Below are 57,671 nucleotides of genomic sequence, written 5' to 3' on the forward strand. Positions count from 1 at the left end.
GGGTGTAGTGGTGGCCCATGTGCAGAACCCTTCGGTGGGTGATGCACTTAAGCTTAGAGACCGCCTTAGCTTTCTTTTGTTGCTTTAGACAAAAGAAAGTAACCCGCCGCTTTAGTGGCGGAAGCTTTTGGCGTTTGATCTTGATCTTGCGTGAGAGATGCGCCGCGAGACCACCACGACGTGGTCGCGGCTTGCGCCGCTCCTACCCTCGCGGAAGCACACCGCTTCGATGGGTCACGTCGGCGTTGTCGCCTCTGCGCGTCCCTTGGTCGCGGCTCGCGCCGCTCCTACCCTGACGGGCTGCGGCTGGCAACGACGCGAGATTGATGCGCCGCGGTCGCGACTTACGTCACTCCTACAGGGGGCTTCTCAAGACGACGCCGCCCCCATCCTGCGCTGCGATCGCGCGCCGCCAAAGGCGTGCCTCATCCCCGAGATCTTCGCGCAACCGCGATGTTGCGCCGCGTCATGACGCGCGAGTGTTGCCCGCCAATGACTTGCGATGGGCATTAATGTCTTTGAGACATCATCCTATGTCACTGTTTTTCAAGATCAACAAGTTTCGTTTCGCGCTGCGACGCAGCAAATTCCTTCGCATTCGGCGAACGTTGTCATGGCGTTCTGTGAACCACAGCGCAAAGGCTTGAATCACGAGTTGACAACGTTGTCACACGAGGCCAGTTTGCCCACCAGCGAGCAGGCGCCCATCCGGGCCTGGCCAACGCAGCGGTCACCGCAGGGAGGATGCCGAGGGATCGCGGCCGAGCCGCACAGCGACACCACGTACGACCGGCCTATCGCACCGGTCGCGCCGCCACGGCGGCAGTACGTCGCAGGACCGCAGCACAGCACATGACGGCGCGAGCGCCGATCACTCGAGGAGGCACGAGCCTCCCATGCAGGACGGAAGGCCACGGCCTTTCTTCAAACATCGCGGGGAACTGCCGCTGGCCGGTCATGGCCGGCATTGTCTTGACTATGCACGGGAGAGAGGAAGCATCATGAGACACGCACGGTCCGCCAACCTGCTGTTGCTGTCCGCCATGCTCGCCGCGTCGTCGCTATCGACGGCGTTTGCGCAGGGCGCGTCCTGCACCGGGGTTCCTGCCTGGAACCCCTCCACGATCTACAACGCCGGCGACAAGCTGACGTATCAGAATCACCTCTATCAGGCCGCCACCCAGATCTGGAACACGCCCCCGACGCATTGTCCTAGCTGCGGCTGGTACGTCGATCTGGGCGTCTGCGGCACCGGTCCCGGCAATCAGTCGCCGACCGTCTCGCTGACCGCACCGAGCAACGGCGCCAACTACAACGCCGGCGCCAACATCGCGGTCAGCGCCAACGCCGCCGACAGCGACGGCAGCGTCGCCAGCGTCGAGTTCTTCCGCGGCAGCGCTTCGCTCGGCGTCGACACCACCTCGCCCTATGGCGTGAGCTGGAACAACGCGACCGCCGGCAACCACAGCTTCACCGCGGTGGCCAAGGACAACCAGAACGCGACCACCACCTCGGCCGCGGTCAGCATCACCGTCGGCGCCGGCCCCACCGACACCACGCCGCCGAGCGTGCCGAGCGGCCTGTCGTCGCCGTCGCAGACCTCCAGCAGCATCTCGCTGGCCTGGAACGCATCCACCGACAACGCCGGTGGCAGCGGCGTGGCCGGCTACGACGTCTACCGCAACGGCAGCCTGGTCGGTTCGCCGGCCTCGGCCAGTTACGTTGCAAGCGGGTTGAACCCAAGCACCAGCTACAGCTTCACCGTGCGTGCGCGCGACAACGCCAGCAACGCTTCGGCGCAGAGCGCATCGGTCAGCGCGACGACCAAGCCGACCGGACCGGGCGGCAACAAGAAGGTGATCGGCTACTTCGTCCAGTGGGGCATCTACGGTCGCGGCTACCGGGTCAAGAACATCGACACCAGCGGTTCGGCGGCGAAGATGACCCACATCAACTACGCCTTCGGCAACGTCCGCAACAACCGTTGCGAAGTCGGCCTGACCGTGCCGTCGGATCCGAACACCGGCGTCGGCGGCGACGCCTTCGCCGACTACACCAAGTCCTTCCCGGCCGGCGAAAGCGTCAGCGGCGTCGGCGACACCTGGGATCAGAAGCTTCGCGGCAACTGGAACCAGCTCAAGCAGCTCAAGGCCAAGCACCCGAACCTCAAGGTGCTGATCTCGCTCGGCGGCTGGACCTGGTCGCGCGGCTTCTCCAGTGCAGCGCGCCCGGAAAACCGCCAGGCCTTCGTCGCTTCCTGCGTCGACGCCTACATCAAGGGCAACCTGCCGGTCACCGACAGCGCGGGCGGCCCGGCCGCGGCGGCCGGCGTGTTCGACGGCATCGACATCGATTGGGAATACCCGGTCGCCTGCGGTCTGACCTGCGGCACGCCGGAGGACAAGGCCAACTTCAACGCACTGATGGCCGAGTTCCGCAAGCAGCTCGACGCGGTGCGCCCGGGCCTGTTGCTGACCGTCGCCGTCGGCGCCGGCATCGACAAGATCCGCGTGACCGACCCGGCCGCGTATCACCAGTACCTCGACTTCATCAACGTGATGACCTACGACTTCCACGGTGCGTGGGATCCGAAGACCAACCATCACTCCGCCCTGTTCGCCTCGCCCAACGATCCCTCGACCGGCGACCAGAAGTTCTACAACTCCAACGACGCCATCGAAGCCTTCCTGTCGCGCGGCGTGCCGGCTTCCAAGCTCAACCTCGGCATCGGTTTCTACGGCCGCGGCTGGACCAACGTCGCCAACGTCAATAACGGCCTGTACCAGAGCGGCGTCGCGGCGCAGGGTACCTATGAGCCCGGCATCGAGGACTACAAGGTCCTGAAGGGCCTCGCCGGCACCGTCCATACCGACGCCAACGCCACGGCGAGCTGGAAGTACAACGGCACCACGTTCTGGAGCTACGACACCCCGGCGGTGGTCGGCCAGAAGATGACCTACGTCAAGGCGCAGAACCTCGGCGGCGCGTTCTTCTGGGAGTTCAGCGGCGACGACGCCCAGGGCAGTCTGGCCACCGCGATCAGCGACGGCCTGAAGTAAGGCGGCCTGAAGTAAGACGGCCTGAAGTAAGGCGGCATGAAGTAAGACAGCCTGAAGTAATCCGCACCGGGCAAGGCCCTCTCCCCTCGTGGGAGAGGGTTCCGGCGAGGACATCGAATCGCGCGTATCCCACCCCTGGTGCGGGTCCGCAACCGTTTCGCGAGCACCGCTTACCAAGCGCGTCTTACGAACCACCTCACGAAGCACGTTTTCGAAGCACGTCTTACGAAGGCCCGTCGTTTGGCGAGCCCTCGGTACAATTTTGCAAAGCCGCGGCGAGCGATACGTCGCGGTGATATGCAACGGAGCGCCGATCATCCCCCCGATCGGCGCTCCGATTTCGTTTTTTGGGGGCGCGCGTGATCGCGCAAAGATCACCCGTGACGCACGCCACTGCCCTCGCGGCCGCACCATCGCCCCTCTGAGCGGCGTGAGCCGCGACCGCAGAATGCGCAGAGGCCGCACCGCTGACGTCACTCATCGAAATCGCGAACCATCGCAGGGTAGGAGCGGCGCAAGCCGCGACCGCGTTATCCCAATTACGCGACACCGATCGCCCCCCTGTAGGAGCGGCGTGAGCCGCGACCGCGCCATCTCTCGTTGCGGCGCTTCCGGCCGCAAGGCGGTGAAGCAACATCTACGGCTTCCGTCCGCTGACGCGGCCGGGTTACTTTCTTTTGCTGGCCCAAAAGAAAGCTAACCAAAGAAAAGGCTTTCCTTGACGAAGCCCCCTTGCGAGTTCGCAGCGCGCGCCGGGATTTTCCGATAAGACGTCCCTGTCTTATCGGAAAACGGCGCACGTCCTGTGCGCCGCCCTTCGGGTCTACGGTTGATCTCGCGAGCTCGGAAGTGCGCCAAGCTTTCACGGCACTGACAATGACAGACGGATTGCGTTGCTCTTGGGTAGGAGCGGCGCAAGCCGCGACCACGCAACCACCATCACCCGCGCCGACAGCCGTAGATTCGCGGTCGCGGCTCGCGCCGCTCCTACCCTGAAAACCTACCCCGCGACGACGGACCCATCACCCCACCAGCCGCAACACATCGTCCAACAAACCGGCGGCGGTGACTTCCGCCCCCGCTCCCGGGCCCTGGATCACCAAGGGCTGCACCCGGTAGCGGTCCGACCAGATCGCGACCTTGTTGTCGGTGCCGGCACCGCCGGCCAGCGGATGATCGCCCGGCAAGGATTCCAGGCCGACTTTCGCCGAGCTGCGACCGCTGTCGTCGCGTTCGAGCCGGGCGATGAAGCGCAGCTTCTCGCCGTTCTTGTAGGCTTCGGCATAACGCTCGCGCAAGGGCGCATCGAGCGCCGGCAGCGCCGCATCCACTCCCTCACGCGACAGAATCGCCAGCTCCGGCGGCACCAGCGAGGCCACCTCGACGTCGCTGGCGTCCAGCGCCACGCCGGCGGCGCGGGCCAGGATCAGCAGCTTGCGCCGCACGTCTTCGCCGGACAGATCGTCGCGCGGGTCGGGCTCGGTGTAGCCGGCATCGCGCGCCTGGCGTACCAGCGCCGAGAACGGGCGCATGCCGTCGTAATGATTGAACAGCCAGGCCAGCGAGCCCGACAGCACGCCGGCGATGGCGTGGATGCGGTCGCCGCCGGCCTGCAGTTCGCGCAGGCTGCGCAACAACGGCAGCCCGGCGCCGACCGTGGCGCTGTCGCCGTAGCCGCTGCCGCCCTGCGCACAGGCTTCGCGAATCGCGCGCCAACGCGCCAGGGAGGTGCCCTGCCCGATCTTGCAGGCGGTAACGACATGGATGCCCTGCGCTAACCATTGCGCGTGCTGCTCGGCGACCGCTTCGCTGGCGGTCGCATCGATCACCACCCGCGCGCCGTCGCCTTCGAGCGCCAAGACGATATCGCCCAGCGCACTGGCCTGCGACGATTCGGCGAGGGCAGCGGCGGCCTGCTCCGGCGCGATGCCGTCGAGGCCGACCGCGGCGCGGCGCGAGTTGGCGACATGCACCAGCGACAGGCGTTCGCCGAAAGCGGTGCCGCGCCACGACGCCAGCCGCGCGATCACCGCGCCGCCGACCGTGCCGGTGCCGAGCAAGGCGACCCGCGCCGGCGCGGCCTGGACCGCGGCGGCAGTCGTCGGGCGCGGCCACGCCTGCGGAACCTGCCCGTGCAGGGCGCTGGCCGCGACGCTCATCGTTTGACGCGCGCTGCCGTGGCCACCGCGGCGGCGGCACGTTCGAGCGCGGCTTCGAGGTCGGCGACCAGGTCGTCGACGTGCTCGATGCCGACCGACAGGCGCAACAGGCCGTCGCTGATACCGGCGGCGGTTCGCGCTTCCAGCGACATCGCGGCATGGGTCATGGTCGCCGGATGCGCGATCAGGCTTTCGACGCCGCCCAGCGATTCGGCCAGGGTGAAACAGGTCAGCCCTTCGACGAAGGCGCGCACCGCGTCTTCGCCGCCTTCGATCTCGACGCTCAACATGGCGCCGAAGCCCTTCTGCTGGCGTGCGGCGAGCGCATGGCCCGGGTGCGATTCCAGGCCCGGGTAATGCACCACGCGCACCGCCGGATGGTTGTCGAGCAGGGTCGCGATGGCCTGGGTGTTTTCCTGATGCACGCGCAAACGCGCATCGAGGGTACGCAGGCCACGCAGGGTCAGGAAGGCGTCGAACGGCGAACCGGTCAGGCCGAGCGCATTGGCCCACCAGGTTAGCTGCTGGTGATGCTCGGCGCTCTTGGCGACCACCGCGCCGCCGACGACGTCGCTGTGGCCGTTGATGTACTTGGTGGTCGAGTGCACGACCAGGTCCGCGCCGAACGCGATCGGACGCTGCAGCGCCGGCGACAGGAAGGTGTTGTCGACCACGGTCAGCGCACCCTGGGCGTGCGCGGCTTCGATCACGAAACGCAGGTCGGTGATGCGCAGCAGCGGGTTCGACGGGGTTTCGATCCAGACCACGGCCGGCTTGCTCGCCAACGCTTCCGTCAGCGAACGCGGGTCGGTCAGGTCGGCGGTGATCAGCTCGAACGCGCCCTTCGCCGCCAGCGCATTGAACAGGCGCCAGCTGCCGCCGTAACCGTCGTGCGGCACGACGATGCGGTCGCCGGGCTTGAGGAAGGCGTGCAACACCAGGGTGATCGCCGACATGCCGGTCGAGGTGATGACGCCGCCGGCGCCTCCTTCGAGTTCGGCCAGCGCTTCGCCGAGCAGGTCGCGGGTCGGGTTGCCGCTGCGGGTGTAGTCGTACTGGCGCTTGTCGTTGAAGCCGGCGAAGCTGAAGTTCGACGACAGCACGATCGGCGGCGTCACCGCGCCATAGGCGGTGTCGCGGTCGATGCCGGCGCGCACGGCGGCGGTGCAGGTGCTGCGGGTGCTGGTCGTGCTGGGGGTCGTGGTCACTGGTGCCGCTCCGTTGTTCTGAGTGCTCATGCGGCCACCTGCGTACAGTCGGCCAGCGCTTCGCGCAGGATGGTGTTGATGTCGGATTCTTCTTTCAGGCACGCGTCGTGCCCGTAGATGGAGCGCAGTACGCGCAGGCGGGTTTCGCCGCGCAGGCGTTCGATCAGGTCGTAAGACTCGCTGAGCGGGATCAGGCGATCCTCGCTGACCGCGACCACGGTGACCGGCACACGGATCGTCGAAGGGTCGATCTGTTGCAGGTCGATCGATTCGGACAGGCGCAGGAAGGCCGTGGTCGGCGTGCGCGCGACGTACTTGTTGCCGCAATGGTCGAGGTAGTCCTCGGCGGCGACGCGGACGCGGCCGTCGCGCACTTCGGCGTTGCCGAAACGCTCGGCGAACTCTTCCGGGGTGCGATAGCTCAGCACCGCCAGTTCGCGCGCCAGCGCCAGGCCCTGGCTTTCGTCGCACTGCAGCGCGCCCAGCGCGACCGCGCGGCGCTGCAGCGCGCGCCAGGCGGCGGCATAGGGATGAGCGCGGTGGGTGCCGCTGATCGAGACCAGTTCGCCCAGGCGCGAGGCATGCCGCGAGGCGAACTGCAGGCCGACCATGGCGCCGTAGGAATAGCCGATGAAGGCCTGCAGGCGTTCGATACGCAGCGCGTCGAGCAGCGCGGCGATGGCGTCGGCCTGGTCGGCCGGGTCGAGGGCGACGTCGAGCGTGCCGTCGGCGCCGATCCAGTCGAACGAGATCAAATAATGCTGGGACGGGTCCAGCGAACGGCCATGGCCGACCTGGCTCTGCCACCAGCCCTGCTCGCCGAATTCGCGGCTCGGCGCGAGGTGCCGATGAGCGGAGATGCCGCCGGCGACGAACAAGGCCGGCAGGCTGCGGTCGCCCTGGGTTTCGTAGCGCAGGGTCAGGCTGCGGCGGCCGGAGTGGCGCAGGTCCAGTTCGACGGCGATCTCGCCGCGGGTGGCGGCGGCACGGCCCGTACGCTCGAACACGTCGGCGGAAACGATCGCGGGCGAAGCATAAGAAACGAAGCTGTCGCTGCGTTCGAACGTGGCGGCGGGGCTGTTGGCGAAGCTCATGGCGGTCATCCGAAGTGAACGGGCCACCGAGTTCGCAAGTCGCAAGTGCGCCGGAAGCGCACTTCGCAACCATCTTCCGACCAACGCCATGAGGCGGGCCGCAGGAATTGGCACCTTCACGCAGCTTGCGCTGCGCTGGGTTGCCCCGGCTTCTAAGGGCCTGTCCCTCAGCCGGTCTCGATGGATGGGCTCAGTCTGCCGACCAGCGGAAGGCGTGTCAATCGCTTCATCCGCATATAGCGATTTATCATGAAGCCTCACACGAGCGTCACGCTTGCCTCCCCCTTGCCATCCACCCCGCATACACTTGGAATGATGAATAGCCGCCTCGTTGCCGCCGTCCTGACCACCGTCCTGCTGTCGGCCTGCGCCACCCGCCCGGTCCTGGAATCGGAAACCCGCACCACCAGCACCGGCCCGGCCGGGGTACGGATCGTCCCCGAACGCTTCGTCTCCGCCGAAAGCCCCGAGGACGAACTCGATTCGCTGGCGACCTGGCCGACCGAGAACGGCGCCACCTGGCTGATCGCCAGCGCCAAGTCGACCCATCGCCTGGCGGTCTACGATGCCGACAGCGGCCAGCGCCTGCGCACAGTCGGCGCGAAGGGCCAGGCGCTCGGCCAGTTCAAGCGCCCGAACGGGCTGACCGTGTTCGGCGACCATCTGTTCGTGGTCGAACGCGACAACCACCGCGTGCAGGTGTTGCACCTGCCCGACTTCGCCCCGGTCGGCAGCTTCGGCGACGCCGAGTTGCGCAGCCCCTACGGCGTGTGGATCAACGAGATCGCCCCGGGCGAGCTCGAGGCCTACATCACCGACAGTTTCATGTATGGCGACAAATTCGACCGCGTGCCGGCATTGAACGAGCTCGACCAGCGCGTGCGCCGCTACAAGATCCATTTCGACGACGGCGATGCCATGCGCAGCGAGTACGGCGGTTCGTTCGGCGACACCACCGAGGACGCCGCCCTGCGCGTGGTCGAGTCGATCGCCGGCGACCCCGCCAACGACCGCCTGCTGATCGCCGACGAGGACGACCGCCATCTCTCGACCCTGCGCGAATACACCCTGGCCGGCCGCTACACCGGCCGCCGCCTGCCCGATCGCAGCTTCGACGCCCAGGCCGAGGGCGTGGCCTTGTGGAGCTGTCCGAACGGCGCCGGTTACTGGATCGCCGTGGACCAGCTGATGCCGCGTACGATCTTCCATGTCTTCGACCGCGTCACCCTGGTGCCGCAAGGCAGCTTCAGCGGCGAAGTCACCGCCCATACCGACGGCATCGCCCTGCACGCCGCCGGCACGACCGCGTTTCCGACCGGCGCCTTGTACGCGGTGCACGACGACCGATCGGTAACCGCGTTCGATCTCGGCGATGTCGCCCGCTCGCTGCAACTGCAGTCCGGCTGTCTGAACTGACATCTTGGCTTTCGACCGTTCCACGCCGCACCGACGCCGTCCTTCGAACCCGACCATGCCGCGCTTTTCCGCCCTGCTTGCCCCCCTCCTTTGCGCCAGCGTGCTCGCCGTACCGGTGGTGCAGGCGGCCAAGCTTTACCGCTGGACCGATCGCAACGGCATCAGTCATTACGGCGATCGCCCGCCGGGGGCCGCGCCGCCGTCGGAAGTCCAGGTGATCCCGTTCCGCACCGAACCCGGCGCGATCGCCCGCCTGCGCGTGCAGCAGGACGGCGACCGCTACCTGGCCTGGGCCGACAACAGCCTGTCCGGGCCGATCGAAGTCCGCCTCGACTTCACCCACAGCAACAACATCGCCGGCTCGCCCTCGCTGCCCGCCTACGCGACCGTGGCCGCGCGCGGCAGCGCCGTGGTGGCGGTGCTCAGCGCCCAGGACCCGACCCGCGGCGGCGATTTCGAGCTGAGCCTGCGCAGCACGCCGGGCGACCCGGCAGCGCGCGCACAGAACGTCGATTACCTGCTGCCGCTGCAACAACAGCAATTCCGCATCGACCAGGGCTATGGCGGCCATTTCAGCCACACCGAACCCGAGCACCGTTACGCCGTCGATTTCGCCGCCGACATCGGCACGCCGGTGCTGGCCGCGCGCGACGGCTCGGTCATGCAGGTCGAGTCCGATTTCGACAAGGCCGGGCTCAACCTGGAGAAGTTCGGCGACCGCGCCAACTTCGTCCGCATCCTCCACGACGACGGCAGCATGGCCCTGTACGCCCACCTCAAGGCCGACGGCGGGGTGCTGGTGCGCACCGGCCAGCGCGTGCGCGCCGGCCAGCAGATCGGCCTGTCCGGCAACACCGGCTTCAGCACCGGCCCGCACCTGCATTTCGCGGTGCAGATCAACCGCGGCATGAAGCTCGAATCGATTCCCTTCCGCATGAGCGGCCCACAAGGTCCGCTGCGCCTGAGCGGCGGCACGCGCTAGAACCGACCGGCTCTGGGCAGGAGCGGCGCGAGCCGCGACCACGCCCGAGCCTGTCGCAGCGCAACCCTCCGCAGCCCCGCGGTCGCGGCTTGCGCCGCTCCTACCCAAAGAGCCCGGCAACCTCGCAATCCGGCCATCGCCCGACACCCCGCCCGGCCCAGGCACGCCGCCCGGGTATACTTCCGCCCTTCCTCTTGCCTCCCGACGCGCCCCGGGCGCGCCGTTCCCATGTCCGAAGTCTCCCAAGAAGCCCTCCGCCGCCGCACGTTCGCGATCATTTCGCACCCCGACGCTGGCAAGACCACGCTGACCGAAAAGCTGTTGCTGTTCGGCGGCGCCATCCAGATGGCCGGCTCGGTCAAGGGCCGCAAGGCCCCGCGCCATGCCACCTCGGACTGGATGGCCCTGGAAAAGGAGCGCGGCATTTCGGTCACGTCCTCGGTGATGCAGTTCCCCTACGAGGGCCGCATCGTCAACCTGCTCGACACGCCCGGCCACGCCGACTTCGGCGAGGACACCTACCGCGTGCTGACCGCGGTCGACTCGGCGCTGATGGTCATCGACGTCGCCAAGGGCGTCGAGGAGCGCACGATCAAGCTCATGGAAGTCTGCCGCCTGCGCGACACGCCGATCATGAGCTTCATCAACAAGCTCGACCGCGAAGGCAAGAACCCCATCGATTTGCTCGACGAGGTCGAGTCGGTGCTCGGCATCCAGTGCGCGCCGATCACCTGGCCGATCGGCATGGGCCAGCGCCTCAAGGGCGTGGTCCACCTGCTCAGCGGCGAAGTGCATCTGTACGAACAGGGCCGCAACTTCACCCGCCAGGACTCGACCATCTACGCCTCGATCGACGATCCGGCGTTCGAAGCGCGCATCGGTGCGCCGATGCTGGCCGAGCTGCGCGAGGAGCTGGAACTGGTCGAAGGCGCCTCGCATCCGTTCGACAAGGCCAAGTATCTGGCGGGCGAACAGACCCCGGTGTTCTTCGGCTCGGCGGTCAACAACTTCGGCGTGCAGCTGCTGCTGGACTTCTTCATCGAGCACGCGCCGGCGCCGAAGCCGCGCGAAACCACCACCCGCGAAGTGCAGCCCGCGGAAGCCAAGCTCAGCGGCTTCGTGTTCAAGATCCAGGCGAACATGGACCCGCAGCACCGCGACCGTGTCGCCTTCATGCGCATCTGCTCGGGCAAGTTCAGCGCCGGCATGAAGGCCTTCCATGCCCGTACCGGCAAGGAAGTGAAGCTCGCCAATGCCCTGACCTTCATGGCCAGCGACCGCGAGATCGCCGAAAGCGCATTCCCGGGCGACGTCATCGGCATCCACAACCACGGCACCATTTCGATCGGCGACAGCTTCAGCGAAGGCGAGGCGCTCGCCTTCACCGGCATCCCGAACTTCGCTCCGGAACTGTTCCGCCGCGCGCGCCTGCGCGATCCGCTCAAGCTCAAGCAGTTGCAGAAGGGCCTGGCGCAGTTGTCGGAAGAAGGCGCGACCCAATTCTTCCGGCCGCTGATGAGCAACGACCTGATCCTCGGCGCGGTCGGCGTGCTGCAGTTCGACGTCGTCGCCTACCGCCTCAAGGACGAATACGGCGTGGATGCGAGCTTCGAGCAGGTCGGTGTCGCGACTGCGCGCTGGATCCGCTGCAACGACGCCAAGAAGCTCGAGGAGTTCCGCGACAAGAACGCGCTGAACCTGTCGCTCGACGCCGCCGGGCAACTGGTCTACCTGGCGCCGACCCGGGTCAACCTGCAGCTCGCCCAGGAGCGCGCGCCCGGCGTCGAATTCCTCGCGACCCGCGAACACGCGCACGCGGTGGCGCTGGACTGATGCCGGCGCTGCGGCGATGGTGGCCGCATTTGCTGAGCAAGCGTTGCTGGGCAAGCGCAGCGAAGTCGCCGCGCTCGACTACAAGGACGCCTATCTGGCCAAGGTGGTCATGGACATCCATCGCCTGCGCAGCGGCAAGGCCCAGGCGATGGTGCCGCTGCGCGCCCTGCATCCGATGCACTTCTCCGACAACGTGGTCTACGCCCTGATACAACCTGTCGCCGTCGCCCGCTGCGCCCTGCGGTCGGGCTTCCCTCGCGCGTTTGCGACGCAGCACCGCGTTTCGCCGATGCTGCGCGGCAGCATCGACTAGCATCGGCCCGTCGGGCAGTCGAGCCGGCATCCAACCTGGAGGGGGACGTATGTATTACTTGGGTATCGTGTTGTGCCTGGTCGGCGGTCTGTGGATCGTCGTCAACGCGTTTCGCAAGAACATCTGGTGGGGACTGGGCTCGCTGCTGATTCCGTTCGTGGCGGTGGTGTTCGCGATCATGAACTTCGCCCAGAACAAGATTCCGTTGATCATCTACATCGTGGGCATCGTCCTGCTGATCGTCGGCATGCCGTCGATGAGCCAGATGGCCGCCGTTCCGGCCGGCTGACGCCGCCTCTGCGATCCGGCCCGGGGGCGCGCCGCTCCGGGCCGGATCGACCGGCACCGCGCGTGAAGGCAGCGCCCGCCGAAGGCTCGGGCAGGCCCCACGCCCCGGATCCGGGGCGCGAAACCGGACCGAGCGCACCTTACCGTCCCTGTCCTTTCGACCCGACTGCGGGCATTTGCCCCAGACCGCGCTAGGATGCTGGGACCATGCCTCTCGCCCATGCCCCCGCTCACGGCGAACACTCGATCCGCGAAGAGATCGCCAACGCACTGACCCACGGTCTCGGCGCCACCGCCGCATTGGCCGGCGGCGCCGTCATGATCACCCTGACCGCGATCTACGGCGACGCCTGGCAACTCGGCAGCGCGATCGTGTTCGGGATCAGCCTGCTGCTGCTGTACCTGGCCTCGACCCTGTACCACGCGATCCAGCATCCCGTGCTCAAGGGACGGCTCAAGGTCTTCGACCATTGCGCGATCTATCTGCTGATCGCCGGCACCTACACGCCGTTCACCCTGATCGGCCTGCGCGGCCCCTGGGGCTGGGGGCTGTTCGCGGCGATCTGGGGCCTGGCCTTCGCCGGCATCGTGTTCAAACTGTTCTATACCGGCCGCTTCAAACTGCTGTCGACGATGATCTACATCGCGATGGGCTGGCTGGTGCTGGTCGCGATCAAACCCCTGCTCAACGCGCTCGACGTCTGGACCCTGAGCTGGCTGCTGGCCGGCGGCCTGTGCTACACGCTCGGTACGGTGTTCTATCACCGCCCCTCGCTGCGCTATTCACACGCGATCTGGCATTTGTTCGTGGTCGCCGGCAGCGTCTGCCATTACATCTCGGTGTTCGCCCAGGTCGTCCCCTCGCCGGCCTGAACACCGTACGCCGCGTCCACGGTGTATTCACCTTCGCTTTACCGCCTTGCCGCAATGGTGAAGCCATCGTAGCGACCAGGTCCCTCCGCGCGGGCCGATGGCGTAGGTATCGCCGGCACGATCGGCCCAAGCGCTTCATGCCATGAGCGATTCTCCGACACCCCCGTCTGCGCCCGCGCCTGCCGAGCAGTCGTGGCGGACCCGTCTGCGCCGCCATCCCTGGCGCGCGTTGCTCACGGCGCTCGCGCTCGCCATCGTCGTGCTGCTCCTGCTGTGGGACTGGAACTGGTTCAAGGGTCCGATCGAACGCCAGGTCGAAGCGCGCACCGGCCGGCGTTTCGAGATCGCCGGCAACCTCGATGTCGATCTAGGGCGCGTGCCGGTCATCCGCGCCGACGGCTTGAGCTTCGCCAATGCCGACTGGGCCAAGCAACCGCTGATGGCCTCGGCGCAGCGTCTGGAAATCGCGGTGGAATTCTGGCCCTTGCTCAAGGGCGAGGTACGCGTCCCCAACATTCGCCTGATCCAGCCGCGGCTGAACCTGCAGAGCGATCCCAAGCACGGCGGCAACTGGAAATTCGGCCGCGACGGCGGCGGCGAGCTGCCGGTGTTCCGCCGCATCTGGATCGACGACGGGCGCCTGCGCTTTCTCGATGCCGCCGGCAAGACCGACATCGATCTCGCCGTCGCCAGCCGCGCGGCGCGCCGCGAGGATGCCGCGCCGCCGGTCGAGGTCGAAGGCGGCGGCCGCTGGAAGAACAACCGCTTCACCCTCCAAGGCCGGGCCGAATCGCCATTGGAACTGCGCGACGCGCAACGTCCGTATCGGATGAACCTGCGCGCCGTGGCCGGCGCCACCCGCGCCCATGCGCGCGGCGAACTGGTCGACCCCTTCCATCTCGGCGATTTCGACCTGCAGCTCGCCCTGGCCGGCAAGAACCTCGCCGACCTGTATCCGCTGATCGGCATCGCGATTCCGCCGACCCCGCCCTATGCGCTCGACGGCCGCCTGAGCCGCGATGGCGTGCGCTGGAACTACGACCGCTTCACCGGCAAAGTCGGCGACAGCGACCTGGCCGGCAGCGCCAGCGTCGACACCGGCGGCCCTCGCCCGTATCTGCGCGCCGACCTGGTTTCCAAGCGTCTCGATATGGACGACCTCGCCGGCTTCGTCGGCGCGCCGCCGCAGACCGGACGCGGCGAAAGCACCAACCCCGAACTCGCCGCCGAACATGCGCGACTGGAGGCCAGTGCGAAGCTGTTGCCGGCTACGCCGTATCAGCTCGACAAGTTGCGGGCGATGGACGCCGACGTGAAGCTCAAGGCCGCGCGCATCAATGCGCCGGGTTGGCCGTTGGACGACATGCAGGCGCATCTGCTGCTGGAGAACGGCCTGCTCAAACTCGATCCGCTCAACTTCGGCGTTGCCGACGGCGACATCCGCTCGATCGTCAGCATGGACGCGCGCCGTTCGCCGATCCGCACCCGCGCCGACATCACCGCGCGCAGATTGACCCTCTCCAAATTGTTGCCGAAGGTGAAACTGGCCGAGGACGCCGTCGGCAAGGTCGGCGGACGCATCGCCCTGACCGGCAACGGCAATTCGATCGCGACCATGCTCGCCAGCAGCGACGGCGACGTCGCGGTCGGCATGGGCCAGGGCCAGATCAGCAACCTGCTGATGGAATTCGCCGGACTCGACCTGGCCGAGATCCTCAAGTTCAAGCTGACCCACGACCGCAAGATCCCGATCCGCTGCGCCTTCGGCGACTTCGCCGTCGCCGACGGCGTCATGACCGCGCGCGCATTGGCCTTCGACACCAGCGACACCATCCTGGTCGGCAGCGGCACGATCGACCTGGGCGAAGAGAAACTCGACCTGCTGATCCGCCCGCGACCGAAGGACCGCAGCCTGCTCGCCTTGCGCACGCCATTGACCGTCACCGGCAGCTTCAAACAACCCAACGCCCGCCCGGACTTCAAACGCCTAGGCCTGCGCGGCGCCGTCGCCGTGGCATTGGGCAGCATCGCCCCACCGGCGGCCCTGCTGGCCACGATCGAACTGGGCCCGGGCAAGGATGCGGGGTGTGCGGCGCATGTGGTGAATTGAGCGGTTGCAGCGCGCTTGGTTTTCGGGCGAACAGTCTGGCTCTAGCCTAGCCCTGAGTGGCTGCAGTTGTTGCTGTTGCTTTGGTTGCTGTTGCTGTGCGTAGCCTCGCACTAGCGAAGGCAACGGAAGACCCGGAGGGCGGCGCGCAGGGATGCGCGCCATTTTTCATCGGGACAGGGATGTCCCGTATGAAAAAGCCCTGCGGGTGCACCGCTCGTGCGGGCTGCTGATTCAAAACAAAGCAACTTCTTTGGTTAGCTTTCTTTTGTTGCTTTAGACAAAAGAAAGTAACCCGCCGCTTTAGTGGCGGAAGCTTTTGGCGTTTGATCTAGATCCTGATCTTGCTTGTCTGATCCGACGCGAGGTCATCGCAGCGCGGTCGCGGCTTGCGCCTCTCCTACCCCTGGCTCCAGCCGGGAGCGTCGCGAGGTTGAGGCGCCGTGGCCGCCGCTTCTTGGGTAGGAGCGACGCGAGTCGCGACCACGTTCCGTCGGCCTCCGGCGTTTCGGTCAAGCAAGAGCAAAGCTTCCGTCCGCTGAAGCGGCCGGGTTACTTTCTTTTGCTAAGCCCAAAAGAAAGGTAACCAAAGAAAAGGGCTCTCCTTGCAAGGGCACAAGCCCGCGCGAGCGATGCATACGCAGGGATGCTCCAGACAGGCCATCCATGGCCTGCTTGCGCACGGCCCGCATCCTTGCGGGCCGCCCTACGGGTCTTCTCTTGACCGGCAAAGCTACAAAGCAAAGCGGATCAAAATCTCGGCAACGGCGCCGGCAACGGCAAGGGCAACAGCGATAAGGCCGACCGCTCGGCCCCTACATCGTCACACCAGCCCCCGGATGGGCCAGGTCGTACTTCAGGTACACGTCCCAGGTATCGCCGGCGGGGTAAGTCTGCTTGAGGTCGTACTCGACGCGTCCATCAGGAAAGCGACGTTCGGCCACCGGCCGGATTCGCTTCAGGCAGGACTCGTAGTTCTGCGAGCCGGTGATCATGTTGTCGTTACCGTCGAAGGAGATCTCGCGCAACACGATCTCGCGTCCGTCGCGGCAACGCCCGCCTTCGGCCTTCGGATCGCTCGGCCCTTCGATGCGCAGCAATAGATCGAACCGCTCGCCACGATCTTCCTGTCCAAGGATCGCGACCCGGTCGATCCGCGGGGCGCGGTCTTCGAACACATCGGCCGCTTCGATCGGGAAATCGAGCACCGCGGTCGCCACGTCGATGCGCTTGCCGTCGTCGGCCACCGACACCCGGGCCGGACGCTGCGGCGGGCTCGGCGGCTTCGCTGCGGCGGCCTTGGCCGTCTCGGCAGGCGCGTCGGACGACGCGGCGCATCCGGTCATCGTGGCGACGATCAGGGCAGCGACAAAGAGGCCGGCGACAGGCAGGCGCAAGGCGGCGAAACGGTATCGACTCATGGTGATCCTTCACAGGAATGACGCAGGGACGCACATCATCCCATCGCGCACACGTTTCCTGCGAATGGATCGTCGTCGTGCATGCGGTGCCTGCGCCGCCTGGCGGCCGCGCGACATCGCCTGGCGCCGCTCTCAACTGGCGATATAACGCTGCAGCTGATCCAGTTCGACCTGTTGGTCTTCGATCACCGCCTTGACCAGGTCGCCGATCGATACCACGCCGATGACGCGGCCGCCGTCGACCACCGGCAGGTGGCGAATGCGCTGGTCGGTCACCAGTTGCATGCAATGCTCGGCGCTGTCGCCGAGCCCGACCACCACGACCTCGGCGGTCATGATCGCGCGTACCGGCGTATCGGCCGAGGACCGGCCCTGCAATACGATCTTGCGGGCGTAATCGCGCTCGGACAGGATCCCGGCCAAGCGCACCCCGTCCATCACCAGCACTGCGCCGATGCGTTTCTCGGCCATCAGCCGGATCGCGTCGATGACCGGCGCGTCGGGACCGATCGCATGGATCTCAGGCGCTTTCGCCTCCAACAACTGTCTTACGGTGCGCATGACTGTCTCCTTCCGCAAACTGGGGAAACCGTGTCTGGTCCGAGGATACTCCTGGCGCGGGCTGCCAGGTGTCGATGAGGTAAAGCGGGCGCTGTTTCGACTCTTCGTACAACCGCCCCAGGTACTCGCCGATCAAGCCCAGCGCGATCAACTGAACGCCGCCCAGGAACAGGATCACCGCCATCATCGTCGGCCAGCCCTGGACCTGGTCGCCGAACAACAACGCCTTGAGCACGACCTTGGCGCCGAACGCGAACGCCACCAGCGCCGTCGCCAGGCCCAGGTAAGTCGCCAGGCGCAGCGGCGCGGTCGAGAAACTGGTGATGCCTTCCAGGGCCAGGTTCCACAGCCGCCACAGGTTGAACTTGCTGGCCCCGGCCACGCGCGCTTCGCGGTGATAGGGCAAGGCGACGCGGTGGTAGCCGACCCAGCCGAACAGGCCCTTCATGAAGCGATGGCGCTCGCGCAATTGCCGCAGCGCGTCGAGCGCGCGCGGCGACAGCAGGCGGAAGTCGCCGGTGTCGGCCGGGATCGGCGTGCGCGAGAGCCGCCCGATCACCCGATAGAAGGCGTGCGCGGTGGCGCGCTTGAACCAGCCCTCGCCCTCGCGCTCCAGGCGCGTGCCGTAGACGTCGTCGTAACCTTCGCGCCACTTGGCGACGAATTGCGGGATCAGTTCCGGCGGGTCCTGGCCGTCGGCATCGAGGATCAGGGCGGCGCCCTGCTCGACCCGGTCCAGACCCGCGGTCAGCGCCGCTTCTTTGCCGAAATTGCGCGACAGCCGCAGCAGCGCGACCCGCGGATCGGCCGCGGCGATGCCTTGCAGGATCTCCCAGGTGCGGTCGCGGCTGCCGTCGTCGATATACAGCACCCGCCCGTCGACGCCTTGCGCTGCCAGTGCATCCAGGGCCGCGGCGATGCGCGGCTGCAGCAGCGGCAGGCTGGGCGCCTCGTCGAAGGCAGCCAGGACGACGGTGACTAGATCGCGATTCATGCCGACATAGTAGCGGCGACGCCGGCCGCGCCGATGTGACCGCCGATCGGCGGCGGCCGTTTCGACGCAGGCTCCGGGCCGATCCGCCAGGGACCGATCCGCTCGACGCGGACCGCTCGATCCGGGCTTACTTACTCCCGGCTTAGTCGATTTGTTTCAGATAACCGTTGCCGCCGATCGAACGCATCTGCCGCTGGATCGCGCCGGCGCGGCGTTGCACGTAGGGGCCGGGCCGGGAAATGCTGTAGCGCTTCGGGTTCGGCAGCACCGCGGCCATGCGCGCGGCTTCGGCCGCGCCGAGCTGGCGCGCGTCCTTGCGGTAGTAGGTGCGCGCCGCCGCCTGGGCGCCGTACACGCCGTCGCCGAACTCGGCGAAGTTGGCGTACATCTCGATGATCCGGTGCTTGGACCACATCGATTCGATCAGCAAGGTGTACCAGGCCTCGACGCCTTTGCGGATCCAGCTGCGGCCGCTCCACAGGAACAGGTTCTTCGCGGTCTGCTGGCTGATGGTGCTGCCGCCGCGGACCTTGCGGCCGCGCGCGTTGTTCTTGCGCGCCTTCTCGATCGCCTTCAGGTCGAAGCCGAAATGCTCGGCGAAATTCTGGTCTTCCGACGCCACCAGTGCGACCGGCACGTTCGAGGACATCTCTTCGAGATCGCGCCAGTCGTGGGCGAGACGGAACCCGAAATCGCCCGAGCCCCAGGCTTCGAGCTGGCGGATCATCATGAACGCCGAGAACGGCGGATCGACGAAGCGCAGGGCCGCGACCTGCAGCACCGACGCCAGCACGAACAAGAACGGCAACGCGATCAGCCAGCGCAACCATCGCCGCAGACGCCGCTGGCGCGGTACCGGCGCGGTCGGCGCGCGCCCGGGAGCCGCGGTCGTACGCTCGGTCAAGTCTTGCACCGCATCGCCTCCGTCCCCACTCTTGGCCCGTGGCCGCGCGAGCGCCCATATGCCGGCACGGCTGAAATTCGCTCCGAACGCATCGGCATGCTTTACCTCCCCCCTTCACAGGAACCCGCGCATTATCCGCGATGCCGCGTCCCGCATTCGCATAACCGCACGATCCGCGCGACCGAGAGTACGACGATGACCGAAGCCCGCCCCGCCGCCCAGACCGACGACCGCGACTGCCTGACCCGCTTTCTGATCGAAGCCGCCGGCGTCCGCGGCGTGCGCGTCCACCTGCACGATACCTGGCAGCAGATCCGCGAACGCTCGGATTACCCCGCCGCCGCGGCCGAATTGCTCGGCGAGGCGGCCGCAGCCGCGGCCTTGTTCACCGGTCACGCCAAGGTCGACGGCCGGCTTTCGGTGCAGCTGCGCGGCAACGGTGCGCTACGCACCCTGTTCGCCGAATGCACCGCGGCCGGCACTTTGCGCGGCATCGTCCAACTCGACGAGGACGCCGGCCCGGCCTCGCGCGACCTGCGGGCCATGGGGCCGGACGCGATGCTGGCGATCACCATCGAGAACCCGGGCCTGCACGGCCGCGAACCGGTTCGCTACCAGGGTCTGGTCGGGCTCGAATCCGACTCCTTGGCCGGCGCTTTCGAGGGCTATTTCCGCCAGTCCGAGCAATTGCCGACCCGACTGTTGCTGGCCGCCGACGAACGGCAGGCCGCCGGCCTGATGCTGCAGAAACTGCCCGGCGACGAGGGCGACGACGACGGCTGGGTCCGGGTCGGCGCCCTGTTCGACACCCTCAGTGCCGGGGAATTGCTCGATCTGCCGACCGACACCCTGCTGACCCGACTGTTCCACGAGGACGGCATCCAGTTGCTCGGCGGCAAGCCGCTGGGCTTCGCCTGTTCGTGCTCGCGCGAGCGGGTCGAGGCCATGCTGGTCTCGCTCGGCCAGGAGGAGGCCGAGGCCGCCGCGGCCGACGGCGAGGCCGAGATCCGCTGCGAGTTCTGTGGCCAGCGCTATGGTTTCGACCGCAACCAAATTGCCGGCCTGTTCGCCGCCGCAGCCCATGAAATAGAGGCTCCGGACCGGCTACAGTGAGGGCCGATCGGTCGGATTTGAGACATCGTCCCGATTGTTAAATAAACATAAACCGGCTATAGTCGGGCCGCAAGAAATGGGGAACTTGGCCGGCTTCACCCGGTCATAACGACGGTCCGCACACCTAAAGAATCCATGCTCAAGCACCTGCGCCAATTGCCGCTTGTCCTGTCGCTCGCCTTCGGCGTAGCTGCGGGCGCGCATGCGCAGGTTTTGCCGGGCAAGCGTGCGGAAACCACCTATTTGCCGGTGTGGAACCAGAACAACGGCAAGCTCGAATACCTGCTGCAGTTGGAGCCCGCCAGCAACCAGGCGGCCGGCATACGCTGGAAATCCGGCAACAACACCTTCGACGCCGCGCTCGGCCTCGATGCCGGCGACGGCCTCGGCCTGGTCTGCGATCGCAAGACCGGCCTGGCCGGCGTGGTCGGCAATCTCGCCAATCACTGCCTGCTCGCCTCTCTCGACGAAGACGACGCTCGCAGCGACAGCCGCCAGGTGACCGCCGGCGCCAGCATCAGCCGTCCCGGCGGCCGCGTCGGCGTTTCCGTCGGCAGCGGCCGCGACACCATGCCGGCCTGGCTGAGCCCGAACAGCCGGCCCAGCCGGATCGAACAGAACACTCTCACCGTCTACGGCCAGAAAGACATCGGCAGCGGCTACGCGCTGGTCTCGATTGGTGGCACCCGAGCGCGCGCGCGCCTGATCCCGGCCGGCGAGATGCCCGGGCTGGCCGATCGCTGGAGCAGCAAGAGCATCACCCTCGGTGCGGGCGTCGGCAATTTCGGCGCCAACATCATCGGCCGCGTCGTCGACACCCCGGGCCCAGGCCAATGGGAAGGTCTCGGCGTCGGTCTGACCTGGCGTACGCCGTGGAGCGGCCAGCTGACCGTCGGCGCCGAAAACGTCGTTACCCGTGGCAAGAACCCGTTCGCCCCGGGCAACGGCGAGAAGGACGAAGGCACCGTGCCCTACGTCCGTTACGAGCAGGATCTCTGACCGGGTTCCGACCCGACCGGCTCGATCGATACAAGGCGATGCGCCTCAACTTCCCCGTCCTGCGGACGACTTCGGCTTTGCGCGGCCACGGCTTCTAAAGGCTGCGCATCGGACTGCGCTGCGACCCCTCGCTACGCGCCGTTCCCGCTGACGGCAACGCGATCGCTTGCCCAAAAACGGCTTTTTGATCGCCGGCCGGCCGCCTCTCGACCACCCCGGCCATGCCCTTTCCCGCCCGTGAACCGGGCCGGACCGACCGCGCCGCCAAGCTGAATAGGCACATTAACCGCAGCCGGCGGCCAGCCCACGAAAATGTACGGGAAAGTACGTGGAGACGGGCTCACAACCCGCCAGCCGCATACGTCACAAATAGACGCTTAACGACACTTTAATTTTTCCGAAGGCGCGGTTAGGATCGGCGAACCTTGCCGGCCTTGGCGTCTGATTTGACTCCTCCGGCGGGATACACGGGTACACCAGACCGATTCGGAGAGAGAGAGAATGACTTTTAAAACCACCAAGCTCCGCGACGCGATTACCTTCGCGCTCGCAGTGGGCTCGACGGCCCTCGCAGGTGCCGCCGGCGCGCAGGAAGCGAGCGCCCCCGCCCAGAAGGAAGCGACCACCCTCGACCGCATCGAGGTCACCGGTTCGCGCATCCGTCAGGTCGATCTCGAAACCGCACAGCCGGTTCTCTCGATCACCCGCGCGGACATCGAGAAGCAGGGCTTCCAGTCGGTCGCCGAAATCCTGCAGAACATCTCTGCAGTCGGCGCACCGGCGATCAGCCGCGCTCAGCCGCTGTCGGCCGGCGAAAACGTCGGCGGCCAGTTCATCAGCATGCGTAACCTCGGTGCCACCCGCACCCTGATCCTCGTCAACGGCAAGCGCCTGGGCATCAGCACCAGCGGCTTCCAGGACGTCTCGCTGATCCCGACCGCCGCGGTCGAGCGCATCGAAGTGCTGAAGGACGGCGCCTCGTCGATCTACGGCTCCGACGCCATCGCCGGCGTGGTCAACATCATCACCCGCACCAACTTCGAAGGCGCCACCGCCAACGCCTACTACGGCCAGTACAGCCAGGGCGACGGCGCAACCACGCGTGCCGATTTCGTCCTCGGTTTCACCGGTGACCGCGGTTCGCTGACCGCCGCCGTCGAATACCGCAAGGAAGAAGCGGTGTTCTCGGGCGACCGCGAATTCTCGGCCTATCCGCAGGGCGGCATGCACCCGACCCGTGGCTGGACTACGGTCAGCCAGTGGGGCGTGATCAACCTGCCGACCGCGCTCGGCGGCAACCGCGTGCTCAACGCCGGCGCGGACTTCCGCAACATCGCCAACTACCACGCCCAGAACGCGAACACCGGCGGCACCGCTGCCGATCCGAACGGTTCGCCGATCGACAAGAGCAACACCAACCTGCAGACGCACCTGCGTACGCCGGTGGAGAGCCGCTCGCTGTTCGTCAACGGCGTGTTCGACATCAACGACAAGCTGCGCTTCCGCAGCGACATCCTGTACTCGTCGCGCGATGCAGAACGCCAGGTCGCCGGCTATCCGTTCCAGAGCGCTTCGGCCGGTCCGATCCCGGGCGGCTTCCGCATGTCGCGCGACAGCTACTACAACCCGGTCGGCACCAAGCACGGCTTCGCCACCCCGCAGGACGTCAACTTCTGGCGCCGTACCTGGGAAATTCCGCGTACCGACAAGCCCACCTCGACCACCTGGCGCTTCGCCGCCGGTCTCGAAGGCAACTTCGACATCGGCGAGCGCACCTTCGATTGGGACGTGGGCTACCTGTACAACAACAACAAGGTCACCCAGGAAAACTACGGTAACCTGAACATCGAGCGCACCAAGCAAGCGGTGGGCCCGTCGTTCCTCAACGCCAACGGCGTCGTCCAGTGCGGCTCGGCCGCCAGCCCGATCCCGCTGACCCAGTGCGTGCCGTGGAATCCGTTCATCCCCTACGGCCGCACCGGCGACGGCGGCCTCACCGGCAACCAGGCCCTGCAGGACTACCTGTTCCAGCGCCTGAACTCCAGCGGCGAGACCGAAACCAGCGTGTACAGCGCCAACCTCGCCGGCTCGTTGTTCGCCCTTCCGGGCGGCGACCTGGGCTTCGCGGTCGGCTATGAACACCGCAAGGAAGAAGGTCGCTTCATCCCCGACGCGCAGGCCGTGACCGGCAACTCGACCACCCTCGCCGGCGGTCCGACCCAAGGTTCGTACAAGGTCGACGAGTTCTTCGTCGAGCTCGCGATCCCGCTGCTCGCCGATCTGCCGGGCGCCAAGGAACTGAGCTTCAGCGTCGCCAGCCGTTATTCGGACTACGACACCTTCGGCGACACGGTCAACAACAAGTTCGGTTTCAAGTGGAAGCCGATCGACTCGTTGCTGGTCCGCGGCACCTGGGCTGAAGGCTTCCGCGCTCCGACCATCAACGATCTGTATGGTGGCGGCTCGCAGACCTTCTCGTTCTTCACCGATCCCTGCGACACCACCTTCGGTGCCGCTCGCGGCAACGCACGTTGCTCGGCCGACATCGTCAACGCAGCGACTTTCCGTCAGCTGCAGCAGGGCTTCGTCCCGGCGACCGGCTCCAACGCGCAGACGCCGGTGGCGTTCTTCTCCGGTTCGAACCCGAACCTGATTCCGGAAACCTCGGAGTCGAAGACGCTGGGTCTGGTCTGGAGCCCGGGCTTCGTCGAAGGCCTGAACGTCAGCCTCGACTGGTGGACGATCAAGATCGAAGACACCATCGTCGCCGACACGCCGACGCAGATGCTCAACGACTGCTACCTGCAGAACGACGCCGCTCGTTGCGCCGGTTTCACCCGCGATCCGGTCCTGGGCTACGTCAACAGCCTGAACTTCACCAGCATCAACGCCGGCTATCGTGAAGCGGAAGGCTACGACTTCGAGCTGAACTACCGTCTGCCCACGCAGTACGGCAACTTCGCTCTGAACTGGCAGTCGACCTACACCACGAAGGACGAGATCAAGACCGATACGGGCGCAACCACCCTGCCGCAGCAGCTGGTCGGCTACGCGACGTCGCCGGGCTTCACCGGCACGTTCCGTGTCCGTTCCAACGCCAGCCTGAGCTGGGAGAAGGGTCCGGTCAGCGCAACCTGGGGTGCTCGCTACTACTCCTCGATGAAGGAAACCTGCTTGTCGGCCACGCTCTTCCCGAGCGAGTGCGACAACCCGACCTTCCGCGCCGCCAACGCCGCTCAGACGCGTCCGACCAACAAGCTCGGTTCCAACACCTTCCACGACCTCGAAGTCCGCTTCGCGACCCCGTGGAATGCGACTGTCGCACTCGGCGCCAACAACGTGTTCGATCACGTCGGCCCGAGCGTGTACAGCCAGCCGAGCGCGAACGTGTCCTACCAGGGCCAGTTCGACATCGGTCGCTTCGTGTACATGAAGTACCAGCAGCGCTTCTAAGCAACACGCGTTGCCGCAACACCAAAACGGCCTCCTTCGGGGGGCCGTTTTCTTTTGCGGGGCCAAAAACCGCGTCGCAAGGCGTTTTGCGACAAAAAAGCACTTAACAACACTTTAATTACTCGGCCAAGGCGTCTACTATCGGGCCGGCTTTGCCAATTTAGGCCTTTACGTATGCGCCGTTTGGCTAGCCCCTTTGCTTGGGACCCGTTCGTTCAGGACAGACTTGGAGAGAGAGATGACCCTGAAGACCACCAAACTGCGTGACGCGATCGTCTTCGCGTTGTGCGTGGGCGCGACCAGCCTGGCCGGTACCGGCCTCGCCTCGGCCCAGGACGCCACGGCACCCGCCGCTGCGCCCGCCGAAGACGCCACCACCCTGGATCGCATCCAGGTCACTGGTAGCCGCATTTCCATTCCCGGCCTGACGACCAACAGCCCGGTCATGACCGTCGATCGCGAAGAGATCGACCGCAACCAGCCGGTCACCGCCGAAGACTTCCTCAAGGTCCTGCCCGGCGCTGTGCCGGCCATCGGCCCCGGCACCAACAACGGCGCCAACGGCGGCGCCACGATCAACCTGCGCGGCCTCGGCGACAACCGCACCGTGGTGCTGATGGACGGCCGTCGCGTCGTTCCGTTCAACCTGTTCGGCGTGGTCGACACCAACGTCATCCCGGTCGCGCTGATCGACAGCGTCGACCTGGTCACCGGCGGCGCATCGGCCGTGTACGGCGCAGACGCCGTCTCGGGCGTGGTCAACTTCGTCCTCAAGCGCAACTTCGAAGGCGTAGAGGTCAACACCAGCTACGGCCAGTCGAGCAAGCAGGACGGCGATCGCCGCAACACCACCGTCACCCTGGGCATGAACCTGGACGACGGCCGCGGCAACTTCGTGCTGAGCCTGGGCAAGACCGACAACGACCCGCTGCTGCAGGGTTCGCGCGGCTTCTCCGAGTTCAACCTCGACTCGACCAGCGGCGAAGCCGGCGGTTCGGGCACCTCGATCCCGACCCGCGTCGGTCCGCTCGGCCAGATCAATCCGGCCACCGGCCGTTTCGATCGCATCGTCACCCCGTTCAACTACAACCCGTTCAACTTCAACCAGACCGCGCTGGATCGTTGGCAGGCCACCGCACTCGGCCGCTACGAGATCAACGAGCACGCAGAGGCTTACACCCAGCTGCTCTACACGCGTTCGAACGTGTTCTCGCAGATCGCTCCGGGCGGCCTGTTCGGCGGCCGTTTCGACCTGGGCATCGGCAACCCGCTGATCCCCGAACCGGCGCGCCAGCAGATCTGCACCCAGTTCGGCGTGCCGGCCGCCAACTGCGTGGTCGGCAGCCCGACCACGGTCAACACCACCTTGAACCGCCGCACCACCGAGCTCGGCACCCGCTCGACCGACTTCCAGAACAAGGTCTTCCAGGCCACCCTGGGTCTGCGCGGCGAGATCAACGACCGTTGGCGCTATGACGCCTACTGGTCGCACGGCGAAGCCGACCAGCTGACCGTGTCGGCCGGCTTCCTGTCCAAGGCCCGCACCCAGCAGGCTCTGTTGTCGACCGACGGCGTCAACTGCGTCGACCCGACCAACGGCTGCATCCCGCTCAACCTGTGGGGCGTGGAAGGCACCATCGGCACCAACTCGAAGAAGTTCCTCGAAGTGCTGACCTTCGCCACCCAGCGCGTCGAACAGGAAGTCTGGTCCGGTTCGGTCAACGGCGACCTGGGCGACAACTTCAAGAGCCCGTGGGCCGATTACCCGATCGGCATGGCGTTCGGCCTGGAAGGCCGCAAGATGACGGCGCTGAACCGCGCCGACGCGGCTTCGCGCGATCCGGAAGAAGTGCAGGGTTCGGGCGGCGCCAATCCCGACGTCGAGGGCAGCCTGAAGCTGCGTGAGGCTTACTTCGAAACGATCGTGCCGCTGATCAGCGGCAAGACCGGCGCGCACGCCTTGAACTTCGAAGCCGGCTACCGCCACACCGAGTTCAAGTCGGGTCAGACCGACACCGACTACGGCAGCTACAAGTACGGCCTGGAATGGGCTCCGATCGAAACCCTGCGTTTCCGCGGCATGTTCCAGCGCGCGACCCGCGCCCCGAACATCAACGAGCTGTTCCAGCCGGTCGTCACCGGCCTGGACAACACCGCGGTCGATCCCTGCGAAGCCTCGCAGCTGGCGCTCAACGGCGGCGTGACCGGTTCGGTCGCAGCGCTCTGCGTCGCCACCGGCGTGCCGCAAGCGATCCTCGACAGCCAGGGCGGCGTCGACGGTCCGAGCGCGGGTCAGGCCAACGCCTTCGTCGGCGGCAACCCGATCCTGGGCCCGGAGAAGGCCGACACCCAGACCCTCGGTCTGGTGTGGCAGCCGATGGAAGACCTGTCGATCACCCTGGACTACTGGAAGATCGACATCAAGGACGCGATCACCCGTCCGGTGCTCGGCGATGCGCTGTTCGGTTGCTACGACCGCGAGTTCAACCCGACCCTCAGCATCACCCACCCGATGTGCCAGCTGATGATCGGCGCGCGCGAAGTGGCCGACGGTTCGCTCAACGGCGAAGCACGCGGTCCGTTCCTCAACCGCTCGAACAAGGGCCGCATCACCACCGACGGTTGGGACCTGGGCGTTCGCTACGGCATCCCGCTGAGCAACGAGTGGGGCCGCCTGGACTTCGCGCTCGACCTGACCAAGACCGACACCTACGACTACCAGGGCGACCCGCAGGTCGGCAAGCACGACTGCGTCGGCGTCTACGGCGTGTCGTGCAACGTCATCGCCGGCATCGTGTACGACTACAAGTCGAACTTCCGCGCGGTGTGGTCGATCAAGGACTTCGAGCTCGGCTTCAACTGGCGTCACCTGAGCTCGGTCGACGTCGAACCGGGTCCGATCGAGTGGTTCCCGGACTACACCTCGATCGATTCGTACGACTACTTCGATCTGACCATGGCCTATGAACTGCCGTGGAACGCTCGCATCAACTTCACCGTGAACAACGTCGCCGACAAGAAGCCGCCGGTCGTGGGCAGCAACATCGGCAGCACCGGCTTCAACAGCGGCAACACGTTCCCGCAGTACTACGACACCCTGGGTCGTTACTACACCCTGGGCCTGACGATGCGCTTCTAATAAAAAGCATCATCCGAGTCGAATTGAGGCGGGCTTCGGCCCGCCTTTTTTTGTGGGCGGCGGAAACTAAGGGGGATGTGCTCTGGCTCTGGCCCCCATCCCGACCCTGGCCGTTGCCATGGCTGTTGCTGTTGCTGTTGCTGTAATGAGCTTGGCGCAGTTCCGAACTTGCGAGAACACCTGGAGACCCGGAGGGCGGCGCACAGGACGTGCGCCGTTTTTCGATAAGACAGGGACGTCTTATCGAAAAATCCCGGCGCAAGCTGCGTGCTCGCAGGGGAGCTTCGTCAAGGAAAGCCCTTTTCTTTGGTTACCTTTCTTTTGGGCTTAGCAAAAGAAAGTAACCCGGCCGCGTCAGCGGACGGAAGCTCTGCTGTTGCTTGGTCGAAACGCCGGAGGCCGACAGGGCGTGGTCGCGACTTGCGTCGCTCCTACCCTGGGCTCCAGCGAGAGGTCGAGGCGTGGTGGTCGCGGCTTCTAAGGGTAGGAGCGGCGCGAGCCGCGACCGCGTTGCGACGGTCTTGCGGCGCATCTTTAAAACAAGATCAGGATCAAACGCCAAAAGCTTCCGCCACTAAAATGGCGGGTTACTTTCTTTTGTCTAAAGCAACAAAAGAAAGCTAACCAAAGAAAAATGCTTCTCTTTGAATCACAGGCCCGCACGATCGATGCATCCGCAGGGATTTTTCATACGGGACATCCCTGTCCCGATGAAAAACGGCCCGCATCCTTGCGGGCCGCCCTCCGGGTCTTCTTTGGCCTTCGCGAGTGCGTGGCTGCGCACAGCAACAGCAACGGCTATAGCCGGAGCTGGGCTAGGGCCGGAGCCGAGCTGGGCCGAGCTGGATCCGGGAGTGAGTCTGAGAATGAAACTGGAACAGCGCCCCGGTCGGGCCGAGAACCGGCTCGGCGACCAACGCTCTGCCCTCGTGACGGCGCGCCTCAGCCCGCCAGGAAATCCCGATGCGCCCGCATCATCGCGTCGACCATGTCGCGTTCGGCCAGCGACAGCAGCGGATTCCAGACGTCGAAGATCAGCACCACGCGCAGTTCGTCGCTGTCGTTGTGCGCCTCGTGTTCGATCGAGTCGTCGAAGATCAGCACTTCGCCGACCTTCCATTCGCGCCGCTCGAAACCGACCCGGTAGCGGCAATGCTCGGGCACGATGAGCGGCAAATGCACGACCAGGCGCGCATTGGTCTCGCCGTGGTGCGGCGGGATGTGGGTGTGCGGCGCCAGCGCCGAAAACATCGCGTTCGGGCAGACGTCGGCGATCTGGGCCATGTCCACCGCTTCCAGCGCGGCTCGGGTCTGCGGGCACAGCGCCAGGTGTTCGTGCACCGGCTGGGCGTAACTCCACAGTTTGTAGGTGCTCCAGCGCCGCGAGTGGTTGAGCTCCTGCCACTGGTTGACCGGGTCGCCGGGCTGGTACTCGATGTACGGCGTGAACTCGGCCTGCTCGTTGCGCAGCACCTCGCGCATCTCGCGCTGGATCTCGTAAGTGCGCGCTTCCAGTTCGGGCACCCAGGGGAACTGGGCGCGGTCGTAGAACGGGATCGCCGGCAGCCGCGGTATGCACAGCTGGTTGCAGTCGGCGTGATACGGCTTGCTGCGCCCGACCATGATCGAGGCGGCCTCGTCCCAGCGCCCGAGCACGCCGGCCTCGAGCGCGGCGCGCGGGCCGCCGACGCGATGGGCGAGAAACTCGCTGAACTCGTCGGAATGTTGCTGGACCTTGCCCTTGGCGTGGAGCAACTGGGTCTTCAACATGTCCGGCCAGTGCGGCTCCGGCGGCGCGACCGTCAAGGCGTTGCGATAGGCCTGCGCCGCCGCCCGCGCCTTGCCGGTGCGTTCGAGGAAGGCGGCCTTGGCCAGCAGCCCGGCCAGGAAATACGGGTCGGCGACGAGGGCGGCGCTGATCGCCTCCCACTCGGCCGTGGCGTCGCCGCGTTCGCGTTGAACCATGCCGATCGAGAGCAGGATCATCGGGTCGTTCGGTGCGGCGCGATGCGCGGCCTGCAACAGCTCGACCGCACCGCGGGTGTCGCCGCGCTGCAGGGCGTGGATGCCGAGGCTGTAAAGCGCTTGCGGGTGCTGCGGCGCGAGGCTGCGCACCTGGCTCCACAGCGCTTCGGCTTCCTGCCAACGGCCGGCGCGCGAGGCCAGGCCGGCGGCCTGGACCAGTTGATTGACCTGTTCGTTCAAGACCGCTTCCCTCGCCGGACGGAACTGCGACCGCGCCACTGAGGGCGCGATCGGCACTGCATCGATGGCGCGCCGGGCGCGCCTAGGCGAGGAACATACACCGGCGGCGTTGCGCCGCCCAGAGTGGCCGCGGTGGCGGCCTGCGCGCCGGGATAGGCGATTCCAGGGACCCCGGCGCGCCTGCTTCGCTCAGTTCAGCTCCAGGCTCGCGTCGCCGGAGAAGGTCTCGATCTTGATCGAGCCGCTGCCGTTGCCGTAGCGGTGCTCGAAGCTCGAACCCGGACCGTGCTTGGGCCGGACGATCTGCGCGTCGGGCGCGCTGAGATCGCCGCTGAAACTCTGTCCGTGCACGCTCGCCGACAGCGCGCGCGGCAGCGACAGACGGACGTCGCCGCTGACCGTTTCCAGCGAGATCTCGCCGCCGTCGGCCAGGGCCCCGGTCACGCGCAGGTCGCCCGACACCGAATTGCCCGACAGCTTGGCCAGGCGCGATTCGCGCGTGGTCACGTCGACCTTGCCCGACACGGTCTCGATGTCGACCTCGCCGTTGAGCCGGCCACGCAGGCTGAGGTCGCCGCTGACGGTCTGGGCCGAGACTTTCGGGCTGTTGAGGGTCAGGCGCAGATCGCCGCTGACGCTTTCGATTTCGGCCTCGCGCGGGGCCGCAGCGACGATCACATCGCCGCTGACGCTGTCGATGCTGAGGTCGCGCGGCGCGACGCCGTTGACGTCGACGTTGGCCGAGACCGCATCGATCTCCAGCTTGGCCTGCAGCGGCACGGTCAGGCGCAGTTCGGTCGGTTCGCTCTTGTCGCCGCCGACCAGGAAGCCCATGCCGCTGCCGCGATTCGGGTAGCGGACCTTGATCGACAGGTGCTCGCGGTCGCCTTCGATTTCGAGCTTCTCGACGCCCTCGCCGAGGCTGCCCTCGATCTTGACCTCGGGACGGTCCCAGGCGCGGACCTGGATCAGGCCTTTGACGTTGTCGATCTCGATGCTGCCCATGGGGTCGAGCGGGCGGGTCTGGTTGATCGGCGTCGCGGCGAAGGCCGGCATCGCCGCGGCCAGGGCCCATGCCAACAGGCCGAGCACGGGAACGAAACGGCGGCGATTGCGGAGAGCGCTGCGGTACTGGGGGTGAGCGGTGGTCATCGTGGCGTCCTCCGTGGATCAGGTGTAGACCACGCGCTGTGCGAGCGCGAGGCGACGGGCGTAGGTGCGGCGCAATTGTTCGAGCAACAGACGCGAATCGGGGGCGTGGGCGAGCGCATCGAGAATCAGCGCGGCGTTGCGGTCGAGTTCCTCGAACGCGGGCTGCATCGCTTTCGCCTGTTCGGTGGCCGGGGCGATCTCGCGTATCGCCGCCTGGTACTGGCGGGTCATGCCGTCGGCTTCGCGCTGCAACAGGCTGGCGGGCGCCTTGGCCTGGGCGGCGACCGGCACCGACGACTCGGGCTCGGCGCGGAATTGTCCGGCGATGCCGATCGCCAACGCGGCCACGCTGGCGGCCAGCGCCAGCGGCGCCATCCAACCCTTGCGGCCGGTTTCGCGCGCACGCAGGGCGATCACCGGCGCACTGGTCGGCGCTTCGGCGACAGCGGCCGGCGGCGCCTGCTCGCCAAGACGCGCGGCGATGCCGGGCCACAGATCGCGGGTTGGCGACGCATCCCGGCGCAGCGCACGCAACTGCCAGCGCAGGGCGTCGGGCAGCTCGCCTTCCGGAGTGTTCGCTTCGGGGGTTCGGTTGTGGTCGCTCATGCCTGCTCTCCAAGTCGCGTCCGCAACAGACTGCGGGCGCGATGCAACTGTGCTTTGGAACTGCCGACCGCCATGCCGAGTTCGGCGGCGATCTCCTCATGCTTCCAGCCTTCGACGTCGTACAGCACCAACACGGCACGGGCGCGGGGCGGCAGCGTAGCGACCGCGCGTTCCAGATCCATCGACAAGGCCATCACATGGCCGGCCGAGTCGGCGCTACCGATCAACTCGAACGCGTCCTCGTCGCTGTCCTCGAACGGCCGGCTGCGCCGTCCGCGCAGTTCCATCAGGGCGGTGTTGACCGCCAGCCGGTGCAACCAGGTGCCGAACGCCGATTCGAAGCGGAAGCTCGGCAGGGCCTGCCAAGCGCGGACGAAGGCTTCCTGGGTGAGGTCTTCGGCGCGGGCGCCGTGGTAACCGACCAGGCGGGCGATCACGCCCTGGACCCGGCCGGCGTGGCGGCGGTACAGCGCTTCGAAAGCCGCGACGCCGCCGGCCGCCGCGGCAGCGACCAGGGCACGGTCGTCGTCGACTTCGATCGAGGCAGCGGTGTCTGGCATGTGGTCGTTCACGGCGGTCAGCATACTGAGTCCGATGCGCGATCGCGGCTCAGGGTTTAAGGGCGGGCGGTGGATCAGGAACGAGTGGAGAGGAACGAGGAACGAGAGGGCGCGCGCCGGCTCCCTCCCCTGGCCCGGCGGAGGCCGCCGGCGGCTGGGCCGGAAACGAAAGAGGAACGAGTCCCGAGCAGGCTCGACCGCGGCCCACTCGTTACTCGTTACTCGTTCCTCTCCACTCGTTCCTAATACGAGGCAGGAACGAGAGATCAGGAACGAGGAACGAGGGGTGCCGCGCCGGCTCCCTTCCCTGGCCCGGCGGAGGCCGCCGGCGGCTGGGCCGGAAACGAAAGAGGAACGAGGCCCGAGCAGACCCGACCGCGGCCACTCGTCACTCGTTCCTCTCCACTCGTTGCTAAAAAGCCAGGCTCAGCCCTTCAGCACCGCAGCGATGCGCTGCTGCTCGTCGTGCAGGGCCTGCGGCATGCGCGGGCCGTACTCGCGCAGGTAGTCGCCGATGCTGTCGAACTCGGCGCTCCAACCGGCATGGTCGAAGCCGAACAGCTTGGCGTAGGCCTCGTCGCTGAGGCTCACACCGGCCAGATTGAGGTCCTGCGCATCCGGCAGATGGCCGATCGGCGTTTCGGTGGCGCCGGCCTCGCCCTTGACCCGGCCGATCATCCACTCGATCACGCGCAGGTTGTCGCCGAAGCCCGGCCACAGGAACTTGCCGTCGTCGCCCTTGCGGAACCAGTTGACGTGGAACACCTTCGGCAACTGCGCGCCGTCGCGGTCGAACGACAGCCAGTGGCTGAAGTAATCGGCGAAGTTGTAGCCGCAGAACGGCTTCATCGCCATCGGGTCGCGGCGCATCACCCCGACCGCGCCGGTCGCGGCGGCGGTGGTTTCCGAGCCCATCGCGGCGCCGACCAGCACGCCGTGGGTCCAGTCGCGGGCCTCGAACACCAGCGGCACCAACGACGCGCGGCGGCCGCCGAACACGATCGCCGAGATCGGCACGCCGGCGGGGTTTTCCGCTTCCGGCGAGTAGCTCGGGCACTGCTTGGCCGACACGGTGAAGCGCGCGTTCGGATGCGCGGCCGGTCCCTTGGCGGCGTCGAAGGCGTTGCCGCGCCAATCGGTGACCGGGGTGCGGCCGTCGTCCAGGCCTTCCCACCACGGCTGGCCATCGGCGGTCACGCCGACGTTGGTGAAGATGGTGTTGCTCTGGATCGATTTGAGCGCGTTCGGGTTCGACTTGGCCGAGGTGCCCGGCGCGACGCCGAAGTAACCGGCTTCGGGATTGATCGCGTACAGGCGGCCATCGGCGCCGGGACGCATCCAGCAGATGTCGTCGCCGACCGTCCACACCTTCCAGCCGGCGTGGCGATAGCCTTCCGGCGGGATCAGCATGGCCAGGTTGGTTTTGCCGCAGGCCGACGGGAACGCGGCGGCGACGTAATGGGTCTCGCCGAGCGGGTTCTCGATGCCGACGATCAGCATGTGCTCGGCGAGCCAGCCTTCGTTGCGTGCCTGGTGCGAGGCGATGCGCAGCGCGTGGCACTTCTTGCCGAGCAGCGCATTACCGCCGTAGCCCGAACCGAACGACTTGATCGCCAGTTCGTCGGGGAAATGCATGATGAAACGGCGCTCGGGGTCGAGTTCGCCGATCGAATGCAGGCCGCGCACGAAACTGCCCTCGCGCTCGATGCGGGCCAGCGCCTGCGCGCCCATGCGCGTCATCACGCGCATGTTGGCGACCACGTAGGGCGAGTCGGTGATTTCCACGCCGCAACGCGCCAGCGGCGAGTCGATCGGGCCCATGCAGTAGGGAATCACGTACAGGGTGCGGCCGCGCATGCAGCCGTCGAACAGCGCATCCATCTGGGCGTGCGCCTGCGCCGGCGCCATCCAGTGGTTGTTCGGGCCGGCGTCTTCGCGCTCGTTGGTGCAGACGAAGGTCAGGTGCTCGACCCGGGCCACGTCGTCGGGATGCGAACGGTGCAGATAGCTGCCCGGATGGGTGTCCTGATTCAGCGTTTCGAGGGTGCCGTCGGCCAGCATCCGGGCGACCAGGGCGTCGTACTCGGCATCGCTGCCATCGCACCAGTGGATCTTGTCGGGACGGGTCAGCGCGGCGACTTGCGCGACCCATTCGTTGAGTGCGACCAGCAGGCTGCCCGCGCTCCCCGGCACGGCAGTCGCGGGGGCGGCGTCTTTCAAATTGGCATTCACGGCATTGCTCTCCAGCCGGGGGAACGGGAAAAAAAGCGAATCAAGTGGAAACAAGGTTCATGACGAAGGAATCAGCGTGGCCATCATGTGCTCGACATAGGCCTCGAATTCGTCGTGTTGCATGCGGGTCTGGTGCAACTGCAGGTTCAGTTGCAGGAAGCCGACATAGGCGGCGTAGAGCAGGCGCGCGCGATGCTGTGCATCGGTGCGGCTGAGGCCGGCCTGGCGGAAGGAAGCGGTGAGGTAATCCAGGCGGCGTTCGGAGACGCGCCCGATCACCGGCTGCACGGCGGGATGGTCCAGCGCCTTGAGCAGCTCGGAATAAATGATGTGCGACTTGACCTCGTGGGCGACGAGGTGGAACAGCGAACGCAAGCGCTGGCGCGGATCGGGAATCGGCTCGAGCTGGCCGAACACGGTTTCCTGCTCGACTTTTTCCCAGCGCTCCAACGCAGCGACGAGCAGCGCATCGCGCGAAGGGAAGTGCCAGTAGAAGCTGCCCTTGGTGACGCCGAGACGTCGCGCGAGCGGTTCGACCGCTACCGCAGCGACGCCTTGTTCGGCGATCAAGTCGAGGGCGGCCTGGGCCCAGTCGTCGGCGCTGAGGCGGCCGCTGCGCTCAGGCTTGGCCTCCGACTTGGCGTCGGCGGCCGAGACGGCGGGCGGGGTGTCGAGCTTCGGCTCGGGCTTGTTCGAGGCAGGCTGGTTCATGGATGACAAGTTTAACCATACGCCACGGTCGGGAACAGTACGCAGTGCAGCAAAAGCGACGGGATTGGGGATTTGGGATTCGGGATTGGTACAGCGAGAGCCCGGACTCGCCCGGAAAAATCGACGCTGTTGCCCGCTGCCGCGCCGAATCCCGTATCCCCAATCCCGAATCCCGGCGGCTCGGTTGACAGCTCGAAACGGCGATTCCATACTCGTCCGTATGTTAAGTGTTTGATGCCAGCGTTTGAATGCCGATCGGCTCGCCGGCCAGGGAGCATCGCTATCCGCACTGACATCACACATGCCCGATTAGCTTGAATCTCAGCTTGAGTCTTAGCCGCATCCTCCGGAGCGCCGCCATGAGTATCGCGATCCCCTTCCTTGCCTTCCTTCTGGTCGGCGCCATCGCCGCCTATCACCGCCTGCGCCTGCCGGTCTGGGCCGCGCTGACCGCGACGGTGCTGGTGGGCTGTTATCTGCTGGGCGCCAACCCCATCGCGACCATCGTCGCCGCGGTCCTGGTCGCGCTGATCGCGGTGCCGCTGCTGGTGCCGGCGATCCGCCTGCCGTTGATCACCAAGCCGCTGCTCGGCTTCTACACCAAGATCCTGCCACCGCTGTCGGAAACCGAACGCACCGCGCTCGAAGCCGGCACGGTCGGGTTCGAAGGCGAACTGTTCTCGGGCAAGCCCGACTGGCAGCAATTGCTGTCGCAGCCCAAGCCGGTGCTGAACGCCGAGGAACAAGCCTTCCTCGACGGCCCGGTCGAAGAGCTGTGCAAGATGACCAACGATTGGCAGATCACCCACATCGACGCCGATCTGTCGCCGGAACTGTGGGGCTACATCAAGAAGAACAAGTTCTTCGGCCTCAACATCCCGAAGGAATACGGCGGCCTGGGTTTCACCGCGCTGGCCAACCACAAGGTGATACAGAAACTGGCCTCGGTCTCCAGCGTGGTCAGCTCGACCGTCGGCGTGCCGAACTCGCTCGGCCCGGCCGAGCTGCTGATGCATTACGGCACCCAGGAACAGAAGGACCACTACCTGCCGCGCCTCGCCGACGGCCGTGAAGTGCCCTGCTTCGGCCTGACCGGCCCCTGGGCCGGTTCGGATGCGACCTCGATCCCGGACTTCGGCATCGTCACCATGGGCGACTGGAACGGCGCGCGCGTGGTCGGCGTCAAGCTGACTTTCGACAAGCGCTACATCACCCTGGCCCCGGTCGCGACCCTGATCGGCCTGGCCTTCCGCATGTACGACCCGGACGGCCTGATCGGCGACAAGCGCGACATCGGCATCACCCTGGCGCTGCTGCCGCGCGACACCGCCGGCGTCGAAGTCGGCCGCCGCCATTTCCCGCTCAACTGCACCTTCCAGAACGGCCCGGTCCGCGGCAAGGAAGTGTTCATCCCGCTGAGCCAGCTGATCGGCGGCGAAGCCTACGCCGGCAAGGGCTGGCAAATGCTGGTCGAGTGCCTGTCGATCGGCCGCTCGATCACCCTGCCCTCCTCGGGCAGCGGCGGCGCCAAGATGGGCGCCATCGTCACCGGCGCCTACGCCCGCATCCGCAAGCAGTTCGGCCTGTCGGTCGGCCGCTTCGAAGGCGTCGAGGAAGCGCTGGCGCGCATCGCCGGCCATGCCTTCGCGGTCAGCGCGCTGTCGCAGGCCACCGCGGCCGCGGTCGCGCGCGGCGAGAACCCGGCGGTGCCGTCGACCATCGCCAAGTACCACTGCACCGAGATGGCCCGCGAAGTCGCCAAGGACGTCATGGACATCCACGGCGGCAAGGGCATCATCCTGGGGCCGAAGAACTACGCCGGCCGCAACTGGCAGGCGCTGCCGATCATGATCACGGTGGAAGGCGCGAACATCATGACGCGCTCGCTGATGATCTTCGGCCAGGGCGCGATCCTGTGCCACCCGTGGGTGCTCAAGGAAATGAAGGCGGCGATGCTGCCCGACGAAACCGAGCGTCTGCGCGAGTTCGACAAAAACCTGTTCGGCCATATCGGCTTCGCCATCTCCAACGCCGTGCGCAGTTGGTGGTACGGCCTGACCGCCGCGCGCATCGGCGCCGCCCCGGGCGATGCCTACACCCGCCGCTACTACCGCAAGCTCAACCGTTATTCGGCGACCTTGGCGGTGATGGCCGACACCTCGATGCTGCTGCTCGGCGGCAAGCTCAAGTTCAAGGAATCGCTGTCGGGCCGCCTCGGCGACGTGCTGAGCCAGCTCTACATCGCCAGCAGCATGCTCAAGCGCTACGAGGACCAGGGCCGTCCGGCCGGCGACCAGCCGCTGCTCGCCTGGGCCTTCCACGACGCCGTGCACAAGATCGAACTGGCGCTGTCGGGCGCGCTGCGCAACTTCCCGATCCGTCCGGTCGGCTGGCTGCTGTGGGCGCTGATCTTCCCCTGGGGCCGCCGCGCCCAGGCCCCGAGCGACCGCCTCGGCCACCGCGCCGCGTCCCTGCTGATGTCGCCGAACGATGCGCGCGACCGCCTCGCCGAGGGTCTGTTCATCACCCCCTGCGAGAACAACCCGGCTGGCCGCATCAACAGCTACCTGCAGAAGGTCATCCTGGCCGAGCCGGTCGAGCGCAAGTTCCTCAAGGCGCTCAAGAACAGCGACATCGAAGCGCTGGACTTCCCGAGCCAGCTCGACGAAGGCGTGCGCGAAGGCTGGATCACCGCCGAGGAACGCAAGCAACTCGAAGAGCTGCGCGAGATGACCATCGATGCGATCAGCGTCGACGACTTCGACGCTGCCGAGCTGCGTTCGGCCGGGTACAAGGCGCGGCACGAAGCCGAGCACGGCGACGCCCGCGCCGCGGCATAAGCGCAGGCCTCACACATGCGACACGCTGCATGAATCGAAACGGCGGGCCCTCGGGTCCGCCGTTTTAGTTTCGGGTATCCGCATCGCGCCTCCTCCTACCGTCATCCCCGCGAAGGCGGGGATCCAGGGCTCCATCGCGACATGACTCTGAAGTCTCTACCGCCCGGCCAGGGCGCACAGCACCCTGGCGTTCATGGATACGCGAGCCAGTGGCTCGCAAACGTATCCATTCACCCCCGCCTGCGCGGAGACGACAGCAAGAAATAACGCGCCCCCTTCCACTTCCCATCCGGCCACCGCCCATGAGCACCGACGTCCTGTCCCTGTACAAGAAGATGACCCGCTGGCCGGCCGGCCACTGGCTGTTCTCGCGCGCCATCTGCTGGAACGCGCCCTACTTCGCCAGCATCTCACCGCGCTTCGAGTCGCTCGAACCCGGCCGCTGCAGCGCGACCATGCGTCACCGCCGCAAGATCACCAACCACCTCGGCACCGTGCATGCGATCGCGATGTGCAACCTCGCCGAACTCACCGGCGGCGTCATGACCGACGTCAGCATCCCGCGCTCGATGCGCTGGATTCCGGTCGGCATGAGCGTGGAATACCTCAAGAAGGCGGTCGGCCAGGTACGAGCGGTGGCAACCCCGGCCGCGCCCATCGTCGAATCCGACAGCGCCTACGACCTGCCGGTCGACGTCGTCGTCACCGACCCCGCCGGCGACACGGTGTTTCGCGCCCGCATCGCGATGCGCGTCTCGCCCAAGCCCAAGCGCGGCTGATTCGCGCTCTCGGCACAGCCCGAGGCCGGGGCCCGGCGTAGCATCCAACCGGAAGCGATCCGCACCGGGAGACCCGTCATGAGCGCAAACGCCTGGATCTGGCTCGGCGGCCTGCACAGCCTGGCCTTCGCCGTATTCCACATGGCGTTCTGGAAACTGTTCGGCTGGCGCCGCAGCCTGCAGACCGCCACCGTCGCCGACCGCGCGATCCTGCAGATCCTCAATCTGCGCCTGATTTACATCCTGCTCGGCATTGCCGCGCTGTGCTTCTTCTATACCGACGAACTGCAAAGCACCGCGCTAGGCCGCGCGGTGCTGGTCGGCATGTCGCTGTTCTGGGTCGGGCGGACGATCGAGCAGTTCGTGTTCCTGCGCATCAACCGGCCGACGGTGCATGTGTTGACCGCGCTGTTCGTGCTCGGCGCGGCGATCTTCGCGATGCCCCTGCTCGTCTGAAGCCTGCTCGTCTGAAGCCTGCTCGTCCGAGTTCGTTCGTCTGGATGGCCCCGTACGATCCGGACCGCGCGATTCGCTTAAGCGAACCGCGCGGCCACCGTCGCTCAGGTCGCGCAGTCCACCGCCTCTACCGGTTCCGGCCGCGCGCCCATCGCCAACAACCCCATCCCCACCAGCACCGACAGCCCCACGATGGCCGAGGCGACATAACCCAGGCCGCCCACGCCGATCGCATCGATCACGCGGCCGCCGACGATGGCGCCGATGCCGATGCCGAGGTTGGCGCCGGAGATGTTCAGCGATGCGGCGAACGCCGGCGCCTCGGGCGCGGACTTCATCACCCGCACATGGCTGACCGGGAACAGCGCCGCCTGGGTCACGCCCCACAGCGCCAACGTCGCGGCGAATAACGGCAGCGAGTGGATCGACGGCACCACCAACACCAGGCCGAGCGCCATCGGCACGCTGAAGATCATCGAAGCGGCCAGCGGATTGCGGTCGACGATGCGGCCGCCGAGGGTGTTGCCGATCAGGCCGACCGCACCGAACGCCATCAGCGCCCAGCCCACCACCGAGCCGTTGAAACCGGCCAGCCGCTCGAACATGTCGGCCAGATAGGTGTAGGCCGTGAACATGCCGGTGAACAACAGCACCGACAGCAGCACATGCCCGCTCACCCGCGGATCGCGCAGCACCCGGAACTGCTGGCTCAGCTTCACCTGCGGCTTGTCCAGGCGGCTGTCCGGCAGGAACACGAACAGCAAGGTCGCCTTCAACAACGAAGCGATCGACAAGGCGACGAAGGCCGCGCGCCAACCGAAGGCATCGGCGATCAGGGTGCCGGTCGGCACGCCGATCACGGTGGCGCAGATCACGCCGAAGGAAATCACCGAGATCGCGCGGCCGGCGCGTTCCTGGCCGGCCAGGTCGACCGCGGTCTCGCTGGCCAGGGCCCAGAACACCGGCACGCCGAGCGCGGGGATCAAACGCGCGAACGCCATCACCCCGAGATTCGGCGCCATCGCCGCGACCGCGTTCGAAGCCGCGAACAACAGCAGCACCACGATGAACAAACGCTTGCGCTCGAAGCGCGAGAAATAGGCGGTCAGGAACGGACCGCTGGCGGCGACCGCGAAGGCGAACAAGGTCACCAGCAAGCCGGCCTGCGACACGCTGACGCCGAGATCGCGCGCCAGCGACGGCAACAGGCCGACCAGGATGAATTCGGTCGTCAGCACGGTGAAACCGGCCGCCGACAACAACAAGAGAGGCAGTAGCACGACAGACTCCAGGGACGAAGACGCGCGGCCCGATCGATCGGGCCGGCGTGGAGGATGGGGGAAGGCTCGCGGCGCGCCGTGTGCGGCGCATGGGCACAATCTAGAAAATCGCGTCGCGCGGATAAACCGCACCGCCATGCTTTCATCGTTCCGGACAGCGAACGATGAGCGCAAGCCGCGCCGTTGCGTGCGTTTGCGAATTGACGACGATTCGGGACTGTCCATCCCGGATGGCGGTCTAGTCGACGGCGACGCGATGCGGCAGGCTGTCTGGCCTGCGTCGCAAACGCTGCGCAACCGCCGTCACGACCAGCCATCGCATCCTCACGCAACCTCGAACCGCGCCGACCTAGGCTCGACGGCCTACCCGGCAATGAGGCGATGGCGATGGCGATGGCGAAGATCCTGGTGCTGTATTACTCGGCCTATGGCCACATCGAAACCATGGCGCAGGCCGTCGCCGAAGGCGCCCGCGGCGCAGGCGCGCAGGTCGACATCAAGCGCGTGCCCGAACTGGTGCCGGACGAGGTCGCGCGCAAGTCGCACTACAAGCTCGACCAGCAGGCGCCGATCGCCAAGATCGCCGAGCTGGCCGACTACGACGCGATCATCATCGGCACCGGCACGCGCTTCGGCCGCATGTCTTCGCAGATGGCCAATTTTCTCGACCAGGCCGGCGGCCTGTGGGCTTCGGGCGTGCTGCACGGCAAGGTCGGCGCCGCCTTCACCTCGACCGCGACCCAGCACGGCGGCCAGGAGACCACCTTGTTCTCGATCATCACCAACCTGCTGCATTTCGGCATGGTGATCGTCGGCCTGAACTACGGTTTCCCGGGGCAGACGCGCCTGGACGAAGTCACCGGCGGCGCGCCCTACGGCAGCACCACCATCGCCGGCAGCGACGGCGCGCGCCAGCCCAGCGACAACGAACTCGACGCGGCGCGCTACCAGGGCCGCGAAGTCGCCGAGGTGGCGAAGAAATTGCACGGTTGAGCCGGCGACATCGGCCAGGCGGCCCGTCTTGGTCACGGCGTGACTGACGACTCATTGTTCGCGGCCGCAACCGCCTGAGCAGCCACAATCGGTTGATTTCGGCCGATTACGGCAAATCGTGGCCCTGTCGGCCACGCGATTGCGTACGTACAGTGTGACAGGACTGTCGATGGCATCGTGCGCCTCTTCCGGCGCCGCATCGGCAACCGCTTCCCGGCATGCAGTTCCGCCGCGCACGGACCCGCACCTGTCGAAGGAACGCAACGATGTCGTCCCCTGTACGCGAATTGATCGAACGCCTGCCGCTCGTCGGCGAAGGCGCCGCCGCCGCTCAGGCGCGGGAACTATTGGCGATGGATGTCGGCTGGGCCTCGATCCGCGGCCAGGCCTCGTCCGCCCCGGCCTGGCGCCCCAGCCAGGCCTTCCTGATCGTCGAAGGCTCGCTCGACCTCGCCGGCAACGCGGTGATCGGCACCGGCGAGCACGGCCAGGGCGCCTTGATCGTGCTCGGCGACCTGCGCTGCCGCAACCTGGTCGTGGCCCACGACTTCCATCTGGTCGTCACCGGCAATCTGATCGCGAGCGAAGCCGTGGTCGCCGACCTCGGCGACAGCACCGCCCATGTCGCCGGCAGCGTGCAGGCGCCGGTGCTGCTGTCCGGCGATGCCGGCTGGTTGACCATCGATCGCGCCGAAGGCCTGCGCGTGGCGCGCACCAGCGCCTACGTCATCGTCGACGAGCAACCCCTGCCCTTGCCGCCGCACAGCCTCAGCGAACTCGTCGACGACGGCGTACTCGATCGCGAGGAATGGGACGGCCTGGACGCGGACGAGCGCGAAGGCCAGGACATCGACGAGTTCGTGGTGCTCGATGAAGCCCGCGTGCTCAAGCGCCTGGCCGCCGGCGATTCGATCCTGCGCGGCTAAGGCCGCAAGACGGATTCGGCTTGCCCGTACGACCTCGGGCCGTGCCGCGCCAGGCAGCGACCGCGCTCAGTGCAGCCACACCGCCAGGAAGCCGAGCAAGGCCGGCAGCGCCTGGATGAAGAAGATGCGGCGATTGACCGTGGCCGCGCCGTACACGCCGGCGATCACCACGCAGGCCAGGAAGAACAGCGCGACATCCTGGCGCGTGCATACCAGCGACCAGATCAGGCCGGCGGCGAGGAAGCCGTTGTACAGGCCCTGGTTCGCGGCGAGCACCTTCGACTGCTCGGCCTTCTCCAGGCTCTGGCCGAACACCTTGAGCCCGAGCGGCTTGGTCCACAGGAACATCTCCAGGACCATGAAATACAGGTGCAGCAGCGCGACCACGACGATCAGGGCAACGGCGATCCAGTGCATCGGCTGGCTCCTAGGCTAAGGCGGGTATCGGAGCCCCAGGATACGGCTTTGACCGGAGGGGAGTGAGGAGTGAGGAACGAGTGGTGAGGAACGAGTAAAGCCTCGGGCTTCCGGCTTTCGCTCATTTCTCACTCCTCCGCACTCATTTCTCCTTCTCCGTCTCCTTCGCCGCCTCAGCGCTGGCATGCCAGGCCTGCAACACCTCGGCCTCGCGTTGCGGCGCGATCCCGGCCTTGGGCTTGGCGCGGCGTTCGGCCGGCAGGCTGTGCCAGTAAGCGAGCGTGTCGCGCACGGTCTCGCCCAGCGGCCGATAGCTCAGGCCGGCCGCGCGCGCCTTCGCCACCGAGGTGCGGCCGAAGCCGGCGTACTCGCCGCGCGCCGGAATCCAGGCCGGCATGTCCTGCCACGGCGACACTTTCTGCGCTTCGAGGAAATCCGCCGGCACCCAGGTGACCGTCGACTTCGCCTTGGCCGCGCGCTGCGATTCGGCCAACACCGCGCCCATGCTCAGGGCGCCAGGCGCGGCATCGGCGTTGTAGGTGCCGTAGTGACCGTGCTCGATCGTCGCCAGCAGGAACGCCGCCAGGTCGCGCACGTCGATGAACTGGGTCGGGTCCTGCGCGCTGCCGGGCGCGAGAATTTCGCCGCCGCGGTCGGCGCGCGCCGGCCAATAGCTGAAACGGTCGGTGGTGTCGCCGGGGCCGACGATCAGGCCCGGACGGACCACGGTGGTGCGCTTGGGCAGTTCGCGCTCGGCGGCCTGCTCGCACAAGGCCTTGAGGCCGCCGTAGGTTTCGCCGGTGACCTCGGTGACGTTGGGGTCGGCCAGCACCGCGAGCGGCGAATTCTCGTCGCTGGGCACGTCGTTCTTGGCGTAGACCGAAATCGTCGACACCAGCAGATACTGCTTGACCCGCGGCGCGAGCAACTGGGCCGAGCGCGTCACATCCGCCGGCAGATACGCCGAGGTATCCAGCACCGCATCCCACCGGCGCTCGCCTTCCAGCGCCTTCATGTCGGTCTTGCGGTCGCCGTGCAGTTGCTCGATATCGCTGAACTGCTCGCCCGAGAACTTGCCGGGGTTGGTCTTGCCGCGATTGAACAGGGTCAGGGTGTGGCCGTGCTTGCGGGCGATCTCGACGAAATGCGGGCCGAGAAAGCCGGTGCCCCCGAGCACCAGCAATTTCAATGCTGCCGGTTTGCGCAGGCTGCGCGCGAACGAGGGCAAGGCGAGCAGGCCGGCGCCGGCGGCGGCCGCGGCCAGGAAATCGCGACGGCTGGTTTTCATGCTTCACCTCGTATAGGTCGGATGTCGGTAGGAAGATTCGAAGCCGCGCCCGGCAAGCCGCGTTGGGCGCGCACGATGCTCCAGGCGCTCATCGTCATGCCGGCGGCGGCGAGCACGCCGGCCGCGAACACCGCCTGGGTGCCGAACACGGCCAGGCCCTTGTGGATCCAGACGAAGGCCAGGTCGGTGCCGCGGAACACCGCAGTGTCGATCACCGCCTTGCCCTTGTAGCGCGACGGCCGATCGACCCGCGTGTACAAGGTCTCGCGTGCGGGCTTGGCCAGGGCGAATTCGCCGGCGCGCTGCAGCACCTGCACGATCGCGACCATCACCGGCAGCGGCGAGGACAGCAGCACGCCGAAACCGAGCAACAAGGTCAGGCCCGGCATCAACAAGGCCGGGGCGACGCCGTGGCGATTCAACAACCAGCGGGTCAGCAGCAACTGGGTGAGGATCGCGAGCAGGTTGACCGCGCTGTCGATGCGGGCGAAATAGCGCGTCGCGGCCTCGGCGCTGGGATAGAACTCGCGCGCGATCGCCGCCTGCTGGTTATAGAGCAAGGTCGCCGCGCCGACGCTGAAGAACAGGGTGACCGCCATCGCCCGCAGCACCGGCCGCTGCCAGACCAGTTTCAGGCCGGCCCAGATCGAGCCGCCCATCGCGCCTTCGCCGCTGTCGAGGCCGTGCTCGCGCTCGCGCCGGATCGCCCACGGCCGCAGCCGCACGATGCACAGCACGCACACCGACAGGAACGCCACCGAGACCAGCAACAGATTGGCCACGCCCAGCGGCTGCACCAGCCATTGAGTCAGGATCGGCCCGAGCACCGCGCCGGCGGTGCCGCCGGCACCGATATAGCCGTACAGACGACGCGCCTGGGCATCGTCGAACACGTCGGCCATGTAACTCCAGAACACCGTCACCGCGAACAGGTTGAACACCGCGGTCCAGACGAAGAACACCATGCCCCGCCCCGGCACCCCGGCGTTGAAGGCCCAGTGGAAGGCCAGCAGGCAGGCGATGAACAAGGCGTACACCACCGGCAGCAACACCCGTCGCGGAAACCGCGCGACCAGGGCGCCATAGACCGGCTGCAAGGCCAGCATGGTCACGAAGGTGCAGGTGAACAACACCTGCAGCACGAAGTCGCGCAGCTCCAGACCGTGCGCCTGCGCCCAGCCGATCATCGCCTGCGGAAACACCGTGGCCGCATCGGCCGACGCGCCCATCGCATCGCGCACCGGGCGCAACACGTAATAGCCGCAGAGCAGGCAGAAGAAATACAGCAACGACCACCACAGTGGCGCGTTCGAGGACAGGCGCCGGTGCGGATGCGGGCTGGCAGAGGCAGCACTCATGTCCATGCCCTGATCGCATCGATACGAGCGCAGCGCGTGGCGAACGACGCGAATACGCATTCAACCCCATCGTGCCCGCTCGGCTTGCGCATCGTCGCTGCTCCCATTCCCCCGCCCAAACTAGCCGCGGAGCCCGCATGCGGCCCCTGCGGATGGTCATACCGACCTTCGGCATGGGCGGGAACGCGCCGAGCCCGGCGCACGGAAGCCGTGATCGGGGACGCAGTCCGGCTCCGAAACGGATCGAGCGAATGCCCGTGGGCCTGAACAAGCTCGGCAAAGCCAGCCGTCGTTTCCGTGCCGATGCGCGTGGTTTGTTGGAAAACCCTGAATCGGCCGTCCGAAAACCACGGTTTCAGCGCCAGTTCGATTGTCCAGGGGGCATCGGGGCAGTAGCCTGCGGATTCCCCATCGCATCAACGGAGGATGCCTATGCGCGCGACCGCAGCGACCGCCGCTGGAGCCGGCCTGCTTCCGGCCCTGTTCTTCGCACTGATGTTCTGCGCCCTGATCGCATCCTGCACCACCACGCCCCAGCCCCCTGCATCGGCCAAGGAGAATGCCGCCATGACCACGCCATCGCCGACCCTCGCCGACAGCGCCCGGCTCGACGCCGAACAGATCGGCAAACGAGTGCTGAAACTGATCGACAGCATTCACGGTGCCCAGGACCTTTCTCCCGAGAACATCGAAAAGCAGACCGGCATCAAGGTCGAGATCCATTCCGAGGACCGCACCGAATACGGTTTCGGTGGCGCGCTGACGAACGCGTGGGCGTACAGCCTGACCTCGGTGTCGTACCGGCAGGGGGAAAAACCCACGCGCCTGGATTTCCGCTTCCTGAGCCAGGCCCAAGGCGTCGCCGACATCGCGCCGATCTGCAGCATGGACTTCAAGGACTACAGCCAAGCCTTGACCTCGGCCGGTTTCCAGGCCCAGAGCTTGCCGAGCGGCGACGGCAGCGACCCCGGCTTCGGCTACCGCGGAGTCGAGCCCTGGAGCTTCGTTCGCGGCAAGGTCGAAGTGGCGATCTATACCCACGGCAACCAAGACCCTGAGCAAGGTCGAGCCTGCATCTCCAGTCTCGCCATCAGCACCCAGGCCTGAAGGAGCCCGCCATGGCCACGCCCGCCGAAAAACTGGAAGCGATGCTCAAGGATTTCGAGAGTACCAACGCAGCCGGTGGCAAAAACCTGCGCGACCTGCTCAAGACCACGCCCGAGTTGCAAGCCCGCATCATCAAGTCGATCGGGCTCGACAACCTCGACAAGATCAAACCGCTCGACCCGGCCCTGCGCTCCAGAGGCGTGATGGGCGGTTTTAATCCGATCGACAAATCCATCGCCCTGCCGATGGACATGCTCAACAGCGCCGACACCAATCCTCGCAACGCCAATACGCTGCGGCTGGTGTTCGGCCACGAGATCGAACACTCGGTCAACAAAAAGGCCATCGCCGACGGCAATACCGCATTCGAAGACAAGGTGCGCAAGATCGCCGAAGGCCCGTCGCCGCACGATTACACGACTCTCGTCAAAGATCGCAATACTGAGAGCCGCCAGCGCGAGGCGAACGACCAGATCGCCGGGTTCAACGTGCTGGCCGCGCACGTGCGCAGGGAAAATCCGAAAGCCAGCAAGGAACAGCTTTACGACAAGTTGTTTCACTCCTCCAACCAGATGGAGCAGTACTTCGATATCGGCGGCACGCCGGGCAAGGAAAAATACACGCCGAAAGCCGGGCTGACGATCGACAAGAACGGCAAGATCGCTGCGACGACGGCGAACATCGACGCCATCGGCGAGCATTTCTACGAGGCCAACGGCTACCCGAAGGTCTACGGCCCGCGATCTCTGGCTCTCATCAACAAGATAGAGAACGAGACCCTGGCCGCCGCCAGAGTCGGCAACCCCAGCCACCCCGCACCGGAGATCAAGGTCAATCTCAAGGAACTAGGCCTTACCGGCCTCAGGCTGCCAGCGAGCTTTACCGACACCAGTCCGAGCCTGGCCCGCCCGCCCCCGGGCGCGCCTGTTCCGGCCGTGCCTGGCCCGGCCGAATCCCCGGCACCGCTCACCCCGTCGGCTGCGAGTGCGCCTCCGGCGGCCTCGCGCGATTTGCGCGATGTAGGGCACCCGGACAACGGCTACTTCCAGTTGTTGCGCGACAAACTGCCGGCCAGCGTGCCGGACAATGCCGTGGCGCATGCGATGTTTCTGGCCAAGCAAGGCGGCCTGACCGACCCGTCGAAAGTGAACTCGAACGAGATCGGCCTGATCGGCGGCAAGATTTGGGTCGGCGGCCAGACTCCCGGCTTTCATATCAGCGCCGATCCTGCGCAATCCCCGCCGATGGAGCAGGTCTCGCAAGGGCTGAGCAAGCTCCAGGCACAAGCCTCGCAAACTCAGGAAGCACAGAACCTTCGCGGCCCGAACGATCCGCAACCGAAGGCTATCGCGCGCTGAAGCGCCGGCCGCTCGGTCCGGCCGGTGCCGTCCTCGGCCCGGTCCGGTCGGGTCCGGCAGAACGATTCGACGACACGGCTACTCAGCAACTGCCGCTGGCGCCTATCGAAAGCCCGTAGCTGCAGCTTGAGACAATGGCTCAATCGGGCGCGCGTCGCTCCCGACCTGGCACGGCGGCACGCAGCGTCAACCGCGAAATCTCCGGCGGCACGCCGAAGCGGACCGGCAGGATGCTGGTGCCGATGCCGGTCGAGACGAACAGGGACTTGCCGTGCTCGATCAGATAGCCGCCGGCATAGCGCTGGTCGGCCGGCAGCACCGGGGTGCCGATCCACGGCAGGCGCACCTGGCCGCCGTGGGTGTGTCCGGCGACGGTCAACGATGCGCGCGGCGGGACCTCGGGAAACAGATCGGGGTTGTGGGTCAGGGCCAGCACGGGCGCATCGTCGGCGACGCCGGCGAAGGCACGGCCGATGTCGTGGGCGGTCTCCCATTTGTCGCCGATGCCGACCATCCACACCCGGCAGGCGCCGAGTTGCACTGCCTGTGCCTGGTCTTCGAGCACGATCACCCCGGCCGACTCCAGTGCGGCACGCACGCGGACGCCGTCCTTCCACCAGTCGTGGTTGCCGAGCACGGCGTAGACCGGTTTGCGCCGGGTCAGCGGTCGCAGGTGCGGCGCCATCTGCTCGGCCGAGATGTAGGTACCGCCGAGCACGCTGAGGATCACGTAATCGCCGGCCATCAGCACCGCCTGGGCGTCGCTTGCGGCCAGCCGTTCGACGATGCGGTCGAGCCGGTCGAGGCCGTTGTGCGGCGACCCGGTGTGCAGGTCGGCGACGACGTCGATGCGCAGGCCTTCGCAGTCGCGCGACCAGTGCGGCAGAGCGAACGCGTAATCGCGCTCGACCAATTGCCGCGGCTCCCAGAAGAACCCCCAGGCGAAGCATCCGAGCCCGCACAGGACCACGCCGACGAACAAGCGCTGCAGCCACAACTGACGCGGCCACGGCCGCCAACCGCGTTTCATGCTTTCGGGGCCTCCTGCGTTTCCGAGGCGCCGCCGCGTTGGACCCAACGGGCGATGTTCCAGCCGATCAGTCCGGCGCCGGCGGCGACCGCGGCGCTGATGCCGGCCAGGCCGGCGACGCCGACACCGACGCCGCGCAGGCCGACCATCGCGGTCGCCACGGCGACGTCGCCGAAGCGCCAGGCGGCGGTGTCGACCGCGTTCTTGCCCTTGTAGCGCAGGGTGCGCGCGGCGCTGCTGAACAGACTTTCGCGGGCCGGCCCGACCATGCCGTAGGCGAGCCCACGGCTCACCACCAGCGCCATCGCCACCGCCGGCATCGGCAGCAGCATCGCCGCCATGCCCTGCGGCAACATCGCGACCAGAGCGCCGTAACCCGGGAACAATCGGGTCAGCGGCGCATGCGGGTCGGCGACCAGTGCGACCAGCGCCAGGATCGACACCGTCACCACCGACCACACCCCGATCACCGTGGCCGCACCGCGTCGCGCCAGCAGCCACGGCGTCAACAGCAACTGCGCGGCGAGCGCGATCATATTGGTCATCAAGTCCAGGTCGGCGGCGAACCGGGTGCGTGCGACCGCGTCGACGAAGGTCGCCTTCGAGTAATCCACCACGAGGCCGTAGTTGACCGTGCCGATCCAGTCGCCGAGCAGCAGCAGGATCGCCATCGAACGCATGAAGGGGTGGGCGAACACCTGCTTGAGGCCGTCGAGCATGCCCCCGCCGATCGCCGATTCGTGCGAGGCCTCGAAACGTCGGCTGCCATGGATGCGCGACCAATGCCCGAGCAAGGCGACGAACACCAGCGCCAGACCGAGCAGGCTCGCCGAGACCATCAGCAGCGGCGCCACCCCGATCACGCCGACCAACACTCGGGTCAAGGCCGGACCCGCGAGCGAACCGAGCGTGCCGGCGACCGCGATCAGCGGGAACAAACGCCGCGCCTGGCCTTCGCTCCAGATGTCGGTCATGAAGCTCCAGAACACCGATACCACGAACAGATTGAAGACGCTGATCCAGACGAAGAACACGGTGCCGAGCGCGCGCGGGCTGAGCACGCCGTGGGCGCTGAACAGCGGCACGAAGGCGAGCAGGCAGGCGATGAAGAAACCGTACACCAGCGGTACCACGACCCGGCGCGGATAGCGCGAGACCAGCGCCGAAAACACCGGGGTCAGCGCCAAGGTCGCCAGGAAGGTCGCGGCGTAGAACCACGGCAGTTGGGTCGAACCGACCGAGGCGCTGAGCTGGTCGCGGACCGGGCGGATCACGTAGTACGCGGTCAGCACGCAGAAGAAATACGCCAGCGAGAACGCGACCGCGCGCCATTCCCCGCTGTGGACGCGCCCGGTCTGCAGGCTGGCGCCTTGGACTGCCGACATTCCGTCGCTCCGTATGGGACTGCCGGCGTAGCCGACGGTGGTGCGGGTCATCGGCGCAGCGCCGGGCCGGGCCCGGTCTCCTCGCCGCTGGTGGCGCCGCAAAGCGCCGGTCCCGCACGTTGCCGGCACGGTAGCCCAAGGCGTCGCCCACCGCCAGCACCGTGTCGGGCGGCTGCGAGGCGGCGATTGGGAGCATATGCTCTAGTTTTGGCGCTTACGTTCGCGGCACGGTAAAGCGACCGATGCAGAGCAGCCCGAGAATGCCCCAAGAGTTCGACTACATCATCGTCGGCGCCGGTTCGGCCGGTTGCGTGCTGGCCAATCGCCTCAGCGAAGATCCCGACGCCCGGGTGCTGTTGATCGAGGCCGGTCCGCGCGACCGCCATCCCTTCATCCACATGCCCGCCGGGCTGGCCAAGCTGGTCGGCAAGAAAGGCGTGAACTGGAATTACGACACCGCCCCCGAGGCGCAGCTCAATCAGCGCGTGCTGTGGTGGCCGCGCGGCAAGGTGCTCGGCGGTTCCAGCTCGATCAACGCCATGTGCTACATCCGCGGCGTGCCCGGCGACTACGACGACTGGGCCGCGGCCGGCGCCAGCGGTTGGGGCTGGAACGACGTGCTGCCTTACTTCCGTCGCTCCGAGCGCAACAGCCGCGGCGACAGCGCCCTGCACGGCAGTCACGGCCCGCTCTACGTCTCCGACCTGCGCTACACCAATCCGCTGTCGGGCGTCTTCATCGAAGCCGGGCAACAGGCCGGCTATGCCGCCAACCCGGATTTCAACGGCCCGAAACAGGAAGGCTTCGGTCTTTACCAGGTGACCCAGAAGAACGGCGCGCGCTGTTCGAGCGCGGTCGCCTATCTGGACCCGGCGCGCGAACGCCACAACCTGCACGTCGTCACCGGCGCCCTGGTCAATCGCATCACCATCGAGCACGGCCGCGCCACCGGCGTGACCTACAGCGTGGGCGGCCGCGCCTATCACCAGCACGCGACGCGCGAAGTGCTGCTGAGCGGCGGCGCGATCAATTCGCCGCAACTGCTGATGCTGTCGGGCATCGGCCCGGCCGAGGAACTGCGCAGGCTCGGCATCGAGGTGCTGCACGACGCGCCGCAGGTCGGGCAGAACCTGCAGGACCACCTCGACATCTGCACCCTGCAGCACTCGACCCGGCGCGTGACCTACGACCGCGTCAGCGACCTGCGCATCGCTTTCGACTATTACCTGCGCGGCCACAGCGGCCCGGGCAGCAGCAACATCGCCGAAGCCGGCGCCTTCGTGCGCTCGGCATTGGCGCCGGACCGGCGCGCCGACATCCAGATGCACTTCGTCCCGGCGATGCTCGACGACCACGGCCGCCATCGCCTGCCCGGCGACGGCTACACCGCCCATGCCTGCTTCCTGCGCCCGCGCAGCCGCGGCCGCATCGGCCTGGCCAGCGCCAGCGCCGGCGACAAGGCGCGCATCGAAGCCAATTACCTGAGCGACGCGGAAGGCTTCGACATGAAGATGATGCTCGAGTGCGCCAAGCTCTCGCGCACCGTGTTCGCGCAGAAGGCCTTCGACCCGTATCGCGGCACGCCGATCTTCCCGGCCCGCGACGACCTCAGCGACGCCGAACTGGTCGAGTTCGTCCGCGCCAAGGCGGAGAGCGTCTATCACCCGGTCGGCACCTGCCGCATGGGCGACGACGATGCCTCGGTGGTCGACTCGCGATTGCGCGTGCGCGGGGTCGAAGGGCTGCGCGTGGTCGACGCCTCGGTCATGCCGAGCCTGATCGGCGGCAACACCAACGCGCCGACGATGATGATCGCCGAGCGCGCCTCGGACTTGATCAGCGGACGGATCTGACCTGGACTGACGGCCCGGGCCGACCCGGCTCCTGGCCGGTGCCGGCCATCCGGCATCGGACAAGGGGCCGCTGCGACGGCCCGCTCGTGCGTCCCGCGCAACCGCTCGTCGCCTGCACCGGCAAGTTCCTGAACCAAGCCGCAGCAAGCCCGGTTCATCAGGTCATTAAAGCCTGAAAAATCAGAATCCTGAATGCGCTTGTTGTCCAATTCCCTGAGATCGGCGCTAGAATCGTTGCAACCCGGCTCACGCAGGCGCTGCGACCGATGAAACACGACAAGAATCCGGGCTCGCCCCGGCGGTCACTCAATCCCTGGCGCCTCGGCACGCTCGCTGCCCTGCTGACCCTGACCCTGGGTTCGACCGCACAAACCTCCCTGCGCTGGCAGACCCCGCAGGCGCCGGTCGCGCGCGCGCAAGGTTTCGACGGCACGCTGGCCCCGGGCCAGCAGATCGTCTCGGCGCAGAATCCCGACGGCCGCGTGCTGCCGCTCGCGAGCGATTTCGACATCCGCCAATTCGAGGCGATGGCGCAGCAGCTCGTCGCCGACCAGCGCATTCCCGGCATGGCCATGGCGGTCGTGCACAACGGCCAGGTCCTCAGCGCACGCGGCTACGGCATCACCGACGTACGCAACGCCGAGCCGATCGACGGCCACACCGTGTTCCGCCTGGCCTCGCTGTCGAAGAGTTTCGCCGGCACCTTGACCGGCCTGCTCGTCAACGACGGCACCTTGCGTTGGGACAGCAAGCTGGTCGACTACATGCCCAGCTTCCAGTTGGTCGATCCGAACGCCGCGCGCCAGATCACCGTCGCCGACCTGCTGAGCCATCGCGTCGGCCTGACCCACAACACCTACGACCGCGATCTGGAGAACTACGCCGACTACCGCGTGCTGACCCAGAAGCTGGCCTATGCGCCGATGACCTGCCAGCCGGGCACCTGCTACGGCTACCAGAACATCGCCTTCAGCCTGATCGGCGACGTCGTGTTCGCCGCGACTGGCGACTTCTACAGCCAGGAAGTGCAGCGCCGTCTGTTCAAGCCGCTCGGCATGAACGACGCCAGCCTCGGCCTGGAAGGCATCACCGCCAGCGCGCGCTGGGCCAAGCCGCACGTACGCGGCCGCGGCGGCTGGGCCTCGCTGACGCCGAAGCCGACCTATTACCAGCTGCCGCCGGCCGCCGGCGTCAACGCCAGCGCCAGCGACATGGCGCAATGGCTGATCGCCCAGACCGGCCACCGCCCCGACGTGCTGCCGCTGCCTTTGCTGGCGACCTTGCACCAACCCTTGGTCGACACCCCGACCGAAATCCGCGGTTCGAGCTGGCGCCGTCAGCGCCTCAGCTCGGCCGGCTACGCCCTCGGCTGGCGCGTCTACGACTATGCCGGCCATCGCATGGTGTTCCATGCCGGCGCCGTGCAGGGTTATCGCGGCGTGGTTGCACTGTTGCCCGAACGCGATCTCGGCATCGCCCTGCTGTGGAACAGCGAAAGCGGTTTGCCGACCGGCCTGCTGCCGACCATGCTCGATCGCGCCATCGGCCTGCCGCCGGAGCGTTGGCTCGACGTCGGCTTCGACGATCCGGGTCTGTACGCGTCCGAGGCCAACCCGGCCCAGCCGCGCGATCCCAACGGCAGCAACGCACAGAAATCGACCGCCGCGCCGCGCTGAGGCGCGAGCGCTGCACCGGCGCGACTGGTGGGCAGAAACCAAACGGGCCGCGGCATTGCCGCGGCCCGTTTCGTTTCAGGCGCCGCTTCGAGCTTCGCATCAGCCTCGATATCCGGCGAGTCCGGTTTTGCCGATGCGACAGCGCCGCTGCGCCGCGCGGCCGCATGCAGACCCGCTCAGCGCGGCTGTTCTTCGAGCACGCGCTTGAGTTTGGCCAGGCCCTTGTCGTAGTCCTTGCCGACCATCTTGTCGAGGACGAGGCCGAACCAGCGCGAGACCAAGTTGTTGCCGTGCGCGCTGTCGAGCGACCAGGTCACGCGGGTGCCGTCGCCCTCGGCCTTGAGGTCGAAGGTGCCGACCGCCTGGGTGCCGTCGAAGTCGAGCGCATTGACGACCTTCTGTTGCGGCACCGACTCGGCGATGCGCTGGCTGCCCTTGCCGACCTTCGCGCCTTCCCATGCCAGCGACGCACCGACACCGGACTCGGGACCGCTGTAGACGTACTTCGCGGTCGGCTCGAGCTCGTACCACGGCGACCACTCGTTGAAGCGCTTATAGGAATCGAGCATGGCGTGGACTTCGCCGGGCGGCCGGTCGATCGCGATCGATCGCTCGACGTGGGTCTTGTCCGGCAGCAGGAACCCGCCAACGACGAACACCAGGGCCAGCACTACGACGAGATACAGCAATCCCTTCAGCAAGGCTTTCATGGCGGTTCCCGAGCATGGACCAGGCCCGATCCTAACCGCTGCCGCGGCAGTCGGAAGCGGTCGGAGGGAGTTCGCCGACGAGAGGCGGCGGTGTGGCAAAGGAGTGGGAGACGGGATACGGAGGATGGCGATGCCGGGCCACGGCTGCTCCATCACGGATCAGAGCCGGCCTGCCGCGACCGCCGGACTTCACGCCCGGCGATGACGGCTGGAAGAGCCACCGCACCGTTGCTTGCCGTCGTTCCCGCGAAGGCTGGTTCCGTTTTACTTCGGCGGAGCCGAACACCCATGGCGTTATCGCGGCATGACGCTGAAGTCTCTGGATCCCCGTCTACGCGGGGATGACGGTTGGGGGAGTTACCGCGCCCCCACCTATCGTCGTTCCCGCGCAGGCAGGCTCCGCTCTACTTCGGCGGAGCCGAACACTCAGGGCTTCACCGAGGCATGGCGCTGAAGTCTCTGCGGCCCAGCCAGGGCGCACCGCGTCCTGGCGTTCATGGATGCGCGAGCCAATGGCTCGCATACGCATCCATTCACCCCGGCCTTCGCAGGGATAACGGCTGGAAGTACGCGGGCGGAATAAGTTGCGGCGAAGGACAGGAGCGATAGCCGGCGGCGATCGCTGGCGCCCTCCGGTACCTGGTGCGGGAGCCCGGCCCCATGTCAGCACTCCACTCCAACGCAAGCACTCCCCGCTTTCGAGGGAGGGGCTGGCGGAGATTTGCTTTTGGCGGCCCGTGCCCGTGTGTGACGTTCGGACGTTCAAAGCGGCAGCCGATGGCGCCGGAAGTCTTTCGCTCCCCCCGCCTCAGCGCCAGCACTCCCCTCTTTGAAAAGAGGGGTTGGGGGAGATTTGCTTTGGCGGCCCGGCACGTAGCAATCGGGTGTCCGTGAAAGCGGAAGCCGACGCGGCCCGGACTCTTCGCCCGCCCGGCCCTCGCGCATAGCGCTCGGGCGTTCGTCGAAGCGCGAGCCAGTGGCTGGGAAGTCTTTCGCCCGCCCGGCCCTCGCGCATAGCGCTCGGGCGTTCGTCGAAGCGCGAGCCAGTGGCTGGGAAGTCCTTCGCCCGCCCGGCCCTCGCGCATAGCGCTCGGGCGTTCGTCGAAGCGCGAGCCAGTGGCTCGCAAGCGCTTCGCCTCACCCCATAAAAAAACTCTCCCCCCGCCTGGGCTGCGGGGAGAGAGCTTGATTACGGCTTAATCGGGGTTTTTCTTATTTAGATCAGCGGAGCCGGGGTGGCCGGCAACGCAGCTGCAGCCTTGGACTTGCGGGCCTTCTTGGCAGCCTTCTTCGGGGCCTTCTTGGCGGCCTTCTTAGCAGTCTTCTTGGCAGTCTTCTTGGCAGCCTTCTTGGCGGCCTTCTTCGGGGCCTTCTTAGCCGCCTTCTTGGCGGTCTTCTTGGCGGCCTTCTTCACAGCCTTCTTGGCGGTCTTCTTGGTCGCCTTCTTGGCTGCCTTCTTCGCGGTCTTCTTAGCAGTCTTCTTGGTCGCCTTCTTCGCAGTCTTCTTGGCCGTCTTCTTGGTGGCCTTGCGTGCGGTCTTCTTGGCGGCCTTCTTCACGGTCTTCTTGGCTGCCTTCTTGGCGGTCTTCTTGGTGGCCTTCTTGGCAACCTTCTTCGCGCCAGCTTTCTTGACAGCCTTCTTCGTCGCCTTCTTGGCGGCGGACTTCTTAGCAGCTTTCTTAACGGCCATGTGATGGCTCCTCGTCAGTGGTGATCAGGGATTGATCAGTGGTGGTGCGGTAAGCCCAGTGGAAAGGGACTCTGTGAAGACAGAGCCGCGGGAGTCGGACCCGCGTGCAACCGCCGACGCGCACTGCGCGCCGGAACGGATCGGGGATCGCATCCGGCCGCAGGCGCGGCGGGACCGATGGCGCATCCGCCCGGAAGGCGGACGGAGGGGGCCGCAAAGGAGCGCGGCCAAACAAAAACCCGGCCCGCCGAACGCGAACCGGGTTGCATGGAACAAGACGCCAACGATGTCATCTGGGTTTTGGATGTCATCGGCGAAGAGAGTGCGGTCAACATTTCTGCAGAGGAAGCGAATCCTGCGTCCACCGTTTTGACTGTCCGGGCGGAGGTCCGTTTTGTGCTGCATGTTGTCGCGCTGGGTTTTCTCACTCTCGTCTGCAGGAAACGTCTGCTGGGCGAAACCTAATCACGCTTTTTCATACTGTCAACAACCGAGCCTATTTTTTTTCCGGGCCACCCGTCCCGACGACCGCGGCGTCGGCGGCGCGCTCGTTCGTCGAGTGCGCGCGCGCGCATCCGACCGATTCGCGAGGCGTTTCTTTCGACATCGCTGAAACCCAAGCGTGGCGCGGGTTTCGGCGATGCGATGTTTTTTCCCGAAGAGTTTTTTCGATAACGCGCGTGGTTGCGCGAGGCTGTCGAAGGCGACGTCGGAAGGCGAATCCGGAAGAAAAAATTCCGCTCCGCGGCGACTCCGGATTTCGCGTCGCACAAGCCGAATTGCGCGAAACTGCGCGAACCGTTTTCGGCTTCGAGCGACGCTCGACGACCGCCTCGTCGGAGCGACGAGCGTGCCGACGCGACCGCTCGCCCATCCGAACGACGGCGACGAACGACCTCGCCGAGATGTGTGCCTGCACCTCGGCGGCACCGACGAACGGCAACGCCGGTGCACGCGGCGACGACCGTTCGTCTGCCGAAGTCGCCGCGCGCTCGCCTCGACGCGGCGCGAACGCGGCGAAGTGGAAAGCGTTTTCCGACACCCGCGACGAACGAGCCGACGATCGCATCTGGAGTTCGCCCACGCCCTCGCCGGTCCGCCGCGGCGATTCGCCCGTTCGAAAAAACCGCTTGTTTTCCGTAC

General features: G+C 66.7%; 45 protein-coding genes and 1 riboswitch (1 of these 46 running past the window's edge). Of the genes, 22 read left to right on the forward strand and 23 right to left on the reverse strand.

Features of this window, described 5'->3' with window-relative positions; all coding sequences use genetic code 11:
* The first annotated feature begins 1,001 nt into the window (after positions 1 to 1,001).
* Positions 1,002 to 3,059: a glycosyl hydrolase family 18 protein gene (locus tag ACTOWK_RS18630; RefSeq protein ID WP_441331588.1), complete on the forward strand. Its 2,058-nt coding sequence runs from the start codon at positions 1,002 to 1,004 to the stop codon at positions 3,057 to 3,059.
* 1,022 nt (positions 3,060 to 4,081) lie between these two features.
* On the opposite strand, the gene ACTOWK_RS18635 is transcribed toward ACTOWK_RS18630, so the two are convergent.
* Genes ACTOWK_RS18635 through metX form a run of 3 tightly spaced genes read right to left on the reverse strand, consistent with a single transcriptional unit; the run spans position 4,082 to position 7,520 of the window.
* A complete protein-coding gene (locus ACTOWK_RS18635; RefSeq protein ID WP_441331589.1) occupies positions 4,082 to 5,218 on the reverse strand; it encodes a homoserine dehydrogenase in 1,137 nt (378 codons plus the stop codon).
* Positions 5,215 to 6,426, reverse strand: a complete 1,212-nt coding sequence (locus ACTOWK_RS18640; protein ID WP_441331590.1) for an O-succinylhomoserine (thiol)-lyase — start codon at positions 6,424 to 6,426, stop codon at positions 5,215 to 5,217. Before ACTOWK_RS18640 ends, ACTOWK_RS18635 begins: the two co-directional genes overlap by 4 nt.
* A gap of 26 nt (positions 6,427 to 6,452) precedes the next feature.
* A complete protein-coding gene (gene metX, locus ACTOWK_RS18645) occupies positions 6,453 to 7,520 on the reverse strand; it encodes a homoserine O-succinyltransferase MetX (RefSeq protein WP_441331591.1) in 1,068 nt (355 codons plus the stop codon).
* A gap of 66 nt (positions 7,521 to 7,586) precedes the next feature.
* Positions 7,587 to 7,707, reverse strand: a riboswitch (SAM riboswitch).
* 128 nt (positions 7,708 to 7,835) lie between these two features.
* Here metX and ACTOWK_RS18650 point away from each other — a divergent pair.
* From ACTOWK_RS18650 to ACTOWK_RS18680, 7 genes are all read left to right on the forward strand, one after another.
* The gene (locus ACTOWK_RS18650; protein WP_441331592.1) at positions 7,836 to 8,936 is read left to right on the forward strand and encodes a phytase; all 1,101 of its coding nucleotides are present in this window, start codon (positions 7,836 to 7,838) and stop codon (positions 8,934 to 8,936) included.
* Between the two features lie 55 nt (positions 8,937 to 8,991).
* On the forward strand, positions 8,992 to 9,918 hold the full coding sequence (locus ACTOWK_RS18655) for a peptidoglycan DD-metalloendopeptidase family protein (RefSeq protein WP_441331593.1): 927 nt from the start codon (positions 8,992 to 8,994) through the stop codon (positions 9,916 to 9,918).
* A gap of 228 nt (positions 9,919 to 10,146) precedes the next feature.
* On the forward strand, positions 10,147 to 11,751 hold the full coding sequence (locus ACTOWK_RS18660) for a peptide chain release factor 3 (RefSeq protein WP_441331594.1): 1,605 nt from the start codon (positions 10,147 to 10,149) through the stop codon (positions 11,749 to 11,751).
* A 16-nt stretch (positions 11,752 to 11,767) separates the two neighbouring features.
* Positions 11,768 to 12,064, forward strand: coding sequence for a hypothetical protein (locus tag ACTOWK_RS18665; RefSeq protein ID WP_441331595.1), 297 nt, complete (start codon positions 11,768 to 11,770; stop codon positions 12,062 to 12,064).
* Positions 12,065 to 12,113: 49 nt separating this feature from the next.
* Positions 12,114 to 12,353 (forward strand): hypothetical protein, encoded by a 240-nt coding sequence (locus tag ACTOWK_RS18670; RefSeq protein WP_441331596.1) that lies wholly within the window; start codon positions 12,114 to 12,116, stop codon positions 12,351 to 12,353.
* 206 nt (positions 12,354 to 12,559) lie between these two features.
* Positions 12,560 to 13,225, forward strand: a complete 666-nt coding sequence (gene trhA, locus ACTOWK_RS18675; RefSeq protein WP_441331597.1) for a PAQR family membrane homeostasis protein TrhA — start codon at positions 12,560 to 12,562, stop codon at positions 13,223 to 13,225.
* A gap of 142 nt (positions 13,226 to 13,367) precedes the next feature.
* Positions 13,368 to 15,335: an AsmA family protein gene (locus ACTOWK_RS18680; protein WP_441331598.1), complete on the forward strand. Its 1,968-nt coding sequence runs from the start codon at positions 13,368 to 13,370 to the stop codon at positions 15,333 to 15,335.
* A gap of 509 nt (positions 15,336 to 15,844) precedes the next feature.
* Here the strand turns inward: ACTOWK_RS18680 and ACTOWK_RS18685 are convergent.
* The 5 genes from ACTOWK_RS18685 to mtgA all read right to left on the reverse strand — a co-directional run bounded on the left by ACTOWK_RS18685 (position 15,845) and on the right by mtgA (position 19,212).
* Complete coding sequence (locus ACTOWK_RS18685; RefSeq protein ID WP_441331599.1) at positions 15,845 to 16,015, reverse strand: hypothetical protein; 171 nt, start codon at positions 16,013 to 16,015, stop codon at positions 15,845 to 15,847.
* Between the two features lie 132 nt (positions 16,016 to 16,147).
* Positions 16,148 to 16,753 carry a hypothetical protein gene (locus ACTOWK_RS18690; protein ID WP_441331600.1) on the reverse strand — a complete coding sequence of 202 codons (606 nt, stop codon included), beginning with the start codon at positions 16,751 to 16,753 and terminating at the stop codon, positions 16,148 to 16,150.
* Between the two features lie 132 nt (positions 16,754 to 16,885).
* Positions 16,886 to 17,314 carry a CBS domain-containing protein gene (locus ACTOWK_RS18695; protein WP_441331601.1) on the reverse strand — a complete coding sequence of 143 codons (429 nt, stop codon included), beginning with the start codon at positions 17,312 to 17,314 and terminating at the stop codon, positions 16,886 to 16,888.
* Positions 17,274 to 18,308, reverse strand: a complete 1,035-nt coding sequence (locus ACTOWK_RS18700) for a glycosyltransferase family 2 protein (RefSeq protein ID WP_441331602.1) — start codon at positions 18,306 to 18,308, stop codon at positions 17,274 to 17,276. Before ACTOWK_RS18700 ends, ACTOWK_RS18695 begins: the two co-directional genes overlap by 41 nt.
* Before the next feature lie 142 nt (positions 18,309 to 18,450).
* A complete protein-coding gene (gene mtgA / locus ACTOWK_RS18705; RefSeq protein ID WP_441331649.1) occupies positions 18,451 to 19,212 on the reverse strand; it encodes a monofunctional biosynthetic peptidoglycan transglycosylase in 762 nt (253 codons plus the stop codon).
* A 195-nt stretch (positions 19,213 to 19,407) separates the two neighbouring features.
* On the opposite strand from mtgA, the gene hslO reads away from it, so the two are divergent.
* From hslO to ACTOWK_RS18725, 4 genes are all read left to right on the forward strand, one after another.
* Positions 19,408 to 20,325: an Hsp33 family molecular chaperone HslO gene (gene hslO, locus ACTOWK_RS18710; RefSeq protein ID WP_441331603.1), complete on the forward strand. Its 918-nt coding sequence runs from the start codon at positions 19,408 to 19,410 to the stop codon at positions 20,323 to 20,325.
* A 135-nt stretch (positions 20,326 to 20,460) separates the two neighbouring features.
* Positions 20,461 to 21,324 carry an XOO1806 family protein gene (locus tag ACTOWK_RS18715; RefSeq protein WP_441331604.1) on the forward strand — a complete coding sequence of 288 codons (864 nt, stop codon included), beginning with the start codon at positions 20,461 to 20,463 and terminating at the stop codon, positions 21,322 to 21,324.
* A 501-nt stretch (positions 21,325 to 21,825) separates the two neighbouring features.
* Positions 21,826 to 24,777 (forward strand): TonB-dependent receptor, encoded by a 2,952-nt coding sequence (locus tag ACTOWK_RS18720; protein WP_441331605.1) that lies wholly within the window; start codon positions 21,826 to 21,828, stop codon positions 24,775 to 24,777.
* Positions 24,778 to 25,015: 238 nt separating this feature from the next.
* Complete coding sequence (locus tag ACTOWK_RS18725) at positions 25,016 to 27,916, forward strand: TonB-dependent receptor domain-containing protein (protein ID WP_441331606.1); 2,901 nt, start codon at positions 25,016 to 25,018, stop codon at positions 27,914 to 27,916.
* A 942-nt stretch (positions 27,917 to 28,858) separates the two neighbouring features.
* On the opposite strand, the gene ACTOWK_RS18730 is transcribed toward ACTOWK_RS18725, so the two are convergent.
* The 6 genes from ACTOWK_RS18730 to ACTOWK_RS18755 all read right to left on the reverse strand — a co-directional run bounded on the left by ACTOWK_RS18730 (position 28,859) and on the right by ACTOWK_RS18755 (position 35,382).
* Positions 28,859 to 30,121, reverse strand: a complete 1,263-nt coding sequence (locus ACTOWK_RS18730) for an aspartyl/asparaginyl beta-hydroxylase domain-containing protein (protein WP_441331607.1) — start codon at positions 30,119 to 30,121, stop codon at positions 28,859 to 28,861.
* 189 nt (positions 30,122 to 30,310) lie between these two features.
* Entirely contained in the window at positions 30,311 to 31,273 is a 963-nt protein-coding gene (locus tag ACTOWK_RS18735; protein ID WP_441331608.1) for a DUF4097 family beta strand repeat-containing protein, read from the reverse strand.
* A gap of 18 nt (positions 31,274 to 31,291) precedes the next feature.
* The gene (locus tag ACTOWK_RS18740) at positions 31,292 to 31,879 is read right to left on the reverse strand and encodes a hypothetical protein (protein ID WP_441331609.1); all 588 of its coding nucleotides are present in this window, start codon (positions 31,877 to 31,879) and stop codon (positions 31,292 to 31,294) included.
* Positions 31,876 to 32,439: an RNA polymerase sigma factor gene (locus tag ACTOWK_RS18745; protein ID WP_441331610.1), complete on the reverse strand. Its 564-nt coding sequence runs from the start codon at positions 32,437 to 32,439 to the stop codon at positions 31,876 to 31,878. The genes ACTOWK_RS18740 and ACTOWK_RS18745 overlap by 4 nt, the downstream gene beginning before the upstream one ends.
* A 426-nt stretch (positions 32,440 to 32,865) precedes the next feature.
* The gene (locus ACTOWK_RS18750; RefSeq protein WP_441331611.1) at positions 32,866 to 34,671 is read right to left on the reverse strand and encodes a phosphoenolpyruvate carboxykinase (GTP); all 1,806 of its coding nucleotides are present in this window, start codon (positions 34,669 to 34,671) and stop codon (positions 32,866 to 32,868) included.
* Positions 34,672 to 34,728: 57 nt separating this feature from the next.
* Positions 34,729 to 35,382, reverse strand: a complete 654-nt coding sequence (locus ACTOWK_RS18755; RefSeq protein ID WP_441331612.1) for a TetR/AcrR family transcriptional regulator — start codon at positions 35,380 to 35,382, stop codon at positions 34,729 to 34,731.
* Positions 35,383 to 35,741: 359 nt separating this feature from the next.
* Between ACTOWK_RS18755 and ACTOWK_RS18760 the strand changes: the two genes are divergently transcribed.
* From ACTOWK_RS18760 to ACTOWK_RS18770, 3 genes are all read left to right on the forward strand, one after another.
* Positions 35,742 to 38,222, forward strand: coding sequence for an acyl-CoA dehydrogenase (locus ACTOWK_RS18760; RefSeq protein WP_441331613.1), 2,481 nt, complete (start codon positions 35,742 to 35,744; stop codon positions 38,220 to 38,222).
* A gap of 302 nt (positions 38,223 to 38,524) precedes the next feature.
* Positions 38,525 to 39,001: a hotdog fold domain-containing protein gene (locus ACTOWK_RS18765; RefSeq protein WP_441331614.1), complete on the forward strand. Its 477-nt coding sequence runs from the start codon at positions 38,525 to 38,527 to the stop codon at positions 38,999 to 39,001.
* Positions 39,002 to 39,079: 78 nt separating this feature from the next.
* Entirely contained in the window at positions 39,080 to 39,457 is a 378-nt protein-coding gene (locus ACTOWK_RS18770; RefSeq protein WP_441331615.1) for a hypothetical protein, read from the forward strand.
* A gap of 104 nt (positions 39,458 to 39,561) precedes the next feature.
* On the opposite strand, the gene ACTOWK_RS18775 is transcribed toward ACTOWK_RS18770, so the two are convergent.
* The gene (locus tag ACTOWK_RS18775) at positions 39,562 to 40,737 is read right to left on the reverse strand and encodes an MFS transporter (protein ID WP_441331616.1); all 1,176 of its coding nucleotides are present in this window, start codon (positions 40,735 to 40,737) and stop codon (positions 39,562 to 39,564) included.
* A gap of 393 nt (positions 40,738 to 41,130) precedes the next feature.
* Here ACTOWK_RS18775 and wrbA point away from each other — a divergent pair, with 393 nt between their 5' ends.
* Positions 41,131 to 41,730: an NAD(P)H:quinone oxidoreductase gene (wrbA, locus tag ACTOWK_RS18780; protein WP_441331617.1), complete on the forward strand. Its 600-nt coding sequence runs from the start codon at positions 41,131 to 41,133 to the stop codon at positions 41,728 to 41,730.
* Between the two features lie 266 nt (positions 41,731 to 41,996).
* Positions 41,997 to 42,656: a polymer-forming cytoskeletal protein gene (locus tag ACTOWK_RS18785; RefSeq protein ID WP_441331618.1), complete on the forward strand. Its 660-nt coding sequence runs from the start codon at positions 41,997 to 41,999 to the stop codon at positions 42,654 to 42,656.
* Between the two features lie 66 nt (positions 42,657 to 42,722).
* Here the strand turns inward: ACTOWK_RS18785 and ACTOWK_RS18790 are convergent, their stop codons facing one another.
* From ACTOWK_RS18790 to ACTOWK_RS18800, 3 genes are all read right to left on the reverse strand, one after another.
* Positions 42,723 to 43,073, reverse strand: coding sequence for a DUF1304 domain-containing protein (locus ACTOWK_RS18790; RefSeq protein ID WP_441331619.1), 351 nt, complete (start codon positions 43,071 to 43,073; stop codon positions 42,723 to 42,725).
* A gap of 142 nt (positions 43,074 to 43,215) precedes the next feature.
* Positions 43,216 to 44,361: an NAD-dependent epimerase/dehydratase family protein gene (locus ACTOWK_RS18795; protein ID WP_441331620.1), complete on the reverse strand. Its 1,146-nt coding sequence runs from the start codon at positions 44,359 to 44,361 to the stop codon at positions 43,216 to 43,218.
* Positions 44,358 to 45,725 carry an NTP/NDP exchange transporter gene (locus tag ACTOWK_RS18800; protein WP_441331621.1) on the reverse strand — a complete coding sequence of 456 codons (1,368 nt, stop codon included), beginning with the start codon at positions 45,723 to 45,725 and terminating at the stop codon, positions 44,358 to 44,360. The genes ACTOWK_RS18795 and ACTOWK_RS18800 overlap by 4 nt, the downstream gene beginning before the upstream one ends.
* Before the next feature lie 426 nt (positions 45,726 to 46,151).
* Here ACTOWK_RS18800 and ACTOWK_RS18805 point away from each other — a divergent pair, with 426 nt between their 5' ends.
* Both ACTOWK_RS18805 and ACTOWK_RS18810 read left to right on the forward strand, forming a co-directional pair.
* Positions 46,152 to 46,826: a hypothetical protein gene (locus ACTOWK_RS18805; RefSeq protein ID WP_441331622.1), complete on the forward strand. Its 675-nt coding sequence runs from the start codon at positions 46,152 to 46,154 to the stop codon at positions 46,824 to 46,826.
* A gap of 11 nt (positions 46,827 to 46,837) precedes the next feature.
* Entirely contained in the window at positions 46,838 to 48,184 is a 1,347-nt protein-coding gene (locus ACTOWK_RS18810; RefSeq protein WP_441331623.1) for a hypothetical protein, read from the forward strand.
* 139 nt (positions 48,185 to 48,323) lie between these two features.
* On the opposite strand, the gene ACTOWK_RS18815 is transcribed toward ACTOWK_RS18810, so the two are convergent.
* Positions 48,324 to 49,214: a metallophosphoesterase gene (locus ACTOWK_RS18815; protein WP_441331624.1), complete on the reverse strand. Its 891-nt coding sequence runs from the start codon at positions 49,212 to 49,214 to the stop codon at positions 48,324 to 48,326.
* Positions 49,211 to 50,599 (reverse strand): NTP/NDP exchange transporter, encoded by a 1,389-nt coding sequence (locus ACTOWK_RS18820; protein ID WP_441331625.1) that lies wholly within the window; start codon positions 50,597 to 50,599, stop codon positions 49,211 to 49,213. The genes ACTOWK_RS18815 and ACTOWK_RS18820 overlap by 4 nt, the downstream gene beginning before the upstream one ends.
* A gap of 260 nt (positions 50,600 to 50,859) precedes the next feature.
* Between ACTOWK_RS18820 and ACTOWK_RS18825 the strand changes: the two genes are divergently transcribed.
* Both ACTOWK_RS18825 and ACTOWK_RS18830 read left to right on the forward strand, forming a co-directional pair.
* Complete coding sequence (locus ACTOWK_RS18825; protein ID WP_441331626.1) at positions 50,860 to 52,452, forward strand: GMC family oxidoreductase; 1,593 nt, start codon at positions 50,860 to 50,862, stop codon at positions 52,450 to 52,452.
* A gap of 266 nt (positions 52,453 to 52,718) precedes the next feature.
* The gene (locus ACTOWK_RS18830; RefSeq protein ID WP_441331627.1) at positions 52,719 to 54,128 is read left to right on the forward strand and encodes a serine hydrolase domain-containing protein; all 1,410 of its coding nucleotides are present in this window, start codon (positions 52,719 to 52,721) and stop codon (positions 54,126 to 54,128) included.
* Positions 54,129 to 54,304: 176 nt separating this feature from the next.
* Here the strand turns inward: ACTOWK_RS18830 and ACTOWK_RS18835 are convergent, their stop codons facing one another.
* Both ACTOWK_RS18835 and ACTOWK_RS18840 read right to left on the reverse strand, forming a co-directional pair.
* On the reverse strand, positions 54,305 to 54,838 hold the full coding sequence (locus tag ACTOWK_RS18835; protein ID WP_441331628.1) for an SRPBCC family protein: 534 nt from the start codon (positions 54,836 to 54,838) through the stop codon (positions 54,305 to 54,307).
* Between the two features lie 1,216 nt (positions 54,839 to 56,054).
* On the reverse strand, positions 56,055 to 56,528 hold the full coding sequence (locus ACTOWK_RS18840; RefSeq protein WP_441331629.1) for a hypothetical protein: 474 nt from the start codon (positions 56,526 to 56,528) through the stop codon (positions 56,055 to 56,057).
* Positions 56,529 to 56,795: 267 nt separating this feature from the next.
* On the opposite strand from ACTOWK_RS18840, the gene ACTOWK_RS18845 reads away from it, so the two are divergent.
* Entirely contained in the window at positions 56,796 to 56,993 is a 198-nt protein-coding gene (locus ACTOWK_RS18845; protein ID WP_057917171.1) for a hypothetical protein, read from the forward strand.
* A 31-nt stretch (positions 56,994 to 57,024) separates the two neighbouring features.
* Here the strand turns inward: ACTOWK_RS18845 and ACTOWK_RS18850 are convergent, their stop codons facing one another.
* Positions 57,025 to 57,671, reverse strand: the 3' portion of a protein-coding gene (locus ACTOWK_RS18850; protein ID WP_441331630.1) for a hypothetical protein. 55 nt of this gene lie beyond the right edge of the window; the window shows 647 of its 702 coding nt (coding positions 56–702); its start codon lies off the right edge, out of view — the gene reads right to left on this strand; it ends in the stop codon at positions 57,025 to 57,027.

This window comes from Lysobacter sp. CA196, from assembly GCF_052078695.1.
In the GTDB taxonomy this organism is placed as follows: domain Bacteria; phylum Pseudomonadota; class Gammaproteobacteria; order Xanthomonadales; family Xanthomonadaceae; genus Lysobacter.

Bases quoted from the DNA above. Each gene is read 5' to 3' on its own strand.
- ACTOWK_RS18835 (WP_441331628.1), bottom strand. From the start codon at position 54,838: ATGAAAGCCTTGCTGAAGGGATTGCTGTATCTCGTCGTAGTGCTGGCC.
- ACTOWK_RS18630 (WP_441331588.1), top strand. From the start codon at position 1,002: ATGAGACACGCACGGTCCGCCAACCTGCTGTTGCTGTCCGCCATGCTC.
- hslO (WP_441331603.1), top strand. From the start codon at position 19,408: ATGACCGAAGCCCGCCCCGCCGCCCAGACCGACGACCGCGACTGCCTG.
- ACTOWK_RS18765 (WP_441331614.1), top strand. From the start codon at position 38,525: ATGAGCACCGACGTCCTGTCCCTGTACAAGAAGATGACCCGCTGGCCG.
- ACTOWK_RS18755 (WP_441331612.1), bottom strand. From the start codon at position 35,382: ATGAACCAGCCTGCCTCGAACAAGCCCGAGCCGAAGCTCGACACCCCG.
- ACTOWK_RS18635 (WP_441331589.1), bottom strand. From the start codon at position 5,218: ATGAGCGTCGCGGCCAGCGCCCTGCACGGGCAGGTTCCGCAGGCGTGG.
- ACTOWK_RS18760 (WP_441331613.1), top strand. From the start codon at position 35,742: ATGAGTATCGCGATCCCCTTCCTTGCCTTCCTTCTGGTCGGCGCCATC.
- ACTOWK_RS18715 (WP_441331604.1), top strand. From the start codon at position 20,461: ATGCTCAAGCACCTGCGCCAATTGCCGCTTGTCCTGTCGCTCGCCTTC.
- ACTOWK_RS18655 (WP_441331593.1), top strand. From the start codon at position 8,992: ATGCCGCGCTTTTCCGCCCTGCTTGCCCCCCTCCTTTGCGCCAGCGTG.
- ACTOWK_RS18805 (WP_441331622.1), top strand. From the start codon at position 46,152: ATGCGCGCGACCGCAGCGACCGCCGCTGGAGCCGGCCTGCTTCCGGCC.
- wrbA (WP_441331617.1), top strand. From the start codon at position 41,131: ATGGCGAAGATCCTGGTGCTGTATTACTCGGCCTATGGCCACATCGAA.
- ACTOWK_RS18735 (WP_441331608.1), bottom strand. From the start codon at position 31,273: ATGACCACCGCTCACCCCCAGTACCGCAGCGCTCTCCGCAATCGCCGC.
- ACTOWK_RS18770 (WP_441331615.1), top strand. From the start codon at position 39,080: ATGAGCGCAAACGCCTGGATCTGGCTCGGCGGCCTGCACAGCCTGGCC.
- ACTOWK_RS18665 (WP_441331595.1), top strand. From the start codon at position 11,768: ATGGTGGCCGCATTTGCTGAGCAAGCGTTGCTGGGCAAGCGCAGCGAA.
- ACTOWK_RS18690 (WP_441331600.1), bottom strand. From the start codon at position 16,753: ATGAGTCGATACCGTTTCGCCGCCTTGCGCCTGCCTGTCGCCGGCCTC.
- ACTOWK_RS18825 (WP_441331626.1), top strand. From the start codon at position 50,860: ATGCCCCAAGAGTTCGACTACATCATCGTCGGCGCCGGTTCGGCCGGT.
- ACTOWK_RS18745 (WP_441331610.1), bottom strand. From the start codon at position 32,439: ATGCCAGACACCGCTGCCTCGATCGAAGTCGACGACGACCGTGCCCTG.
- ACTOWK_RS18830 (WP_441331627.1), top strand. From the start codon at position 52,719: ATGAAACACGACAAGAATCCGGGCTCGCCCCGGCGGTCACTCAATCCC.
- ACTOWK_RS18840 (WP_441331629.1), bottom strand. From the start codon at position 56,528: ATGGCCGTTAAGAAAGCTGCTAAGAAGTCCGCCGCCAAGAAGGCGACG.
- ACTOWK_RS18845 (WP_057917171.1), top strand. From the start codon at position 56,796: ATGGAACAAGACGCCAACGATGTCATCTGGGTTTTGGATGTCATCGGC.
- ACTOWK_RS18790 (WP_441331619.1), bottom strand. From the start codon at position 43,073: ATGCACTGGATCGCCGTTGCCCTGATCGTCGTGGTCGCGCTGCTGCAC.
- ACTOWK_RS18740 (WP_441331609.1), bottom strand. From the start codon at position 31,879: ATGAGCGACCACAACCGAACCCCCGAAGCGAACACTCCGGAAGGCGAG.
- ACTOWK_RS18725 (WP_441331606.1), top strand. From the start codon at position 25,016: ATGACCCTGAAGACCACCAAACTGCGTGACGCGATCGTCTTCGCGTTG.
- ACTOWK_RS18700 (WP_441331602.1), bottom strand. From the start codon at position 18,308: ATGAATCGCGATCTAGTCACCGTCGTCCTGGCTGCCTTCGACGAGGCG.
- metX (WP_441331591.1), bottom strand. From the start codon at position 7,520: ATGAGCTTCGCCAACAGCCCCGCCGCCACGTTCGAACGCAGCGACAGC.
- ACTOWK_RS18670 (WP_441331596.1), top strand. From the start codon at position 12,114: ATGTATTACTTGGGTATCGTGTTGTGCCTGGTCGGCGGTCTGTGGATC.
- ACTOWK_RS18650 (WP_441331592.1), top strand. From the start codon at position 7,836: ATGAATAGCCGCCTCGTTGCCGCCGTCCTGACCACCGTCCTGCTGTCG.
- ACTOWK_RS18810 (WP_441331623.1), top strand. From the start codon at position 46,838: ATGGCCACGCCCGCCGAAAAACTGGAAGCGATGCTCAAGGATTTCGAG.
- ACTOWK_RS18820 (WP_441331625.1), bottom strand. From the start codon at position 50,599: ATGTCGGCAGTCCAAGGCGCCAGCCTGCAGACCGGGCGCGTCCACAGC.
- ACTOWK_RS18695 (WP_441331601.1), bottom strand. From the start codon at position 17,314: ATGCGCACCGTAAGACAGTTGTTGGAGGCGAAAGCGCCTGAGATCCAT.
- ACTOWK_RS18815 (WP_441331624.1), bottom strand. From the start codon at position 49,214: ATGAAACGCGGTTGGCGGCCGTGGCCGCGTCAGTTGTGGCTGCAGCGC.
- ACTOWK_RS18680 (WP_441331598.1), top strand. From the start codon at position 13,368: ATGAGCGATTCTCCGACACCCCCGTCTGCGCCCGCGCCTGCCGAGCAG.
- ACTOWK_RS18660 (WP_441331594.1), top strand. From the start codon at position 10,147: ATGTCCGAAGTCTCCCAAGAAGCCCTCCGCCGCCGCACGTTCGCGATC.
- ACTOWK_RS18720 (WP_441331605.1), top strand. From the start codon at position 21,826: ATGACTTTTAAAACCACCAAGCTCCGCGACGCGATTACCTTCGCGCTC.
- ACTOWK_RS18795 (WP_441331620.1), bottom strand. From the start codon at position 44,361: ATGAAAACCAGCCGTCGCGATTTCCTGGCCGCGGCCGCCGCCGGCGCC.
- trhA (WP_441331597.1), top strand. From the start codon at position 12,560: ATGCCTCTCGCCCATGCCCCCGCTCACGGCGAACACTCGATCCGCGAA.
- ACTOWK_RS18785 (WP_441331618.1), top strand. From the start codon at position 41,997: ATGTCGTCCCCTGTACGCGAATTGATCGAACGCCTGCCGCTCGTCGGC.
- ACTOWK_RS18800 (WP_441331621.1), bottom strand. From the start codon at position 45,725: ATGGACATGAGTGCTGCCTCTGCCAGCCCGCATCCGCACCGGCGCCTG.